At 70.0% G+C, this 57122-nt stretch carries 45 protein-coding genes and 1 pseudogene (1 of these 46 running past the window's edge); 17 read left to right on the top strand and 29 right to left on the bottom strand.

All coding sequences use genetic code 11. The features are described from left to right. The 5 genes in view from ACE37J_RS22155 to ACE37J_RS22135 are tightly spaced (at most 26 nt apart) and all read right to left on the bottom strand, a layout consistent with a single transcriptional unit that may run on beyond the window. Positions 1 to 1365 carry the 5' portion of a chlorohydrolase family protein gene (locus ACE37J_RS22155; protein WP_409716193.1) on the bottom strand. It extends 75 nt beyond the left edge of the window, so the window shows 1365 of its 1440 coding nt (coding positions 1-1365); the start codon lies at positions 1363 to 1365; its stop codon lies off the left edge, out of view. After that, positions 1362 to 2555 (bottom strand): amidohydrolase family protein, encoded by a 1194-nt coding sequence (locus ACE37J_RS22150; RefSeq protein ID WP_409716191.1) that lies wholly within the window; start codon positions 2553 to 2555, stop codon positions 1362 to 1364. The genes ACE37J_RS22155 and ACE37J_RS22150 overlap by 4 nt, the downstream gene beginning before the upstream one ends. 4 nt (positions 2556 to 2559) lie before the next feature. Next, on the bottom strand, positions 2560 to 3489 hold the full coding sequence (locus ACE37J_RS22145) for an ABC transporter permease (protein WP_409716188.1): 930 nt from the start codon (positions 3487 to 3489) through the stop codon (positions 2560 to 2562). Position 3490: 1 nt separating this feature from the next. Beyond that, the gene (locus ACE37J_RS22140) at positions 3491 to 4477 is read right to left on the bottom strand and encodes an ABC transporter permease (RefSeq protein ID WP_409716185.1); all 987 of its coding nucleotides are present in this window, start codon (positions 4475 to 4477) and stop codon (positions 3491 to 3493) included. Positions 4478 to 4503: 26 nt separating this feature from the next. Beyond that, positions 4504 to 6072: an ABC transporter substrate-binding protein gene (locus ACE37J_RS22135; protein WP_409716182.1), complete on the bottom strand. Its 1569-nt coding sequence runs from the start codon at positions 6070 to 6072 to the stop codon at positions 4504 to 4506. A gap of 144 nt (positions 6073 to 6216) precedes the next feature. On the opposite strand from ACE37J_RS22135, the gene ACE37J_RS22130 reads away from it, so the two are divergent. From ACE37J_RS22130 to ACE37J_RS22120, 3 genes are read left to right on the top strand one after another with little or no spacing between them, the layout of a single operon-like run. Further along, on the top strand, positions 6217 to 6909 hold the full coding sequence (locus tag ACE37J_RS22130) for a GntR family transcriptional regulator (RefSeq protein ID WP_409716179.1): 693 nt from the start codon (positions 6217 to 6219) through the stop codon (positions 6907 to 6909). Then, positions 6906 to 7565 carry a flavin reductase family protein gene (locus ACE37J_RS22125; RefSeq protein ID WP_409716176.1) on the top strand — a complete coding sequence of 220 codons (660 nt, stop codon included), beginning with the start codon at positions 6906 to 6908 and terminating at the stop codon, positions 7563 to 7565. The genes ACE37J_RS22130 and ACE37J_RS22125 overlap by 4 nt, the downstream gene beginning before the upstream one ends. 4 nt (positions 7566 to 7569) lie before the next feature. Next, positions 7570 to 8244 carry an aspartate/glutamate racemase family protein gene (locus ACE37J_RS22120; RefSeq protein ID WP_409716173.1) on the top strand — a complete coding sequence of 225 codons (675 nt, stop codon included), beginning with the start codon at positions 7570 to 7572 and terminating at the stop codon, positions 8242 to 8244. Positions 8245 to 8278: 34 nt separating this feature from the next. Here the strand turns inward: ACE37J_RS22120 and ACE37J_RS22115 are convergent, their stop codons facing one another. Then, entirely contained in the window at positions 8279 to 16090 is a 7812-nt protein-coding gene (locus ACE37J_RS22115) for an Ig-like domain-containing protein (RefSeq protein ID WP_409716171.1), read from the bottom strand. Between the two features lie 230 nt (positions 16091 to 16320). Between ACE37J_RS22115 and ACE37J_RS22110 the strand changes: the two genes are divergently transcribed. Then, positions 16321 to 19461 carry an ATP-binding protein gene (locus ACE37J_RS22110; RefSeq protein WP_409716168.1) on the top strand — a complete coding sequence of 1047 codons (3141 nt, stop codon included), beginning with the start codon at positions 16321 to 16323 and terminating at the stop codon, positions 19459 to 19461. 57 nt (positions 19462 to 19518) lie between these two features. Here ACE37J_RS22110 and ACE37J_RS22105 read toward each other — a convergent pair whose 3' ends face one another. The 6 genes from ACE37J_RS22105 to ACE37J_RS22080 all read right to left on the bottom strand — a co-directional run bounded on the left by ACE37J_RS22105 (position 19519) and on the right by ACE37J_RS22080 (position 25187). After that, complete coding sequence (locus tag ACE37J_RS22105; protein WP_409716166.1) at positions 19519 to 19809, bottom strand: hypothetical protein; 291 nt, start codon at positions 19807 to 19809, stop codon at positions 19519 to 19521. Positions 19810 to 20010: 201 nt separating this feature from the next. Next, the gene (locus ACE37J_RS22100; RefSeq protein WP_409716163.1) at positions 20011 to 20526 is read right to left on the bottom strand and encodes a CarD family transcriptional regulator; all 516 of its coding nucleotides are present in this window, start codon (positions 20524 to 20526) and stop codon (positions 20011 to 20013) included. A gap of 282 nt (positions 20527 to 20808) precedes the next feature. Next, on the bottom strand, positions 20809 to 21147 hold the full coding sequence (gene fdxA / locus ACE37J_RS22095; protein WP_409716161.1) for a ferredoxin FdxA: 339 nt from the start codon (positions 21145 to 21147) through the stop codon (positions 20809 to 20811). A gap of 82 nt (positions 21148 to 21229) precedes the next feature. Further along, the gene (locus ACE37J_RS22090) at positions 21230 to 21520 is read right to left on the bottom strand and encodes an RNA-binding S4 domain-containing protein (protein WP_409716157.1); all 291 of its coding nucleotides are present in this window, start codon (positions 21518 to 21520) and stop codon (positions 21230 to 21232) included. A gap of 1 nt (position 21521) precedes the next feature. Continuing rightward, positions 21522 to 24404 (bottom strand): helicase-related protein, encoded by a 2883-nt coding sequence (locus tag ACE37J_RS22085; RefSeq protein WP_409716205.1) that lies wholly within the window; start codon positions 24402 to 24404, stop codon positions 21522 to 21524. Between the two features lie 165 nt (positions 24405 to 24569). Continuing rightward, entirely contained in the window at positions 24570 to 25187 is a 618-nt protein-coding gene (locus ACE37J_RS22080; protein WP_409716155.1) for a hypothetical protein, read from the bottom strand. A gap of 110 nt (positions 25188 to 25297) precedes the next feature. Between ACE37J_RS22080 and ACE37J_RS22075 the strand changes: the two genes are divergently transcribed. Further along, entirely contained in the window at positions 25298 to 26239 is a 942-nt protein-coding gene (locus tag ACE37J_RS22075) for an alpha/beta fold hydrolase (RefSeq protein ID WP_409716152.1), read from the top strand. A gap of 108 nt (positions 26240 to 26347) precedes the next feature. Beyond that, positions 26348 to 27547 (top strand): MFS transporter, encoded by a 1200-nt coding sequence (locus ACE37J_RS22070; RefSeq protein WP_409716149.1) that lies wholly within the window; start codon positions 26348 to 26350, stop codon positions 27545 to 27547. Here the strand turns inward: ACE37J_RS22070 and ACE37J_RS22065 are convergent. The 8 genes from ACE37J_RS22065 to ACE37J_RS22030 all read right to left on the bottom strand — a co-directional run bounded on the left by ACE37J_RS22065 (position 27535) and on the right by ACE37J_RS22030 (position 34014). Beyond that, positions 27535 to 28335: an inositol monophosphatase family protein gene (locus ACE37J_RS22065; RefSeq protein ID WP_409716146.1), complete on the bottom strand. Its 801-nt coding sequence runs from the start codon at positions 28333 to 28335 to the stop codon at positions 27535 to 27537. The two genes, ACE37J_RS22070 and ACE37J_RS22065, sit on opposite strands and share 13 nt — an antisense overlap. A gap of 78 nt (positions 28336 to 28413) precedes the next feature. Further along, positions 28414 to 28797: a helix-turn-helix domain-containing protein gene (locus ACE37J_RS22060; protein WP_409716143.1), complete on the bottom strand. Its 384-nt coding sequence runs from the start codon at positions 28795 to 28797 to the stop codon at positions 28414 to 28416. A 241-nt stretch (positions 28798 to 29038) separates the two neighbouring features. Continuing rightward, complete coding sequence (gene typA, locus ACE37J_RS22055) at positions 29039 to 30859, bottom strand: translational GTPase TypA (protein WP_409716140.1); 1821 nt, start codon at positions 30857 to 30859, stop codon at positions 29039 to 29041. A gap of 80 nt (positions 30860 to 30939) precedes the next feature. Beyond that, positions 30940 to 31524, bottom strand: coding sequence for a DoxX family membrane protein (locus tag ACE37J_RS22050; protein WP_409716137.1), 585 nt, complete (start codon positions 31522 to 31524; stop codon positions 30940 to 30942). Between the two features lie 3 nt (positions 31525 to 31527). After that, positions 31528 to 32253 (bottom strand): putative DNA-binding domain-containing protein, encoded by a 726-nt coding sequence (locus ACE37J_RS22045; RefSeq protein ID WP_409716134.1) that lies wholly within the window; start codon positions 32251 to 32253, stop codon positions 31528 to 31530. Next, entirely contained in the window at positions 32237 to 33088 is an 852-nt protein-coding gene (locus tag ACE37J_RS22040) for a DUF692 domain-containing protein (RefSeq protein WP_409716131.1), read from the bottom strand. Before ACE37J_RS22040 ends, ACE37J_RS22045 begins: the two co-directional genes overlap by 17 nt. A gap of 52 nt (positions 33089 to 33140) precedes the next feature. Next, on the bottom strand, positions 33141 to 33458 hold the full coding sequence (locus ACE37J_RS22035; protein WP_409716128.1) for a DUF2282 domain-containing protein: 318 nt from the start codon (positions 33456 to 33458) through the stop codon (positions 33141 to 33143). Positions 33459 to 33480: 22 nt separating this feature from the next. Beyond that, complete coding sequence (locus ACE37J_RS22030) at positions 33481 to 34014, bottom strand: YHS domain-containing (seleno)protein (protein ID WP_409716125.1); 534 nt, start codon at positions 34012 to 34014, stop codon at positions 33481 to 33483. Positions 34015 to 34171: 157 nt separating this feature from the next. On the opposite strand from ACE37J_RS22030, the gene ACE37J_RS22025 reads away from it, so the two are divergent. Both ACE37J_RS22025 and ACE37J_RS22020 read left to right on the top strand, forming a co-directional pair. Next, entirely contained in the window at positions 34172 to 34756 is a 585-nt protein-coding gene (locus tag ACE37J_RS22025; protein ID WP_409716122.1) for a sigma-70 family RNA polymerase sigma factor, read from the top strand. Next, positions 34756 to 35385, top strand: a complete 630-nt coding sequence (locus ACE37J_RS22020) for an NrsF family protein (protein WP_409716119.1) — start codon at positions 34756 to 34758, stop codon at positions 35383 to 35385. The genes ACE37J_RS22025 and ACE37J_RS22020 overlap by 1 nt, the downstream gene beginning before the upstream one ends. A gap of 30 nt (positions 35386 to 35415) precedes the next feature. On the opposite strand, the gene guaA is transcribed toward ACE37J_RS22020, so the two are convergent. Next, positions 35416 to 36975, bottom strand: a complete 1560-nt coding sequence (gene guaA / locus ACE37J_RS22015; protein ID WP_409716116.1) for a glutamine-hydrolyzing GMP synthase — start codon at positions 36973 to 36975, stop codon at positions 35416 to 35418. A gap of 236 nt (positions 36976 to 37211) precedes the next feature. After that, positions 37212 to 38228 carry a phytanoyl-CoA dioxygenase family protein gene (locus ACE37J_RS22010; protein ID WP_409716113.1) on the bottom strand — a complete coding sequence of 339 codons (1017 nt, stop codon included), beginning with the start codon at positions 38226 to 38228 and terminating at the stop codon, positions 37212 to 37214. Between the two features lie 165 nt (positions 38229 to 38393). Between ACE37J_RS22010 and ACE37J_RS22005 the strand changes: the two genes are divergently transcribed. Together ACE37J_RS22005 and ACE37J_RS22000 are read left to right on the top strand one after the other, a co-directional pair. Continuing rightward, positions 38394 to 40007 (top strand): ATP-binding protein, encoded by a 1614-nt coding sequence (locus tag ACE37J_RS22005; RefSeq protein ID WP_409716110.1) that lies wholly within the window; start codon positions 38394 to 38396, stop codon positions 40005 to 40007. 33 nt (positions 40008 to 40040) lie between these two features. Next, complete coding sequence (locus ACE37J_RS22000) at positions 40041 to 40430, top strand: response regulator (RefSeq protein WP_409716107.1); 390 nt, start codon at positions 40041 to 40043, stop codon at positions 40428 to 40430. Positions 40431 to 40465: 35 nt separating this feature from the next. Here ACE37J_RS22000 and ACE37J_RS21995 read toward each other — a convergent pair whose 3' ends face one another. Continuing rightward, a complete protein-coding gene (locus tag ACE37J_RS21995; RefSeq protein ID WP_409716104.1) occupies positions 40466 to 40684 on the bottom strand; it encodes a hypothetical protein in 219 nt (72 codons plus the stop codon). 1 nt (position 40685) lies between these two features. Continuing rightward, entirely contained in the window at positions 40686 to 41840 is a 1155-nt protein-coding gene (locus tag ACE37J_RS21990; RefSeq protein ID WP_409716101.1) for an aromatic ring-hydroxylating oxygenase subunit alpha, read from the bottom strand. On the opposite strand from ACE37J_RS21990, the gene ACE37J_RS21985 reads away from it, so the two are divergent. Together ACE37J_RS21985 and ACE37J_RS21980 are read left to right on the top strand one after the other, a co-directional pair. After that, complete coding sequence (locus tag ACE37J_RS21985) at positions 41839 to 42906, top strand: phosphodiesterase (protein WP_409716202.1); 1068 nt, start codon at positions 41839 to 41841, stop codon at positions 42904 to 42906. The genes ACE37J_RS21990 and ACE37J_RS21985 overlap by 2 nt on opposite strands. 370 nt (positions 42907 to 43276) lie before the next feature. Continuing rightward, a complete protein-coding gene (locus ACE37J_RS21980; RefSeq protein WP_409716098.1) occupies positions 43277 to 46927 on the top strand; it encodes a vitamin B12-dependent ribonucleotide reductase in 3651 nt (1216 codons plus the stop codon). A gap of 384 nt (positions 46928 to 47311) precedes the next feature. Here ACE37J_RS21980 and ACE37J_RS21975 read toward each other — a convergent pair whose 3' ends face one another. The 3 genes from ACE37J_RS21975 to ACE37J_RS21965 form a co-directional block, all read right to left on the bottom strand. Next, complete coding sequence (locus ACE37J_RS21975; protein WP_409716095.1) at positions 47312 to 48214, bottom strand: hypothetical protein; 903 nt, start codon at positions 48212 to 48214, stop codon at positions 47312 to 47314. A 312-nt stretch (positions 48215 to 48526) separates the two neighbouring features. Then, complete coding sequence (locus ACE37J_RS21970) at positions 48527 to 48883, bottom strand: BrnA antitoxin family protein (protein WP_409716092.1); 357 nt, start codon at positions 48881 to 48883, stop codon at positions 48527 to 48529. Positions 48884 to 49164: 281 nt separating this feature from the next. Next, complete coding sequence (locus tag ACE37J_RS21965) at positions 49165 to 50556, bottom strand: M20/M25/M40 family metallo-hydrolase (protein ID WP_409716089.1); 1392 nt, start codon at positions 50554 to 50556, stop codon at positions 49165 to 49167. 113 nt (positions 50557 to 50669) lie between these two features. Here ACE37J_RS21965 and ACE37J_RS21960 point away from each other — a divergent pair, with 113 nt between their 5' ends. Continuing rightward, complete coding sequence (locus tag ACE37J_RS21960) at positions 50670 to 51212, top strand: glutathione peroxidase (RefSeq protein ID WP_409716086.1); 543 nt, start codon at positions 50670 to 50672, stop codon at positions 51210 to 51212. Between the two features lie 470 nt (positions 51213 to 51682). On the opposite strand, the gene mnmA is transcribed toward ACE37J_RS21960, so the two are convergent. Next, positions 51683 to 52825, bottom strand: a complete 1143-nt coding sequence (gene mnmA, locus ACE37J_RS21955; RefSeq protein WP_409716083.1) for a tRNA 2-thiouridine(34) synthase MnmA — start codon at positions 52823 to 52825, stop codon at positions 51683 to 51685. 112 nt (positions 52826 to 52937) lie between these two features. Between mnmA and ACE37J_RS21950 the strand changes: the two genes are divergently transcribed. From ACE37J_RS21950 to ACE37J_RS21935, 4 genes are all read left to right on the top strand, one after another. Then, on the top strand, positions 52938 to 53219 hold the full coding sequence (locus tag ACE37J_RS21950; RefSeq protein WP_409716080.1) for a DUF1153 domain-containing protein: 282 nt from the start codon (positions 52938 to 52940) through the stop codon (positions 53217 to 53219). A gap of 96 nt (positions 53220 to 53315) precedes the next feature. Beyond that, positions 53316 to 54032 carry a response regulator transcription factor CtrA gene (gene ctrA, locus ACE37J_RS21945; protein ID WP_409716077.1) on the top strand — a complete coding sequence of 239 codons (717 nt, stop codon included), beginning with the start codon at positions 53316 to 53318 and terminating at the stop codon, positions 54030 to 54032. 394 nt (positions 54033 to 54426) lie between these two features. Beyond that, a complete protein-coding gene (locus ACE37J_RS21940; RefSeq protein ID WP_409716075.1) occupies positions 54427 to 55596 on the top strand; it encodes a tyrosine-type recombinase/integrase in 1170 nt (389 codons plus the stop codon). Beyond that, positions 55593 to 56354, top strand: coding sequence for a hypothetical protein (locus tag ACE37J_RS21935; protein WP_409716072.1), 762 nt, complete (start codon positions 55593 to 55595; stop codon positions 56352 to 56354). Before ACE37J_RS21940 ends, ACE37J_RS21935 begins: the two co-directional genes overlap by 4 nt. 86 nt (positions 56355 to 56440) lie before the next feature. Here ACE37J_RS21935 and ACE37J_RS21930 read toward each other — a convergent pair. Then, positions 56441 to 57122, bottom strand: a pseudogene (locus ACE37J_RS21930) (integrase core domain-containing protein); the annotation flags it as partial.

Below are 57122 nucleotides of genomic sequence, written 5' to 3'. Positions count from 1 at the left end.
ATATTTCGCGATGAGCCCGTCGAACTGCGCCTGCGCCCGCGCCATGTCCGCCGCCTCGTCCACGCCGGGGATGAGGCCGCCGGCCATGATCCGCCGCCCCTCCACGAAAACGTCCGAGACGCGGGCGCGCGGCCCTGCGGCGAGGATCGTCTGGATCGGGTCGGGGACGCGGAGCGTGTCGTCCAGCGGGATCACGATGGCGTCCGCCCGCGCGCCCTCCGCCAGCCTCCCGAGGTCGGGGCGGCCGAGCGCGTCCGCGCCGCCCGCCGTCGCCGCGTCCCAGATCTCCCCGGCGCGGAGCGCGAGCGCGTCGCCCTCCGCCAGCCGGCAAAGCATGAGGCCGAGCTGCATGATGTGGATCATGTCGGGCGGCCAGGTGTCCGTCCCCATCCCGACCTTCACCCCCATGTCGATCAGCCGCCTGAGGCTGCGGAGCGCGGAGCCGTGCCGGGCGGAGACGAGCGGGCAATGGACGATGGCGGCGCCGGCGTCCCTCACGATCTCGAAATCGCGGCCCGTCGCCTCCGTGCCGTGTGGCAGGAGCCAGCGCGGGGAGAGGACGCCGAGCTTCTCCAGCCATTCCGCCGGGGTGCAGCCGTGAAGTTCCCGCACGAGCCGGATCTCCGTCGCGCCCTGAAGGCAGTGCTGGCGCACCGGCGCGCCCATTTCCGCGGCGAGGGCGGCGGTGCGGGTCAGCAGCGCTTCGGTGCAGGTCTCGATCCGGTCGGGCGCGAACATGGCCCGGATGCGCCCGCCGGCGCGCCCGTCGATCCGCTTCGCGAAGTCCGCCGCCTCGTCGAGCCCGGCGAGGCCGCGCGCCTCGTCAAAAACGGCGCGGATCTCCCCTGCCGCGTTCACCACCTGCCCGCCCGTCCGGTAGGCCGGGCCGAGCCAGACGCGAAGGCCGAGCGCCTCGGCCGCATCCGCCGCCGCCTCGAACTCGCCCGCGGTCTCCCCCCATTCGCGGTAGAAGAGCGAGGCGATGGGGAGCGCGCTGGTGATCCCGGCCCGGATCAGCGCGGCGAAGGCGAAGCGCTTCTGGAAGGCCAGCTCCGCCTCGGAATACATCTCGTAGGGGCCGCGCGCGACATAGCTGTCGGGCCAGACGCGGCCCTTCGCGGCGCCCGGCCCGTTGTCGAGCCCGAGGATCGTCGTGTCGAGGTCCGAGAGCGCGTCCAGATCGACGAAGCCGGGGGAGATCAGCGCCGGCCCGAAATCGAGCCGCTCCGCCACCTCGCCCGGGAAGCCGTGGCCGACGAAGGCGACCGCGCCGCCCTCGAACACGACCTCGCCGCGCGGCATCAGCCGCCGCCGCCCGCCGGTCTCGGCAAGGAGCCAGTCTGCGGTGAGAAGCGTGCGCCTCACGGCGCCTCGGCGATGCAGACGCCGCCCCGCGCGACGACGCGGCCGCGCTTGACGACGAGCCTCCGCTTCGGGCGGGAGGCGACGGCGTCAGCAATGGCCTCGCCCTCGACCAGAACGCAATCGCCAAGGCAGCCGGGCGCGAGGCCGTAATCCGAGCGCTCCATCACCGCCGCGCCGCCGTAAGTGCAGACGTCGAGCGCCGCCTCGACCTCGTCGTCCCGGCGGAAATTGTTGCGCTGGGCGACGAACATCGCCCGCTCCAGCATGTCCGCGTTGCCCCACGGGCCCCATGTATCCCGGATTCCGTCGCTCCCCGAACAGACGACGACGCCCGCGCGGCGGAGTTCCGCCACGGCGGGCGCCGTCACCGCCGCCGGGCCTGTCGTCATGATGTGGATGCGCGCCTTCGCCAGCCGCTCCGTCAGCTCCGCGACATAGGCGCGGTCCGGCATACCGAGGCAGAAGGCGTGGCTGATCGTGACATGGCCCTGCATGCCGAGCGCCTCCGTCCGCTCGATGATCAGCTCCATGGAGAAGCCGCCCATCGTGTCCCGTTCGTGCAAGTGGATGTCCACCGGCTTGCCGTAGCGCTCCGCGAGGGCGAAGACGAAGTCGAGATGGCCCTTCGGGTCCCGGTCGATCCCGCAGGGGTCGAGCCCGCCGACGACCTCGCAGCCGAGCTTCATCGCCTCCTCCATGAGGTCGGTCGTGCCCGGGCGGATCATCATGCCCGATTGCGGGAAGGCGACGAGCTCGATGTCGATCAGGTCGGCGAGCTTGTCCCGCGTCGCCATGACCCCTTCGATCCCTTCGAGCTTCTGCACGGTGTCCACGTCCACATGGCTGCGGATATGGGTCGAGCCGTTGGCGGCGGAGAGGATCGCCTGCCGTTCCGATTGCCGCTGCGGCTCCATGCCCAGCCGCTTCTTCGACTCGCGCTCGTTCGTGATCTTGTCGATCAGCCGCGGCCCGACCTCGTTGCGATACCACGGCAGCCCGAGCAGCGACTTGTCGAGATGGGTGTGCGCCTCCACGAGGCCGGGAATGAGGAGCGCGCCGCCGCCGTCCTCCGCCGCCACGCCCGCCGGCGCCGCCGCGCCCTCCGGCGCGAAGCGGCCGTCGAGGATCAGCACGTCCCGCGCGGGGCCGGCCATCGGGCGGACGTTCTTCAGGAGGAGGGAAGCGGCCATGGGGTCACCTGAGTTTCGGGTTGAGCGCGTCGCGCAGCCAGTCCCCGATCAGGTTGACCGAGAGGACGATGAGGCAGAGCTGCGCGGCGGGGAAGACGACGACCCACCAGAGGCCGGAAAAGAGGAACTGGTTGCCGACGCGGATCAGCGTCCCGAGCGAAGGCTGGTCGGGCGGCATCCCGACGCCAAGGAAGGAGAGCGTCGCCTCCGCGAGGATCGCGAGCCCGAAATTCAGCGTGGCGGCGACGAGGATCGGCGTCAACGTATTCGGGAGGATGTGATGGAGCATGATCCGCCACGGCTTCACCCGGATCAGCTTCGCCGCCGCCACATAATCCTTCCGTTTCTCCACCATGGCGGAGGCGCGGACGGTGCGGGCGTATTGCACCCATGAGGGCACGGCGATGGCGACGACGAGGATCGCCGCCGCCAGCGTGTCCGAGGCGCCGGGCGGCAGCGCGGCGGAGGCCATCGCGCTGATGAGGATCGCGATGAGGATGAAGGGCATGGAGAGCAGCACGTCCCCGAACCGCATCAGCGCGTCGTCAACCCAGCCGCCGAAATAGCCGGCGACGAGCCCGAGCGTCAGGCCCACGGCGAGGGCGAGCATCACCGAGGCGAAGCCGATCATCAGGGAGACGCGCGAGCCGTAGAGGATGGCGGAGAAGAGGTCGCGCCCCTGCGTGTCGGTGCCGAGGAGCCAGGGCCACTGCCCCCCCTCCTCCCAGACGGGCGGGATCTCCGCATTCATCAGGTCGAGCGCGGCGAGGTCATAGGGGTTCTGCGGCGTCAGCAGCGGCGCCGCGAGGCTCGACAGAACGAGAAGCGCGAGGAGCGCGGAGGCGATCATCGCGGAGGGATGGGCGGTGAAACTCCACCAGAGCTCGCTGTCCCTCAGGCGCCGGCGGGGCGGGGGCGCGGCGGTCTCCGCCATCTCACTTGCCTCCGGCCGGAACGGCGTCATCCCGCAGCCGCGGATCGACGAAGGCGTAGGCGACGTCGACCAGCGTGTTCAGGACCACGAAGATGAAGGAGACGAGCATCAGGTAGGCCGCCATCACCGGGATGTCGACGAAGGTCACCGCCTGGATGAAGAGAAGCCCCATCCCCGGCCACTGGAACACCGTCTCCGTCACCAGCGCGAAGGCGATGAGGTTGCCGATCTGCATGCCCGTCAGCGTGATGACCGGCATGAGGCAGTTGCGGAGCGCATGCCGCCAGTGGATGCGCGCCGCGGGCACGCCGCGGGCGCGGGCGAACTTCACGAAATCGGTCCGCATCGTCTCCAGCATCTCGGCGCGGACGAGGCGCATCACCAGCGTGATCTGGAAGAGCGAGAGCGCGATGGAGGGCAGGATGAGGGCGGCGCGCCCGCTTTCCGTCAGGAATCCTGTGCTCCACCATCCGATATCGACAGTCTCCCCCCGCCCGAAGGCCGGCAGCCAGCCGAGCGTGACGGAGAAGGCGAGGATGAGGAGGATCCCGGTCACGAAGCTCGGCAGCGAGACGCCGACGATCGAGCCGATCTGCAGCGCATCCGCCAGCCTTGAGCGCCGGTGGATCGCCGTCAGCACGCCGAGCGGCACGCCAACGGCGAGCGAGAGGATCGTGGCGACGATCACCAGCTCCAGCGTCGCCGGAAACCGCTCCCCGATCAGGGTCATCACGTCCTGCTGGTTGCGGTAGCTGATGCCGAAATCGCCCTGCGCCGCATTCGCGACGAACCGGAAATACTGGGTGAGGAACCCGTCGTTGAGGCCGAGCCGCTCCCGCAGCTCGTCCCTCTGTTCCTGCGTCGCCTGCTCGTTCACCATCATCTCCACCGGGTCGCCGAAGAACCGGAAGATCAGGAAGGCGAGGAAGGCGACGGCGAGCATCACGAGCGCGGCGTTCGCGGTCCGCTTGATGAGGAAGGCCAGCATCGGCTCGCTCCGCGCTCGCGCTCAGGTCACATCCGCGCGAACCAGAGGCGCGGCTTGTTGTCGGGGAAGAGCGGCATCTCCTTCACCGCGTCGGTGGCGGCCCAGGCCATCGGCTGCTGATGGATCGGGATCATGATCGCCTGATCCTTCACGATCTTCAGCGCCTCCGTCTCCAGCGCAAGCCGCGTCTCCGTGTCGAGCTCCCGCCCGGCCTTCTGCACCAGCGCGTCAAGCTCGGGGAAGGACCAGCCGCCCCAGTTGAACACGCCGGAATTCCCCTCCTTGGTGTGGAAGATCTGGAGGAGCGGCGAATAGGCGTCGAGCATCGGCAGCGTCGCCCAGCCGAGCGTGTAGACGTCGGTCGTCCCGCCCGTGCGCTTCGGGGTCTGCACCGCCCGCGGGGCGATGTCGAGCTTGGGCGAGAGCCCGATGCGGCTCCACATGGAGGCGACCGCCTGGCAGACCTGCTCCTCGTTCACGAGGCCGTCATTGAGGCAGTTGAGCTCGAATTCCAGCCCTTCCGGCACGCCGGCCGCCGCGAGCGCCGCCTTCGCGGCCTCGGGGTCGAAGCCCGGCAGCTCGTCCAGCTCCGGCGCATAGCCGGGGATCGACGGGGCGACGACGGCGCCCGCGATGCGGGACTTGCCGCGCATCACGCGGGCGTGGATCGCGTCGAGGTCGATCGCCTTCCAGAGGGCCTGCCGGACCTCGGGCTTGACGAAGGGGTTGGGCTGGCCGTTGACGAGCGTCTCCCGGAAGGGGAAGCCGAACATCACCGTGCGAAGGTCGACGCCTTCGAGAACGTTGACGTTCGGCGCCGCCTCCAGCCGCGCGAGGTCCTGCACCGGCGCGTTGTCGGTGAAGGAGATCTCGCCCGAGAGGAGCGCGGCGACGCGGGTGGCCGGGGAGTTCACCGGCAGCAGCACGAAGCCGTCGAGATTGTGCTCCGGCTCGTCCCACCAGGCCGGGTTGACGGTGAAGACGGTCTCCGCGTCCGGCTTGCGGCTGACGACGCTGAAGGGGCCGGTGCCGTTCGCGTTGTAGGTCGCGAACCCTTCCACGCCCGCGCCGATATCGGTCGGCAGCTCCGCCTTGTTGGCGACGAGCCAGCCCTTGTCGAAGATGTGGATGTTGGTGAGGTCGTTGAGGAGAAGCGGGTAGGGGCCGTTCAGCGTCACGTCCACCGTCCGGTCGTCCACCACCTTCGAGGAGACATAGGCGGGGAGGTTGCCCTTGAGCGGCGAGGTCTCGTGGCTCACCCGCTCAAGCGACGCGACGACATCTTCCGCCGTGAAATCCGCGCCGTCATGGAACCTGACGCCCTCGCGGAGCGTGAACCGCCAGGTGATCCCGTCCGGCTGGATCTCCCAGGAGGTCGCCAGCGCCGGCTCGATCTTCAGGTCGCGGTCATAGCGGACGAGCCCTTCATAGACGTGGTTCAGCACGTTGATGGTGAAGCTGTCCCCGTAGGAATAGGGATCGAGCGAGCCGATGTCCCGGTTCGCTCCCCAGTTCAGGATGTTGTCCGCGCTCGCGCCCGTGGCGGCGAGCAGGGCCGCGGCGGAGGCGGCGGCGAGCATCCGTCCGATCTTCATCAGCAGGTCCTCTCTGTTGCGGCCCGAATCGCGATCCGACGGGCTTCTCCATATCGGATACAGACGATCCAAAAAATTGTATACTATTTTTTGGGTCCGTTGTATCCGATTGACCGGCCCGGGAATCGGGCCGAAAAGGACCGTATGACCGCTCAAACGCCAGAACCCCCGAGCCTGACCGTCTACAGGCTGCTCCGCCGCGCGATCATCGAGCAGGCGCTCCTGCCGGGCGCGCGCCTGCCGGAGGATGCGATCGGGGAGCAGTTCGGCGTCTCCCGCACGCTGGTGCGCCAGTCGCTCGGCCGGCTGGAGGCGGAGGGGCTGGTGGAGACGCGGCGCAACCGCGGCGCCTTCGTCGCCGAGCCCTCGCTGGAGGAGGCGAAGCAGATCTTCGAGGTGCGCCATGTGCTCGAACGGGACGTGATAGACCGGCTGATCCGCCGCATCTCCGTGATCGGGCTCGACTCGCTGGAGGCGCATGTCGTCCAGGAGGAGCGGGTGAGGGGCAAGAACGGCCCCGTCTCGATCCGCCTCGCGGGCGAGTTCCACATCCTCCTCGCGGAGCTTTCGGGGAACGCCGTGCTCGCGCGCTACGTGTCGGAGCTCGTCTCGCGCTGTTCGCTCATCCTCGCGATGTATCGCCGCCGCCACTCGACGGATTGCGCGGTGGACGAGCACCGCCAGATCATCCGCGCGCTCCGCGAGCGTGATCCGGAGGCGGCGAAGAAGATCATGGATGACCATCTCGGGGCCGTCGCCGGCCGCGCCGAGCTGGAGGCTCCGGGAGAGGACCTTGAAACGGTCCTCGCCCGCTACGGGCGGGAGATGACGGGGTGACGCATCGGCTCTTCGACTTCGCGGCGATGCCGCCGCGCGACGTCTACAAGCTCCTGATCGGCACGGTCGTGCCCCGGCCCATCGCCTGGGTGACGACGAGGAGCCCGGAGGGCGTGGCGAACGCGGCGCCCTACAGCTTCTTCAACTGCCTCTCCTCCGACCCGCCGATCCTCGCCCTCGGGGTCGAGAACAGGGACCAGCAGCGCTTCAAGGACACCGCCTGGAACATCCGCATGACGGAGGAATTCACCGTCAACATCGTCGACATGGCGAACATGGACGCGATGAACGTCACCGCCACGCCCTTCGCGCCGGAGGTCGACGAGCTGGAGATGGCCGGCCTGACCGCCGCGCCGGGGCTGAAGGTCTCCTGCCCGCGGATCGCGGAGGCTCCGGTCGCCTTCGAATGCCGCCGCCATGTCGGGATCGAGATCGGCCGCTCGCGGGAGATCATCCTCGGAGAGGTGCTCTGCGCCCATGTGCGGGAGGGGCTGACGGACCCGGCGCGGCTCCATACCGACCCGCTGAAGCTCGACGCGGTCGGCCGGATGGGCGGCCACGGCTATTCCCGCACGCGGGATTGCTTCGATCTTCCGACCATGAGCGTCGCGGAGTTCGAGGCCTCCCCCCTCGCCGCGCGGCGCCGCGCGGGGTGACGGCGTGGTTGATGCGCGCCGCCTCCTCATCCTCAACCCGAACACGAGCGCGGCCCTCACCGCCCGGCTCCTCGCGCGCGCGCGCCAGATTGCGCCCGACTGGGTGGCGCTGGAGGCCCTGACCGCCGAGGAAGGGCCGGACTACATCCGTGACGCCGAAGACCTCGCGCGCGCGGAGGCGACGGTCGCGCGCATGGCGGGCCGCCTCGCGGGCGCGCCGCCGGACGCAATCCTGCTCGCCTGCTTCGGCGACCCGGGGGTGGAGGCCGCGAGCCGGGCGCTTGGCAGACCCGTGATCGGCATGGCCGCTGCGTCCTGCGCGGCGGCGGCGGCCGGCGGGCGGCCCTTCTCTCTCGTGACGGGCGGGCGCGCCTGGGGGCCGATCCTCGAGGATTTCGTCGAAAGGCGCGGTCTCGGGCGCCGTCTTGTCTCCGTCGAGACGCTTGAAATGACGGGCGACGCCCTCTCCGCCGATCCTTCCGCGGCGCTGGAGGCGCTCGGCGCGGCGGCGGAGGCCGGCGCCGCCAAGGGCGCGGAGGCGGTGGTGATCGGCGGGGCGGGCGTCGCCGGCCTCGCATCCGCCATGCCCCCGCGCGAAGGCGTCGAGATACTCGATTCGCTCGATTGCGCGCTTGCGGCGGCGTTCAAGGCGCTGGAATCCGCGCAGGGGAAGGCCTGAAAGCCGCGGCGCGGCCCTCCCCCCGCGCCGCGCCCTACGCCGTCAGCAGCGCGTCGAACACGAACCGGTCTTCCGTCAGGTCCGCGGCGGAGAGGCCCTCGAACGGCCTCAGCCGCACGATCTCGCCCGGCTCGCCGCGAACCGTGATCAGCCCGCCCGCCTCCGATATGTCGAGGTCGTCGAAACCGCCGAGGCCCCAGGCCGAGACGTCGATCACATCCTCGCCCGCCGCGAAATCCGCGATCACGCCGCCGGCGCCCTCGCGGATCACGAACCGGTCCGCGCCGCCCTGGCCGAAGAGAGTGTTGAGCCCGCTGTCGTTCACGATCACGTCGTCGCCGGACCGGCCGTAGATCGTCTCGCTTCCGAAGGGCTCCGTTCCGGTCACGGTCAGGTTCCGGACGGGCGCGAAGATGAAGTTCTCCGCCGTGAAGTCCGCGGCGGAGAGACGGTCGCCCCGCTCGTGGTGGAAGCTCATGTTCCCGCTCGCCGCGTCGAGGATCGTGACGAGCGTCGCGCCCTGCGCCGCGTTCACCCGGTCGAAGATCGCCAGCTCCGCGAAGGACTGGACGCCCCAGGCCGAGACGTCCAGCACATCCAGCGAGGCGTCGAAGCGGCGGAGCTGGTCGCCCTCGCCATCGCCGAGAACGAAGGTGTCCGCTCCGCTCCCGCCGACATAGACGTCCCGCCCGGCGCCGCCGTCGATGATCGCGCCGCCGGGGGGCGCCACGAGCCTGTCGCCGCCCGGCCCGCCGACGATCACGGGCCGGTCGTCATCCCCGACGCCCGTGATCGTGACAATGACCTCCGCCGTGCTCTCCGCCCCGCTTCCGTCCCGGATCGTGTAGAAGAAGCTGTCCGTCGCGGTCTGGCCCGCCCGGAGATCGTCGAACGCTCCGTTCGGATCGTAGGCGAAGGTCCCGTCGCCATTGTCGGTCACGAGACCGCGCGTTTCGCTCGTATCGGCGGCGACGATGAGGATGGTGTCGCCCGCATCGGGGTCGAAGTCGTTGGCGAGGACATTCCCGGTCACGAAGGCCGCATTCGCCGCGGTCTCGAACATGTCGTCCACCGCGACAGGCGCGTCGCCCGCGGCGACGACCGTCAGGACGACGCGGCCGAAGCTCGTCTCCCCCTCCGCCTCCACGCCGAAGACGAAACTGTCTTCCCCCGCAAAATCCGCATCGGGCCGATAGGTGAAGCCGCCATCCGGCGCGAGGTCGAGCAGGCCGGAGGAGGGCCCGCCGTCGAAGGGGAGGAACACGGCCCCGCCCGGGAGGGTTCCGGTCAGCAGCCCGTCCTCCGCCACGGTGAAGCCGAGCGTGAGCGGCCCTTCAGGCTCCGCCATCGGCGCTTCGGCGGCGGAGAGGAAGAGCGCGGTGTCGAGCGCGCCGTCGCGCCTGTCCTCCAGCACGATCTCGAGCCGGTTCAGGCCGTCCACGATGAAGCCCTCGACCGAGAAGGCCTGGGAGAACGCATCGGCCCGCGTGGCGCCCGGCCCGGTGATCTGGCTGTCCACGAGGTTGAGGACGAGATCGGGGTGAACGTCTCCGACCGCCGAGGGCGAGAGCCGTTCGAGCGTCGCCGCATGGCCGTCGCTCAGATACGCCGCCTGATGGCCGTTGAGGCGGATCGAGACGGAATCCTGCAGGGCCGTGCCGGAAAACTCCCGTATCTCCTCCGAGGCGAGCGCCGCCTCGAGGAGCCGCACGAAGCGCGGCGCGGCGTCCCCTTCGCCGCCCGCCCCGAAGTCGACGGTGAACTCGACCGTGATCGCGATGCGGTCGTCCGCCGCGCCCGGCGCGCCGAAATCGGTGGAGAGGTCGCCCGGCGGGTCCAGCGGCTCGGTCGAGGCGGTGATCCGCCCCTCGAACCGCTCGGAGCCGCCCGCCTCCGCCACGATCAGCCAGGCCGGCTGGTCCGCCGGCAGCGTGTCGGTGAACTGGAGGCCGAGCGCGCCGCCGTCCCCGAGGCTGAGGAAGCCGGTCTCCCCGTTGAAGTCGAACCGGCCGAGCGTCGCCGCGCCCTCGTCCACGAAGCCGCCGCGGGAGCCCGCCGCGTCCGGCCCTTCGGAGACGGTTCCGGGCGTCCCCTCGTCCGCCGGGTCGAAGCTGCGGAGCGCGCCCTGCGTGAACTTCACCCCCGCCGGCGAGAAATCCAGCAGGTCGAGCCGGGGGAGGATTGAGGGATCGTTCAGCGCGGCCATGTCGCCGCCCGTCAGCGCGAAGATGTCGTCGAAATCCGCCGTGGTGATCGCGATCCCCGCGATGTCGGCGCCCGAGCGCGCGCCCGAGGCCCCGCCGACGCCGTCATCGTCGTCCCGGAGGATGAGCGAGCGCATGGGGAGCGGCACGGCGCCGAGATCGGCGCGGTAGAAGGTCGTCACCGACCCGTCGAGGTTCAGCTGCCCGATCCGCTCGAAGCCGAGGTCGACGGAGCGGCCGCCCGAGAGGAAGGAGCGGATGCCGCCATCCTCCTCGTTCAGCCCCGGCAGGTCTTCCGCGATCCCGATCGAGAGGACGATTCCCTCGATCAGCGCGGGCGCGTTCTCGAAGGTCCCGAACCCGCGGGCGTCCCCCTCCCGCCGTGTGTCGAAGCTGCTTTCGCTGATGATGAAGCCCTGCGCGCTGAGCGACTCGACGAGGAGCCGGGCGAGGCTCGTCGCGCCGAAGCCCTGCTCCACGATGAAGTCGCCCTCCGTGCTTCCCTCGCCCTCGCCGCCCCCCTCGCCGCCGCTCAGGTCGTCCACCGTGAGCGTGCGGAGCCGGTCCGGGCTCATGTCGGAAAGCGCCGTCTGGAAGTCGGTGCGCCCGCGAGAGAGCGTCGCGCTCGCCGCCGCCGCTCCGGCGAGCCCGCCGGGCCCGCCGAAACCGCCGCCGCTCCCGTCGCCAGGCGAGCCGATATCGCCGGGGCCGGCGGTGACCGTCACATAGGTGAAATCGTCGCTTTCGAGGTCGAGCGGGCCGGAGAACCCGTCCAGCCGCGCGATCAGCGTCGTCGCCTCATCCCCGACCCGGAAGATCCCGACCTGCCCTCCGAAGCCGAAGAGCTGGTAGTCGTCGGCGGAGCCCGTGAGCTGGATCCGGTCGATCCCGCTTTCGAAATCGCGGATCACCGCGAGGTCGGGCGCGCCGGCGCCCTCGAACTCCTCGCCGTAATGGAGGCCCGTCCGGTCCCCCAGCACGAAGAGATCGGCGCCGGCGCCGGCGGTCAGGTCGTCCGTGCCGTCAACGCGCCCGGCGAGGCCGCCCTGCAGGCGGTCATCCCCCGTTCCGCCGATCAGCGTGTCCGACCCGGCGCCGCCGAAGAGGGAATCGGGGCCGTTGAAGCCTTCGAGCAGGTCGTCCCCGTCCAGCCCGCGCAGCGTGTCGCCCTGAAGGTCGTAGAAGGGATCGTCGAAGCCGCGGATCACGTCATTCTGCGCCGTGCCGATGATGTTGGCGTACTCGATGTCGATGGCGCTGACGAAATCGAGAAGCTGCCCGGCGTCCCCCCCCGCGCTGTTCCGCTGGAAACCCCGCCCCTCGCCCTCCGCGAGGGTGATGACGCCGGCGCCCGTCTCATCCGTGGAGAAATCGAGGATGAGGAGATCCGCATCCGTGAGGTCCGCCGGGTCGAGCGGCGTCTCGCCGCCCAGCACGAGATCAAACCCGAGCCCCGGCGCCAGCGTGTCGTCCCCGCCGCCGCCGCGGAAGTCGTTGTTGATGCGGCCGCCCTGCGCGAACTCGTCGGAGAAGGCGGTGCCGACCACCGTTCCGATGAACTCGAACCCGGTCACATGCCCGCCGCTGCTGAAGCTGAGGACCTGATCGAACCGCTGCATCTCCGGCGCGTCGAAGACGAGCCGCGCCGCATCCGGCGCCTCCGCGAGGGAGATCGAGAGCCCGTCCACCCCGAGCCCGCCGTCGATGACGAAGAACCCGCCCCCGCCAACCTCGCCCGGGGGCTCGCCCTGTTCGAACTGCGCGAAGACGAGGTCGTCGCCTTCCCCGGCGAGGATGATGTCATCCCCAAGCCCTGCGAGGATCACGTCCCCCCCGCCGCCGCCGAAGATCGTGTCGTCGAAATCCCCGGTCACGATCACGTCGCCGCGGAGCGTGCCGCTGATCTCGAACCGCTCGATCCCGTCGAACTCGACCGCCGAAGCCGGGCCGCCGGGGAAGAAGCCGGCGCGCCCGTCCGTCTCCGAGCCCTCGTCGAAGAGGATCGCGAAGCCGACCGGAACGTCGAGCGCGCTGTAGTCGAGCCGGAGCACATCCACCCCGCCCCCGCCAGAGACGCGATCCGGCCCGAGGCCGAACTCGACCGTTCCGGGGTCGAGGACGTTGTTCCCGTCATCGCCGGCCAGCGTGTCCGCAAAGCGGGTGCCGAGGATGTTCTCGAAGCCCGAGATCACGTCCCCCTCCGCGTCGCCGCCTTGCCCGGAGCCCGGGAGCGGCGGGCCCTCCGGGTTCGGCGTCGCCAGCGAAACGCGGACGCCCGCGCCGGAGGCGGAATAGTCGAGCCAGTCGGTTCCCTGGTCGCCTTCCAGCATGTCGGCGCCCGCGCCGCCCGCCACCGTGTCGTCCCCCGCGAAGGCGCGGATCGTGTCGTCGCCCGCGCCGCCCTCGATCCGGTTCGCGCCGAGATCGCCGCCGAGATCGTCGCCGAAATCGGAGCCGCGCAGATCCTCGAAACTGCTCTGGAAGGGGGAGCGCGCCTCCCTGTCGGGCCGGAACAGCCCACCGGCGATCTCGTCCCCGTTCTCCAGCCCGTCGGAATAGAGCGCCGTCGCCAGCCGCGCGATGACGGGGCCGCCCGCCTTCTCGTAGCTCAGGAGGTCCCTGTCCCGCTCCCCGGCGATGGCGCCGCCGCCGTCGAGCCGGTCGCCGTCGCCGAGGGCGAAGATCGTGTCGCTCCCGCCGCCGCCCCTCACATCGTCCTGCCCGCCCCGGCCTTCGAGGAGGTCGTCGCCTGCGAAACCGTCGATCAGGTTCTCGCCCTCGTCGCCCGAAAGGCTGTCTGCCTCCATCGAGCCCTGCACGCCCTCGATCCGGTCGAGAAGGTCGCCCGTCGCGTCCGCGCCGAAGGCGAGGCCGGAGGCGAGATCGACGGAGACGCCGCCGAAGGAATTCACATAACTCGCGAGGTCCCGCCCGCCGCGCCCGATCATCAGGTCGGCGCCGGCGCCGCCGATGAGGTAGTCGTCCCCTTCGCCGCCGATGAGCTGGTCGTCCCCCTCCTCGCCGTCGAGCGAGCTGGAGGCGCCGTCATCGCCCGAGAGCACGTCGTCGAAGCGCGTGCCGATCAGGTATTCGACATTGGTGAGCGTGTCCCCCTCCGCGAGGCCGCCGGAGCCGAGCACGTCCCCGCCCTGGCGGATCAGGGTCACGCCCACTTCCGAGGCGGAATAGTCCACCTGGTCATAGCCGACGCCGCCCTCGATCCGGTCCGCGCCGATCCCTGCGCGGATCACGTCGTCGCCCGAGCCGCCGTTCAGCGTGTTGGAGCCGCCGCCGCCGGGGTTGATGACGTCGTCCCCCGCGCCGCCTTCGAGGAGGTCGTCAAGATCGCCGCCGATCAGGATGTCGTCCCCGTCGCCGCCGTTGAAATCCGCGACAAGCGCGATTCCGGGCGCGAGGGAGAGGACGTCATTCCCGTCCCCGCCGTCGCCCCGCACGGTGGAGAGCCCGGCCTCGTCGAAGAGCTCGGCCACCCCGAAGGCGTTGACCTGAAGGCGCGTCGGGTCGAAGGGCGGGTCCTGCTCCTCGCCCTCCTCCGGCTGGGTCATGCGGGTGACGGAGAAGGTCTCGTCGATATCGTCGTCCTGCGCGTCCGGCAGGTTGCGGAGATCGGCGCGGTCCTCGCCCATGTTCAGCCGCAGCTCGCCTTCGGGCACGCCCGTTCCCGGCCCGCCGATCGTGGCGAGGCCGCCGTCGTCGATCACCGGGATGTCGCGCCCGTGAGCGGTGGAGCAGTTCACCGCGAAATTGGCGATCTCGACCTCCGCGATGGAGACGACGCGCTTCCATTCGAAGGGGCGTATCCCGATGGAGAAGGTGAGCCGCAGCCCGGCGTCGAGCGCGCCGGTCAGCTCGTCGAAGAGGCAGGGGAGAGCAAGGCTGTCCACATGGGTCAGCCCGTCGCCCGGATTCTCGTCGTTCACGTCGCCGAGCCCGGCCGAGATCTCGCCGAGGATGCCGCCGTCGACCGTCACTCTCAGGCCGGGGACGGAGACGCCGAACCCCGCGCCGAGATCGGCGACGAACGCCGCCAGCGGCAGCCGCCCGCCCATCCCGTCCATCGGCGTCGTGAGGTAGAGCGAATCCGCCGGGTTCGCGCTTCCATTGATGAGGCCGCGCGTGGAGATTCCGGCGCCGATGCGGAAATCCGCCTGGAAGCCGCCCTCGATCACCGCCGCGAAGGGGCCGACGGGGATGCTGAAGAAGAAGCTCGCCTGCTCCCGGTCCAGCCCGAACTCGGGCAGGATGAACTCGACGAGCGGCGCCGGCTGCTCGAAGAAGCCGGAAAAGAGGATCAGCCCCGCCAGCTCCGGCGCGGAGGATGTCAGCAGCGGAAAGCTGAGCCCGCCGCCCTCCAGCGCGCCGACCTGCCCGATCAGGCCGCCGAAGAGATCGCCGGGCAGGAGCGAGGGGTCGAAGCCGTCGAAGTCGAAGGCCGATCCGATCCCCGCGCCGGTCCCCCCGCCGGCCAGCGCGTCGAGCGCCTCCGCCGAGAATTCGATGTCGCCGACCTCGAAGGCCGCGCCCGAGGCGAGGTCGCTGATCGTCTGGAGCGCGAGGGCGACATCCGCCACGACCTCGATGAAGGAGAAGTCGGTCTCTCCGTTCGCGAAGAGCTGGAGAAGATCGTTGAGCGTCACGTCGCCGTCTTCGATCACGTCTAGGAAGGGGAGCGTCTCCCCCAGCGGGTCGAGGAGCGGCAGCGGGCGGCTCAGCAGCCGCACGACCGGGCCGAGCGGGAAGGCGGAGACGATATTGTCGAGGGGGCCGAGGACGCCGCCGAGGAGATCGTCGAGCGCGTCGATCCCGATGGAGACGCCGCGCACCGCGACGCCCTCGATCCCGCCGATCACGCCCTCTCCCGCGCCGCCATAATCGATGACGAGATCGCCGGAGATCGAGGGCAGGAACGGGCTCGCGAACCCGGCTTCGAGCGCGATGGCGAGCCCTGCGTCGAACCCGAATGTCGCCTCTGGCGCGAGCGCGCCAATCTCGCCCCCGTCGATGTCGAGCGTGAGGTCGAGCGCGGCGCCGTTCAGCCCCTCGGCCAGCGCCGCCGAGGCGGAGACGGGGCCGAGCGAAAGCTCGGACGAGAGGCTTCCGGGGTCCAGCGTCGCGCCGATGCTGAGACGCATGTCGGCGGCGGAGGACGTGTCGGCAAGCGAAAGCGCGCCCGTCTCCGCGTCGAAGAACACCGCGAAATCGAGCGCCGCCGTCGCCGTCAGATCGAGCGCCCCGTCCAGCGCGAGGCCGAGCGCCCCGGCGCCGAGCGCGCCGGAAAGCGCGCCCGCCTCCGTCCGCCCGAGCGGCGCCTCCCGCTCCGCCGTAAGCTGGATCGTCACCCCGCCCGCGCCGGCCGTCGCGGAGACGCCTTCGATCCCCGCTCCGTTCAACGCGGCGGCGAGGAGCGCGGAGAGGTCGTCTTCCGGCCCGGCCTCGACGCCGTCGAGCGCGGCCCCGATCTCCGCGAGGAGATCCTCCAGCGGCGCCGCCGTCCCGTCGAGCAGCGGGTCGAGCGCGCCGATCAGCGCGGCCTCCCGCCCGGCGAATTCGGTGCTGGCGCGCGCCTGCAACTCGTCGAAGAGCGCGCCGAGCGCGGCGGAGAGGGCGGGAGCGGAGGTCATCGCCGGCCCTCCAAGGCGAGAGAGGGGGCGGGCAGAAACGGCTGAGCCTGACGCATGACGCGATCCTCTTGCGACGTCGACAAACCCACCTGCCGATTGGTTAACCGATGGCGCCGGCCCGGTCCTGAGCATGTTCTGAGCGAATTCTGAGCAGGGGCCGAAGCCCGCGCTGGACGCTTCCGGGGGCCGGCGATACCGTTCCCCGCCGTGTCGCGTTCGCAGGGCGTATGATGATCTATCGGTTTTCGTGTTTCGAGTTCGACACGGAGCGGCGGGAGTTGCTGCGGGCGGGGGCGCGCGCGGCGATCCAGCCGAGGGCGATGGACCTTCTCGCCTATCTGCTGCGGAACGCCGACCGGGTCGTGACCAAGCGGGAGCTGCTGGATGCGTTCTGGCCCCCGAACGTCTCCGAAGCCGCGCTCCAGACGACGATGAGCCATCTCCGCCGGGTCCTCGGCGCCGAGGGGCGGGGGGCGATCAGGACCCATCACGGCCTCGGCTTCCGCTTCGCGGGGGATGTCTCGGTCGCAGAGGGCGCGGAAGAGGGCGGCGCGGAGCCGGCCTCCGCGGCCCTGATCGTGCGGGAGCGGCGGCTCGTCGCCGCGCTCTGCGTCAAGGTCGAGGGCGGCGCGTCCGACGAGAGCGGCCTCGCGGCCTTCCTGGCGGAGGCGCGGCGGATCGTGGAGCGGCAGGAGGGCGCCCTCTCGCGGATGCTGCTGGACGGGTTCACGGCGACCTTCGGGCTCGCCCCCTCGCTCGAAGACGGCGCGCGGCGGGCGCTCTATTGCGCCGCGGCCTTGCAGGACGCCGCTCCGGGCGGCGCGGCCTCGCTCAGGTTCGGCGTCGATGTCGGCGCGATGACCTTGAGCGAAGCGGATGAGGGCGACGTCTGGGCGCCCCCGACCGGGCTCGAGCGCGGCGCGGCCGCCCTCGCCGGAGGGGCGGAGCCCGGTCGGATCCTCGTGAGCGAGGCGGCGCGGCTCCAGCTCGGCGACGAGGCGGAATGCGCCCCGGCGCCTATGGGCCATGTCGTCCTGTCGCGGCCCCGGCCAAGGGCCGGCATCCCCGCCCGCCCGTTCAAGCGGATCACCGCCTTCGTGGGCCGGGGCGCGGAAATCGCCTTCCTTTCCGCGGCGCTGGAGCGGATGCTCGGCGGCGGCGGGCGGGCCGTCGCCCTGTCCGGGCCGGCCGGAATCGGAAAGTCCCGCCTCGTCGCCGAATTCGCCGCCGGCCTTCCCGCGCAGGGCGTGCGCAGCGTCATCGTCAACTGCCTGCCGGGGCTCGTGAACTCGCCGCTCGCGCCGGTCCGCGCGCTATGCCTGGCGCTGAACCCGGCCGGCCCGCCCCTCGTCGCGGCGGATGCGGCGGACGAAGCGCTCCTCCATGAGCTGTTCAGCGACGCCGCGACGACGGCCGCCGCGCTGCAGGCCCTGTCGGACCGGGAGCGGCGGCGGCGGAGCGCGGTGCTGGTGGAGCGCATATTGGAGCGGGCGACGGCGGATGGCCCGCTCGTCGTCGTCTTCGAGGACACGCACTGGATCGACGCCTCCTCCCGCTCCTGCCTCTCGCGACTGGTGGCGCGGGGCGAGCCATGGCGCCTTCTCCTCGTCCTGACGACGCGCCCGACCGCGGCGCCCGATCTCTGCGAGGCGATCCTCCATCTCCCGACGCTGGACCGGGAGGACAGCCTGCGCCTGCTGCGGGAGAGCGCGGCCGGCGCGGCCTTCGACGGCGCCGCGGAGGACGCGATGCTGCGCCGCGCCGCGGGGAACCCGTTCTGCATCGAGGAGCTCGCCCTCGCGGCGCAGGCCGGCGCGGACCCGGCGCGCAACCTGCCGGACTCCGTGCAGGCCGTGAGCGCGGCGCGGATCGGCGCGCTCCCGCCCGGGCTGCGCGCGGCGGCGTTCGTCGCCGCCGTCATGGGCGAGCGCGTCACGCCCGCCTTCGCGGGGCCCGTGCTCGGGCGGGAGGCGGCGGAGACGGCGCGCGACTTCGAACATCTCGCGCAGGCCGGGTTTCTGACGGATGACGGCGAGGGATTCGGGTTCCGCCATATCCTGATCCAGGAAGCCGCCTACGCGATGATCGCCGATGCGGACCGCCGGGCGCTCCATGCCGAAATCGCCCGGCGCCTCGAAGCGGCGCAGACGCGGCCCGAGACGCTCGCATGGCATCATCAGGAGGCGGGGGACGCGGCGCGCGCCGTTCAGTGCTGGTCCGCCGCCTGCCGCGCGGCGATCGGGCGCTCGGCGCACCGGGAGGCCGCCGCCTTCGCTGCGGCGGGGCTCGCGCTGATCGACGCCGGGGACCCCGGGATGGCGGCGGCGGAGCTGCGCCTGCGCCTTGCGCAGACGCTGGCGCTGATCGCCTTGCGCGGCTTCGGCGCGGCGGAGGTGGGCGAGTCGCTCGACCGCGCGCGGGCGCTCAACCGCACGGTCGGCTCGGCCGACGCCAGCGTCCGGATCGGCGTCGGCCTCTGGGTGCATTCCTGGGTGCGGGGCGAGCTCGAAGCCTCGCGCGCTCATGCGGGCCGCCTCCTCCGCATGGCGGGTAAGGCGAAAAGCGCCGCGCTGAGCCTTCAGGCGCATTCGGCCATGGGCTCCGTCCTCATCCATCTCGGCCGGCTCGAAGAGGGGCTCGGCCATCTGGAGACCGGGCTCGGCTTCCTCGGCGGCTGGGCGCCGGATTCCGCTCCGGCGCAGAACGCCGCCGTCACCTGCGCCGCCTACGCCGCCTGGGGCGCCAGCCTCGTCGGCCGTTCCGAAGAGGCCGCTTCGTTTCGCCGGTCCGCGGAGGCGCTGGCCGCCGCCTCTCCCAATCCCTTCGCGGAGGCGATCGGCGCCGCGCTCTGCGCCGAGCATCTCCTGTTCGAGGATGACCCGGAAGGATGTCTCCGCCTCGCGGAGCGGACGGCGCGCCTGGGGGAGGAGCATGGCTTCGCGTTCTGGCTCGGCACCGGTCTCGTCCTCGGCGGATGGGCGAAAAGCCGGCTGGGCGATGCGGACGAGGCGCTCGGCGGGATCGAACGCGGCCTCGAGATCTTCGCGGCGACGGGGGCGGGCGTTCAGATGGCGAACTGGCGCGGATTGCAGGCGGAAGCGCTCCTCTCCGCCGGCCGCCACGAGGCCGGCCTCGCCGCCGCGGGCGAGGCGCTCGAACGGGCGGAGACGACGGGGGACCGGTTCTTCGCGCCGCGCGTCCATGCGACGGCGGCGCTCCTCGAACGCGGCCTCGGCGCCGTCGACCGCGCCAGGGCGCATGAGCGCGAGGGCGCCGCCCTCGCCGCCCGCTTCGGGATGTCCGCGCGGATGCTCCGTGCGCCGTCGGCGGCGCTCACGCGACCGGTCGTCGGCGCGGCCCGGCGGGAGTGAAGGCCATTCCCCCCACCCCCGGCGGGCCGGCGAGTTCCGGCTCGCAGCGCCGTGCGCTCAGGCCGTCCGGGCCCGGCGCCCGATCCGCATGGCGAGCGCGATGAGGACGACCGTGGCGCCCAGCGCCGCGGCCAGCCAGACATAGCCGGTCGCGTCGTCGTGGCTCACGGCGAAGTCGATGAAGGCCCCGGCGCCGCCGGCGAAGAGGCCGGTGATGAGGACGCTGGCGAGCTGCGCCATGAGCTCTCCCGCCGGGGTCTCGCCGGGCCGGTCGGGGAAGATGACGCGGAACAGGATGAACATCGCCGCGCCTGCGGCGAAGAGGACGACGCCGATGATGGCGCTCATGACGATCTCCGAAGCGGGCCGAGAGAGCCGCGGCGCCTTCGCCGCGCGAACCTGCCCATGCCGCCGAAAATACGCTCGCCCGCGCGCCGCGCAACGGGGAGATGCGCGGTTTCGGTCAAGAAAAACTTGATTGACCGGCCCGCCCCGAAAACGAAGGCGCCCGGCTTCCGGCCGGGCGCCTCGCAGTCTCGTCGGCGGGGCTCAGGCCGCCTTCTTGCCGTCCAGCGCCTCGTCCACCCGGCGCGCGGCCTTCGATTCGTCGAGCCGCTCGACGGCCGCAACCTCGCGCGTCAGCCGCTCCAGCGCCGCCTCGTAGAGCTGGCGCTCGGAATAGGATTGCTCGGGCTGGTCCTCCGCCCGGTGCAGGTCGCGCACCACTTCGGCGATGGAGATGAGGTCCCCGGAATTGATCTTCTGCTCGTATTCCTGTGCGCGGCGGGACCACATGGCGCGCTTCACCCGCGCGCGGCCCTTCAGCGTCTCAAGCGCCTTGGCGACGAGATCGGGGGAGGAAAGGGTCCTCATCCCGACCGAATTCGCCTTGGCCGTCGGCACGCGAAGGGTCATCTTCTCCTTCTCGAACGAGATGACGAAGAGTTCGAGCCGCACGCCCGCGATCTCCTGCTCCTCGATGGACATGATCCGGCCGACGCCATGCGCCGGATAGACCACGTAGTCGTTCGCCCGGAAATCGCCCTTCGTCTTCGTGCTTGTCATTTTCGCTGTTCCCGTCCGCTTTCTCTTGCGCCTGCGCCCTGAGGCGCAGCGAAGGCCATCCCCCCATCCCGCTCGGATGAAGATGATCGCCGGTGACCAGATTGCGCCAACTCCCGCCGAACGCTGCGCGCAGCATCCCGGCGCCGAAGGGGGCGCGCTTGTCACATATATATAGCAGAAAAAACGCCCCTTCGCTACTCCCGCGTTTCAGGCGGGGGCGGCGGAGGCGGGCGGAAGCCCCTTGCGGCGCTGGTTCGGGCGGTTGACGCCGCGCGGGGCCGCTCAGTCGCCGGAGCCCGGCGCCTCGGAAAAGTATTTCTCGAACTTGCCCGATTCGCCGTCATGTTTCTCGGCTTCCGGGTCCGGCTCCTTCTTGATCGTGATGTTCGGCCAGAGCGAGGCGAATTTCGTGTTGACGTCGAGCCATTGTTCGAGCCCCGGCTCCGTATCGGGCCGGATCGCGTCCGCCGGGCATTCCGGTTCGCAGACCCCGCAATCGATGCACTCGTCCGGATGGATGACGAGCATGTTCTCGCCCTCGTAGAAGCAGTCGACGGGGCAGACTTCCACGCAGTCGGTGTATTTGCATTTGATGCAGTTGTCGGTGACGATGTAGGTCATCCGGTCCTTCCTTGCCCCGTCCGTCCCGGCGCGCGCGCCGAAAGGCGACATAGACCGCCGCGCCCGCGGGAGCAAGGCGGGCTCAGCCCTCCGCCCCGGCTTCGAGATCCTCGTAGAGCAGCGCCGCCTCCGGCGCCGGCCCGCGCCTCTCCCCGAGCGCGAGAACGCGGACGACGCGGACGTCGCCCGCCTGGCGGAAGGTCAGCACGTCCCCGGGGCGGACGAGCTGATGCGCCTTCTGCGAACGCTCGCCATTGAGGCGGAACCCCGCCTCGGCCGACTTGGCGGCGCCGCTTCGCGCCTTGAAGAACCGCGCGCGCCAGAGCCACTTGTCCACCCTGAGCGCGGCTTCCGGCGTCTCCGCTCCCGCCAAGTCAGCGCTTCAGCTGGCTGAGGATGGCGAAGGGGCTGTCCGGGTCCGGCGCCTTCTCGGGGCGCCGGGGCTTCTCCGCCGCTTGCGCCGCTTCGGGCTTCGGCCCGCGCTTCTTCCCGTCCTTCGGCCCGCGCCCGCCGCCGCCCTCCGCCGCATCGCCGCGGCGCTTCTCCCCGCGCGGCTTGCCGCCCTCGCGGCGGTTCCGCCCCTCGCCGGGCGCGCCCTCGCGCGCCTCCCGCCGCTGATGGCGGGGGGGGCGGCGGGCGATGGTGAAAGTGTAGAACACCTCCGTCTCCACCGTCGCCGGATCGGCGGCCGCCTCCGCCGCGATCTCGGGTCCGGGCTCCGGTGCGGGCTCCTGTTCGGGTCCGGGCTCCGGTTCGGGGGCCGGCTCCGCCGGAGCCTCCTGCGCCGGCGCCGCCTCCGCGCCGGCCGGCTCCACGCCCGGCGCAGCCCCCGCGGGCGCATCGCCCGCCGCATTCGACCCGGGCGCATCGCCCGCCGCATTCGACCCGGGCGCATCGCCCGCCGCATTCGACCCGGGCGCATCGCCCGCCGCCTTCGCCTCGGGCGCGCGCGCCCCTTTCGGCCGCTCCCCGCGCTGCGCGTCGTAGCCGAGCCCGCCCATCAGGTCCGCGAACTGCTCCAGCGTCAGCCCGGTGATGGAGAGCATCTCCGCCGCCGCCTCGAAGCCCGCCCGCGCGTCCCGGTCCCGCAGGAGGTCCGCCAGCCGCTCCAGCATGTCGATGCGGATCGCCCGCGCCCCCGCGAGCCGGTAGCCCGAACGGATCCAGAAGCCGGCCGGCGCCCCCTCGACCTTCGGGATCGTGACGAGGCCGGGCGGCGGCGCGGAGGGGATCTCGTCCAGCCGCTCCTTCAACCCCCAGAGCACGAGGCGCATCCGCGTCGGCGCCGGCTTCAGGAGGAGCGGCATGAACACCGAATGCTGTCCGAACCGCACGCCATGCCGGCGGAGCGCCGCGCGCCCCTCCTGGTCGAGCGCCTTCACGTCCTCCGCGATGGGGCGCCGCTCCAGCACGCCGAGCCCCTCGACGAGCTGGAAGGCGAGCCCCTTCGCCATGCCCTTCAGCGCCTCGTCGTCCCGCATCGCGACGAGCGGGGCGAAGAGCGCGGCCACCCGGCGCGTCACCCAGTGGCCGAGCCGCCGCTCGATCTTCTGGATCACCGACGGGTCGAGCGATTCTTCCGCAAAGGCGCGGACCGTGGGGGTAAGCACGTCCGCCCCCGGCTCAAGCCGCCCCACGGCGACCTCGCCCCAGATCAGGCCGCCCTGTTCGGTCAGCTCGATCTCGCCGTCCGGCGCGTTGTAGAACCGGTCCGCCCGGTGGGCGAACCAGCCCTGGAGCGCGCCGAGCGCGGCCGCCTGCAGGCGCCGCCGCTCCTCGGGCGCAGCGCCGGGATCGGGCGTGAAGCGGAAACCCTCGACCCGCCCCAGATGTTCACCCTCGGCCGTCACCGCGCCGGTCTCGTCCACTTCCGCCACCAGGCTCTCCCTGTCCTTCAACCGCCGCATCAGGACCGAAGTCCGACGATCCACGAACTCGCGCGTGAGCGCGAGATGCAGCGCATCCGAGAGCCGGTCCTCCACCTCGCGGGCGCGGCCGCGCCATTCCGAGGGGTCGGCGAGCCAGCCGCCGCGATTCGCCACATAGGACCATGTGCGCATATGCGCGAGCCGGCGGGAAAGCGCGTCGATCCCGCCTTCCGTCCGGTCCAGCCGCGCGATTTCGCCCGCGATCCAGTCGGAGGGTATAGCGCCCTCCGGCGAGAGGAGGAACCGGTAAATCCGCGCGATGAGCCGCGCATGCTCCGCGGCGGAAACCTTCCGGAAGTCGGGGATCTGGCAAACGTCCCAGAGCCGCCTCACCGCCGCGCCGCCGCGCGTCATCTCCCGTATCTCCGGGTCGAGCCAGAGTTCGCGGAGCGCGAGGAGGTCATCCGCCTCCCGCGCCCTCCGCAGGCCGGGCCGCGGGGCGGGCGCCTCCAGCGAGGCGATGAGCGCGGGCGCCGTGCCGAATTCGAGCGCGGCGTTCCGCCATTCGAGCGGGCCGGCGGGGGCGAAGCTGTGCGTCGTCACCTGTTCCAGCACGTCGTCGGAGAAGGGCGCGGCCTCCCCCGTCACGCCGAAGGTGCCGTCCGCGCGGTGCCGCCCGGCGCGCCCGGCGATCTGTGCGATTTCCGACGGCGTGAGCGGGCGGGGGCGCCGTCCGTCGAACTTCACCGTCCCCGCGAAGGCGACATGGGAAAGGTCGAGGTTGAGCCCCATGCCGATCGCGTCCGTCGCCACCAGATGCTCGACATCGCCGTTCTGGTAGAGCGCGACCTGCGCGTTCCGCGTGCGGGGGGAGAGCGCGCCCATCACCACCGCCGCCCCGCCCTTCCGGCGGCGGAGAAGCTCCGCGATGCCATAGACCTGGTCGGCGGAGAAGGCGACGATGGCTGAACGGGGCGGCAGGCGGCTGATCTTCCGCTCCCCGGCCCAGCTCAGCGTGGAGAGCCGGGGGCGGGTGACGATCTTCGCGCCGGGCAGGAGCTGCGCGATTCGCCCGCGCATCGTCTCGGAACCCAGGAACAGCGTCTCCTTCCGCCCGCGGGCGCGGAGCAGCCGGTCGGTGAAGACATGCCCGCGGTCCGGGTCGGCGCAAAGCTGGATCTCGTCCACCGCGATGAAGTCCGCGCCCCAGTCCAGCGGCATCGCCTCCACGGTGCAGATATAGAACTGCGCCGCTTTCGGCGTGATCTTCTCCTCCCCCGTCAGCAACGCCACGGAGCCCGGGCCGCGCATCGCCGCGACCCGGTCATAGACCTCGCGCGCGAGAAGCCGGAGCGGGAAGCCCATGATTCCGGATGTGTGGGAGAGCATCCGCTCGACCGCATGGTGCGTCTTGCCGGTGTTCGTCGGTCCGAGCACGGCGAGAACGCTGGCGTTCCGGCCCGTGTCGAAGAGGGGCGCCGCGGGCCCCCCCGCGGGGCCCCCTCGGGGCCCAGGCTCGGCGAAGTCGTCCATCCGGGTCTCCGGCGAGGGGAATCAGAGGTCGCGGCCGTCCACTTCGGGCGCAAGGCGCCGCACGGCCTCCTTCGCGCGGGGGAGCGCGGGATAGAGCCGCTCCACCTCGCGCCAGGCGGCCATTGCGGCCTGCTTGCGTTCGACCTTTTCGAGGATCATGGCGAAGCCGACGAGGGCGGAGAAATGCCGCGGCTCCAGCGCCAGCGCGCGCTCGATCTCGACCGCCGCGCGCCCGTAATCCTCCTGCAGATAGGCGAGCGTCGCCGCCGCGTTCCAGCCCTCGGCGAAATCGGGGGCGAGGCGCGTGAGGGCGGAGACATGCATCCGCGCCCGGTCGTATTTCTTCTCGGTCAGCGCCTTGCGCGCCCGCTCCAGCAGGAAGTCCATGCTGTCCGAGCCGGATTTCGCCCAGAGCCGCCGGATGTCCTCCGCGATGGCCTCGGCCGCCTTCTCCTCTTCCGTCGCGGCGAGTTCGAGGAAGAGCCGGTCGAGCGCCTCTTCCCGCGTCTCCGTCTCGGGAGCGGGGGCGAGGGCGGGCGAAAGCTCCTCCGGCGCCGCCGCGGGCTGGGCCGAGGCCGCCCCGAAAGCGAGGCAGAGGAGAGCGGCATAGGCGGCGGGGCGGATTGCAACCTGGACCATGTTGGGGATGATGGGGCGCGGCCCCCACTATGGCAAGGGCCGAAGCGAGGACGGATGACGGGGAGAGAGATGCTGAAGCCCGGCCTTCCCTCCGCGCCGCGGCGCCGCCGATGAGCGCGCCCGCGCCGCTCTACTGCCAGCTCGCCGAGGCGCCGGAGCATGGCCGCGCCTTCTGGCTCCGCGCGGGCCGCCGCCGCATCCGCGCCGCGGTCTGGGAAGGGTCGGGCAGGGGGGTCGCCCTCATCTTCCAGGGGCGGAGCGAATATATCGAGAAATACGGCCGCGTCGTCTCCGCCCTCGTCGGGCGCGGCTTCGCCGTCGCGACGCTGGACTGGCGCGGGCAGGGCCTCTCCGACCGCGCGCTCGAAGATCCGCTGAAGGGCCATGTCGGCGAGTTCGCCGCCTATCAGCGCGATGTGGACGCCTTCCTCGCCTTGCCCGAGATCGCCGGGCTGCCGGGGCCGCGCGTCCTCTTCTGCCATTCGATGGGCGGCTGCATCGGGATGCGGGCGCTGCTGGATGAGCGGGTGAGCCCCGTCGCCACGGTGATGTCCGCCCCGATGCTGGGGATCGAGATGACGCCCATGCTCCGCTTCGCCGCGGAGACGATGGTCGCGCTCTCCCGCCGCTTCGGGTTCGAGAGCGCCTATGCGCCCGCGCCGAATGCGAAGCAGCCCTATGTCCTCTCGCAACCGTTCGAGGGCAACCTGCTGACGGGGGACCGGGAGCATTTCGAATGGTTCGTCAAGCATCTGGAGGCGGAGCCGGGCTTCGCGCTCGCCGGGCCGACGCTGCGCTGGCTCGGCTCCGCGCTGGAGGAGACGGAGGCGCTCGCCATGGCCATTCCGCCCGGCGGTCCGATGCTGGTCGGGCTCGGGGGGGAGGAGAAGGTGGTCTCCGCGGAGACGGTCCGCGCCTTCGTCGCGCGCGCGCCGGATTGCCGGCTCATCGAGTTCCCCCATGCCCGGCACGAGCTCTTCGTGGAGACGGAGGCGGTCCGCGCGCGCCTCTGGCGGCGGATCGACCGCTTCTTCCGCGAGGTCGGGATTTGAGGAGCCGCCGCGCCGGGGCGCGCCGGCGGAACTTTCTCCGGAATCCGGAAGTCATAACAGAATCAGTGGCATGACCCCCTTGCACAGCCTGTGCGCACACGCCCCGGGATGACCCCGCCGCCCGAATCCGCCCTCGCCCATCCCGGCTGGCGCGTCGTCGCCGGGTGCTTCGTCATGGCGCTCTGCGCCTGGGGCTGGGGCTTTTACGGCCATTCCGTCTATGTGGCGGAGCTGACGCGGATCATGGGCTGGTCCACCGGCTTCGTCTCCGGCGCGACGACGCTCTATTCCCTGATCGGCGCGGCGGCGATCGTCTGGGTCGGCGACCTCGTCGCGCGGCTCGGGCCGCGCCGCTTCGTGCTGCTCGGGGCCGCGCTCCTCTCCCTCTCGGTCTGGATGCTCGGCGGGATCGAGACGAAGGCGGAGCTTCTCCTCGCCTATCTCGTGATGACGGGCGGCTGGGCCTGCCTTTCCGGCGCCGCGGTCTCCACCCTGATCGGCCTCTGGTTCGACCGGCGGCGCGGCCTCGCGCTCAGCCTCGCGATGAACGGGGCGAGCGCGGCGGGGGTGATCGTCGCGCCCGCGCTCGTCGCCGCGATCCACGCCTGGGGGTTCGAGGCGGCGCTGCGCGGCTCCGCCCTCGTGATCCTCGCCGCGCTCGTCCTCGTCGCCCTCTTCGCGATGGGGCCGCCGCCGGTCGACCCCGCCGCGGCGGCGGCGCGGGCCGCGCCGCAGGGCAGGGGGCGCGTGCTCCGCTCCCGCGCCTTCTGGGCGGTCTCCGCGCCCTTCTGCGTCGCGCTCTTCGTGCAGGCGGCGGTGCTCGTGCATCTCGTCGCCTGGCTCGCGCCGCGCCTCGGGTCGCAGGGCGCCGCCTTCGCGCTGACGGCGGCGACCGGCGCGGCGATCCTCGGCCGCTTCGCCTTCGGCGCGGTGGTGGACCGGATCGACCAGCGCCGCGCCGCCGCGCTCTCCATGCTCTCCCAGGCGGCGGCGCTCGTCCTGATGCTGGCGACGCCTTCCGACGCCGCGCTCTATGCCGGCGCGGCGATCTACGGCTTTTCGGTCGGCAATCTCATCACCCTGCCGTCGCTGATCGTGCAGCGGGAGTTCCCGGCCGGCGACTTCGCCCGCGTCGTCGGCCTCGCCACGGCGACGCAGCAATTCGCCTACGCCTTCGGGCCCGGCGCGGTCGGCCTCTTCCGCGACGCGGCGGGGGGCTATGGCTGGCCGCTCTCGCTCCTCGTCGGGCTTGAGGTCGCGGCGGCGGCGATGGTCGTCCTGCTCCGCCCGCCCCGTCAGGCCGCGTAGGGCGCGAGGAGGGCGAGCGCTTCCGCGTGGATCTCCGGCGATCCGGCGGCCAGCACCTGCCCGCCGGCATCCGCCGGCCCGCCGCGCCAGTCCGTCACGATCCCGCCCGCCGCCTCGATCACCGCGATGGGCGCCTGCACGTCATAGGGTTGCAGCCCCGCCTCGATCACGAGGTCGACCTGCCCGAGCGCCAGCAGCGCATAGCCGTAGCAGTCGAGCCCGTAGCGCGTCAGCCGCGCCCGCCCGCTGACGGCGCGGAAGCCCTCGCGCTCCCGCTCCGTCCCGATCTCGGGGAAGGTGGAAAGGAGCGTCGCCTCCCGCAGCGAGACGCCCCGCCGCGCGCGAAGCGGGCGCGTCTCCGCCCCCCGCCGCCACTCCGCCCGCCCGAAGCCGCCGGCGAACCGCTCGCCGGTGAAGGGCTGGTCGATCAGGCCGAAGACCGGCCGCGCCCCGTCATGCAGCGCGACGAGAACGCCGAAGACGGGCGCCCCGCAAAGGAAGGCGCGCGTGCCGTCGATCGGGTCGAGCACCCAGGTCAGCCCGCTGGTTCCCGCCTTCGCCGCCTCCTCCTCGCCGAGGATGGCGTCAAGCGGGCGAAGCCGGGCGAGCGCGGCGCGCATCGCCGCCTCCGCCTCCCGGTCCGCCAGCGTCACCGGGTCGAAGCCGGCGGCGGCCTTGTTCTCCGCTTCGAGGCCAGGGCTGCGAAACCGGCGCAGGATGGGCTCCCGCGCCGCGTCCGCCGCCGCATGGGCCGCGCCGATCAGGCTCTCGATCTCGTCTTCGCGCATGAAAAAGGTCCGGCCGCCCCCGCGCCGGACCTTCCTTCAGCCGCGCCGCGCGGTCAACCGCGCGGCATGGTTTTCGCCTCAGGCGGCGTCCGAGAGGACGCGGGCGAGTTCGAACAGCCGGCGGCGCTGCGCCTCCGGGATCGCGTAATAGGAGCGCACGAGTTCGAGCGCCTCCTTGTCGGCGAGGAGGTCGCCCTGCGCGCCGCGCCGGCTGGCCTCGGCCTCCTCCGTCAGCGCCTCCGCGCCTTCGAGCCCCTCGAAGAAGAAGGAGATCGGCACGTCGAGCGCCGCCGCGATGTCCCAGAGCCGGGAGGCGGAGATGCGGTTCATCCCCGTCTCGTACTTCTGGATCTGCTGGAACTTGATCCCCACCTTCTCGCCGAGCTGCTGCTGGGTCATCCCCACCATCCAGCGGCGATGCCGCGCGCGCATACCGACATGAACGTCAACAGGGTGCTTCATTGTCACGATCTCCCACAAGTGATCTCACCTGAGGGTTGATATGCAAGCCTTGTGCCAAAACCTGCGCGTGCTCGCCCCTGATGCGCGAAACTTCGCGCGGGCGCCCTAATGGGTTGCAGAGCCGCGCGAAATTATCTGAGGCGCGCGCGCCCCGCCCATATCGCGTGAAAGGCGAGTGAAGGCGGCGCGCGCAATTTTCGCGAAATTCGCAGATTGCAAAGCGTTTTGCGACGCGGTTCGCTCAGGCCTTCGCGTTTCGCAACTCACGCTTGCGCTCATGCGGGTCGAGCAACCGCTTTCGCAACCGAAGGTGGCCGGGGGTCACCTCCAGCAATTCGTCGTCGCCGATATAGGCGATGGCCTGTTCGAGGCTCATGCGGAGCGGCGTCGTCAGCACTACGGCCTCGTCCTTGCCCGCGGCGCGAATGTTGGTGAGCTGCTTCCCCTTCAGCGGGTTGACCTCAAGGTCGCCGGGCCGGGAATTCTCCCCGATGATCATGCCCTCATAGATGGCCTCGCCGGCCCCGATGAAGAGCTTGCCCCGATCCTCCAGGTTGAAGAGCGCATAGGCGACGGACTTGCCGTCCTGCATCGAGATCAGCACGCCGTTCCGCCGGCCGGGGATCGGGCCCTTGTGCGGCGCCCAGGAATGGAAGAGCCGCGCCATCACGCCCGCGCCGCGCGTGTCGGTCAGGAACTCGCCGTGATAGCCGATCAGCCCGCGCGAGGGGGCGTGGGCGATGATCCGGGTCTTGCCGCCGCCGCCGGGCCGCATCTCCCGGATTTCCGCCTTGCGCTGGGTCATCTTCTCGATCACCGCGCCGGCGTATTCCTCGTCCACGTCGATGGTGACTTCCTCGATCGGCTCCAGCCGCTCGCCGCCCTCCTCGCGGAAGAGGACGCGGGGGCGGGAGATCGAAAGCTCGAATCCCTCGCGCCGCATCGTCTCGATGAGGACGCCCATCTGCAATTCGCCCCGCCCGGCGACCTCATAGGCGTCGCCCTCAGCCGTCGGCGAGACGCGGAGCGCGACATTGCCCTCCGCCTCCCGCATCAGCCGGTCGCGGATGACGCGGGACTGGACCTTGTCCCCGTCCCGGCCCGCCAGCGGGCTGTCGTTGACCCCGAAGGTGACGGAGATGGTCGGCGGGTCGATCGGGCGGGAGGCGATGGGCGCCTTCACCTCCGGCGCGGCCAGCGTGTCCGCCACGGTCGGCTTCGACATGCCGGAAAGCGCCACGATGTCCCCCGCCTCGGCGCGGTCCACCGGCACGCGCTTCAGGCCCCGGAAGCCGAGCACCTTGGAGACGCGGAAGCGCTCGATCTCCGCCCCGTCGCGGCTGATGGCGCGGATCGCGTCGCCGGGGGAGACGGCGCCCTGCTCGATCCGCCCCGTAAGAAGCCGCCCGAGGAAGGCGTCCGCCTCCAGCGTCGTCGCCAGCATGGCGAAGGGCTCGCCCTCCCGGCCGATCTGCGCCGGCGCGGGCACATGCTTCATCACCGTCTCGAAGAGCGGCGCGAGGCTGTCCCTCGGCCCGTCCAGCGCCAGGTCCGCCCAGCCGTTGCGGCCGGAGGCGTAGAGCACGGGAAAGTCGAGCTGCCCCTCGTCCGCGTCGAGCGCGACGAAGAGGTCGAACACCTCGTCCAGCGCCCGGTCCGGCTCCGCCTCAGGCTTGTCCACCTTGTTGAGGCAGACGATGGGCCGCAGGCCGAGGGCGAGCGCCTTCGACGTCACGAATTTCGTCTGCGGCATCGGCCCTTCAGCCGCGTCCACCAGCAGCACCACGCCGTCCACCATCGAGAGGATGCGCTCCACCTCGCCGCCGAAATCGGCGTGGCCGGGCGTGTCCACGATGTTGATGCGCGCGCCCTGCCACTCGACGGAGGTGCACTTGGCGAGGATCGTGATCCCCCGCTCGCGCTCCAGGTCGTTCGAATCCATGGCGCGCTCGTCCATCGCCTGATTGGCGCGGACGGCGCCGGACTGCTTCAAGAGCTCGTCCACAAGCGTCGTCTTGCCATGGTCGACATGCGCGATGATGGCGATATTCCTGAGCTCCATGCGGGCCCGCTCCTCTTTCCGGTCGCGCGCCCTCTAGGGCGCCCGGCGCGATTTGGCGAGGGGCGAATGGGCGCGGGGCCTCAGGCGGGGGCGATCCGCGTCCGGGCGTTGCTGCGGCGCAGCACCGCGTCGAGGGAAAGCGGGCCGGCCCCCTTCACGACGAGGAGGGCGAGAAGGAAGATCCAGAGCGCCCGCTGGTCCATGATCGCCGCCCCCGGCAGCCGGTCGAAGAGGGCGCCCACCGTCGCCGCGTCGGCGCCGTGGAAGGCGATGTCGACATAGCTCTGCACGATGACGAAGCCGATCATCCCGAGCGCGGCGAGGCGGGTCAGGAGCCCGAGAACGATCAGGAGCGGCAGCAGAAACTCCGCATAGGTCCCCGCCGCGACGATCAGGCCCCAGGGGATCGTCGCGATCTGCGAACTGTCATAGCCCGCCGCCTCCATCTGCGCCGGCAGGATCTGGACATAGGCGCCGTCCGAGATCGTGAAGAAGCCGGCGAGCCCGTCCCCCACCTTCGTCAGCGCGCTGTTCCAGTAATAGCCGAACAGCACCGCGGCGAAGACGAGCCGCGCCGCCGTGCCCGCGAACCAGCCGCCGAGCGCGGATTCGACCGCGCGGAAGAGGGCGTCATGCGCCGCGCGAAGGGTTGCGAACAGGGTCATCGTTCACTCCTCGATTTCTGCGATCATTCCGGTTTCGAAGGCCCGCGCGAGTTCGGCCGAAAGGTCGAACGCGCCCGCGGCCGCGCGCTCCGCCATCTCGCCCAGCGTCTCGCCCGCCAGCAGCGCGGAGACCAGCGCCGCCTCGCCCGGTTCCGCGATGCGGACCGCCACCTCCGCGCCGGGGCGCGAGACGATCGCCGTCTCGGCGCGCGCCGGATCGACGGCGGGGGCCCCACGCCCGGTGGACGCTTCCCAGAGGCTCACGGCGGGATGGCGCGAAGCGACGAGGCGGAGCGCGGGATGAGGGCGGAGCCGCGCGCCTTCCGCCCGCCCGGGCGCAAGCGCGGCGAGCCGCGCGCCGGAAAGGGGCTCCGCCTCCGCTTCGTGGAAGGCTTCGAGCCATGCCCGCTCCAGCCGCGCGACATCCCCGATCCAGGGCAGGCCGCCCGCCGGCGGGAAGGCTTCGATCCAGTCCGCAAACGCCTCCCCGTAAAGCAGCATCACCGGGCTCCGCGGCGGGAAGGCGCGAACGTGGAGCGCGGCTGCGGCGTCGAAGAAGGCCTCGCCCGTCAGCGCCCGCACCGCCGGATAGGCCGCGCCGAGCGCCGCGACGAGCCCGGCGACGACATTGTTGCGATGCACGGCGAAGCGCGCGCCGCCGGGGGCGCGCGCCGCGGGGTCGAGCAGGGCGGCGGCCATCGCCGCCTCGGTCTCAGCCGGCGAGCGCATGGGGCCGCGCCGCCTCCATGATCCGCTCCGCCGCCTCCGCCTCGGCGAGCAGCACGTCGAGGGCGGGGATATCCGCATCCCATTCGATCAGCGTCGGCAGCGGGCCGCTCCGCGTGAGGGCGCGGGCGTAGAGCGACCAGACCGCCTCGCCCACCGCGCGGTCATGCGCGTCGATCAGCAGCCTCTCGCCGTCCGGCCCCGTCTCCACCGCATGGCCGGCGAGATGGACCTCCCCCACGCGGTCGAGCGGGAAGGCGTCGAGCCAGGCCTCCGCGTCGAAGCCGCGATTGGCGGCGGAGACGACGACGTTGTTGATATCGAGGAGGAGCCCGCATCCGGTCCGCCGCGCGACCTCGCGCAGGAACTCGGTCTCGCCCATCGTCGCGCCTTCGAGATCGACATAGGCGGAGGGGTTTTCGAGAAGGAGGGGAACGCCGAGCGCCTCCTGCGCCTCGTCCACATGGTCCGCCACGCGGGCGAGCGTCGCCTCCGTGTAGGGCAGCGGCAGGAGGTCGTTGAAGAACACGCCCTCATGCGTGGACCAGGCGAGATGCTCGGAAAACCGCGCCGGCGCATGGCGTTCGACGAGGGCGCGCAGCCGCGCCAGATGCGCCCTGTCGAGCCGCCCCTCCCCGCCGATGGAGAGCCCGACGCCGTGCAGCGAAAGCGGCCAGCGCTCGCGGATCGCGGAGAGCATCCGGTGCGGCGGCCCGCCCGCGCCCATGTAGTTCTCGGCATGGACCTCGAAGAAGCCCACATCCGGCTCCGCCGCCATGATGGCGGCGAAATGCTCGGGCTTGAAGGAGACGCCCGCGCGGCGCGGCAATCCGGTCATCTGTCCCTCCCGGCGGCCCCGGGCGCCGCGCGGCGCCCGGGGCATGGCTCTCTCAGGCCTGCGGCAGGTCCCGCTCCAGCGGCTCCAGCGAGCCCTTCCGGCCCTCCGGCAGCTGGAACCCGGCGGATTGCTCGACGCCGTATTTCAGGCAGTCGCCGGCGGGCACGAGGGTCCAGGCGTCGCCCTGCCAGTCCACCGTCGAGGTGCCGGCGCAGGTCGTGCCGGGGCCGGCGGCGCAGTCGTTCTTGCCTGCGAGGGAGACGCCGTAGCACTTCTCCTTCGCCTGCGCCTCCGCAGGCGTCACGTGAGAGACGGCGGAGACGGCGGCGGCGAGCGCGGCCGCGGCGGCGAGGCTGGTTCCTGTCTTCATCTGGTCTTCTCCCTTCGGTCGGTCAGTTGGTCAGCGGCGCGGTTCCGGCCGGCAGTTCCGGCACGGGGCGGGCGGAGGCTTCCTTCGCCTCGATGCCGGGCCAGTTGGCCTCGGAGGCGGTCAGGTTGCCGGCGATGTCCGCCTCCCACATCTCCGCGACGGATTTCTGGAGGTTGAGGTAGAGCTTGCCGTCGACGATCCGCCAGAGCTGCGGGTCGCCCGGCACCTTGCCGCCCCTGGCGACGCCGAAGGCGCAATGCCCGTCATATTGCGGGGCGAAGGCCGCCGGGTCGGCGAGGAAGCGGTCGCGGTTCGCCTCGCTGGCGAAGGCGAACTGCGCGCCGTTGTATTCCGCGGTGATCGAGGCCTTGCCCGGCGTCGGGGCGGGCTGCTGGCCGCCGACCGGGGCCTGTTCCTTGTCGAAATAGGCGACGACGTCATAGCCGGAGGCGGCGAAGCCGCTCGCGTCGAGATATTGCGGCCCGGCGAAGGCGGCGCCCGCCATGCCGAGGATCAGCGCGCCGGCGGCGGCGAGGTTGCGGAAGGTCGAACCCATCTTGGACTCCTTTGTCGTTGCGGCGAGACGTCTGCCGCAATGCTCCCTCTTCGCGGCGGCCCGGCCCTTCGTTACGCCGCTGACGCGCGGCTCACGCGCACGTGAGATGCCGGCCGCGCGCGTTGACGGCGCGCCCTGCGCCGCCCAGCTTCGGGCCATGGAGCACGAGGGCGCAGGAGCCGGGGACGCGGCGCTGCGGGAGCGGCGCTGGTCCTCCTTGATGAACGCCGCGCGGGCGGGGGACAGGGCGGCCTATGCGCGCCTCCTCGCGGAGGTCGCGGAGGCGCTGCGCCCGCCGATCCGGGCGCGGCTCGCGCGGCTCGGCTTCGACGCCGCCCATGCCGAGGATGCGCTGCAGGAAACGCTGATCGCCCTCCACGAAAAGGGCGGCACATGGGACGGGCGGCGCCCGATCACCCCCTGGATCCGCGCCATCGCCCGGCACAAGGCGCTCGACCTCGCGCGGAGGCTCGGCCGCGCCCGCGCACGGACGGCGGACGCGCCGGTGGAGGACTGGGCGGAGCGCATCGCGGCGGAGGAAGCCGCGGCGCCGGCGCCGGCGGAGGCCGCGCATCTCGTCGCCGCCCTGCCGCGGCGGGAGCGCGGCGTCGTCTCCGCGCTCGGCCTCGAAGGGCTCGACGTCGCCGCCGCCGCGGCGCGGCTGGGCATGAGCGAGGGCGCGGTGCGCGTCGCCTTCCATCGCGGCCTCGCCCGCCTCCGGGCGCGGGCGGAGCGGGCGTGATGCGGACGGAGGACCTGATCCGCCGGCTGTCCGACGGGCCGCCGCGGCGCGGCGCGAATCTCGAGCGGCGCCTCGGCGCGGCCTTCGTCGCGGCGGGGGCGGGCGCGGCGCTTGTCGCCGGGCTTCTCTACGGGCTGCGGCCCGATCTCCTCGCCTCGGCCGCCGGCGGGGCCGGGATCGTGAAATTCGCCTGCGGCGCCGCGCTCGGCCTCGCCGGATGGCGGCTCGCCTGCCGCCTCTCCCGCCCCGGCCTTTCCGCCTTCTGCCCGGTCGCCGCGGCGCTCTTCGCCTTCGCCGCCGCCGCCGCGCTCGCCGGGCTCGGCCTTGAAGGCTTCGCCAGGGCGCCGGCCTTCGGGCTCGGCCTTGCGCTGGACTGCGCGCTGCCGATCCTCGCGCTCTCCGCCCCGGCGCTCGCCCTCGGCCTCGCCGCGCTCCGGTCCGGCGCGCCGACCCGCCCGGCTCTCGCGGGCGCCGCCACCGGCCTCGCCGCCGGCGCCGCGGGCGCGCTCGCCTTCGCGCCGACCTGCCCGGCGGGCGACCCGCTCTTCGTCCTCGTCTCCTACGGCTCCGCCCTCGCCGCGATGACCGCGCTCGGCGCGCTCGCGGCGCCGCGCGCGCTCAGGTGGTGAGGGAGGGGAGCGGAGCCGGCAAGGCGGCCGTCATTCCCACTCGATCGTTCCCGGCGGCTTCGAGGTGATGTCGTAGGTGACGCGGTTGATCCCCGTCACCTCGTTGATGATCCGCGTCGCCGTCTCGCCGAGGAAGTCGTGCGTGAACGGGTAGTAATCCGCCGTCATCCCGTCCACCGAGGTCACGGCGCGGAGCGCGCAGGCGTAGTCGTAGGTCCGCCCGTCCCCCATCACGCCGACCGTCCTCACCGGCAGGAGCGCGACGAAGGCCTGCCAGATCTCGTCATAGAGCCCGTGCCGCCGGATCTGGTCGATGAAGACGGCGTCCGCCCGGCGGAGGATCGCCAGCTTCTCCTCCGTCACCTCGCCGGGGCAGCGGATGGCGAGGCCGGGGCCGGGGAAGGGGTGCCGGCCGACGAAGCTTTCGGGGAGCCCCAGCTCCCGCCCGAGCGCGCGCACCTCGTCCTTGAAGAGCTCGCGCAGCGGCTCCACCAGCTTCATGTCCATCTTCTCCGGCAGGCCGCCGACATTGTGATGGCTCTTGATGGTGACGGAGGGGCCGCCGGAAAAGCTGACGCTCTCGATCACGTCCGGATAGAGCGTGCCCTGGGCGAGGAACTTCGCCCCGCCGACCGATTTCGCGTGATGGTCGAAGACATCGATGAAGAGCCGCCCGATCGTCTTCCGCTTCGTCTCCGGGTCCGTCACGCCCTTGAGCGCGCCGAGGAAGCGCGGCCCCTCGTCCGCGTGGATCAGCGGGATGTTGTAATGGTCGCGGAACATGGAGACGACCTGGTCCGCCTCCCCCTCCCGCATCAGCCCGGTATCGACAAAGACGCAGGTCAGCCGGTCCCCGATCGCCTCGTGGATCAGCACGGCGGCGACGGAGGAATCGACGCCCCCCGAAAGCCCGCAGAGCACCCGCTCGTCCCCCACCTGCGCGCGGATCGCCTCGATCGCCTGCTCGCGATAGGCGGCCATCGTCCAGTCCCCCGTGAAGCCGGCGAGCTTCACGAAATTGGCGTAGAGCCGCCCGCCCATCGGCGTGTGATGCACCTCGGGGTGGAACTGCACGGCGTAGAACCGCCGCGCCGGGTCCGCCACGATGGCGAAGGGCGCATTGGGGGAGGCGCCGAAGACCTCGAAACCCGGCGCGATCTCCGCCACATGGTCGCCGTGGCTCATCCAGACCTGTTCGCGCCCCGCCTCGAACCAGCCGTCGAGGAGGTCGAGCGCGCCCCGCTTCTCCACATAGGCGCGGCCGAATTCCGCCGTGCCCTGGCCGCGCTCCACCCGCCCGCCGAGCATCTGCATCATCGCCTGCTGGCCGTAGCAGATGCCGAGGACGGGGACGCCGAGCGCGAAGACGCGCTCCGGCGGGCGCGGGCTCCCCTCGTCGATCACCGAGGCGGGGCCGCCCGAGAGGATCACCGCCTTCGGCGCGAAAGCGTCGAGGAAGGAATCGTCCACCCGGTTGAACGGGTGGATCTCGCAATAGACGTTCAGCTCCCTCAGGCGCCGCGCGATGAGCTGCGTGACCTGGCTGCCGAAGTCGATGATGAGGAGGCGGTCATGGGCGGGCGCTGTCATGTGCGGGGAATAGGCGCGGGGCCGGATTCGCGCAAGCGGGGGAGGGCCTTCATGCAGCGCGGTCGCTCGCCATTCCTGTCCCCGGCCCCGACCGGCATCTCTCCGGTGGAGAGATGCAGGGGCCGTCGCCCGGAGGCGCAAGCCGCAGGGCGAGGGGCGCCAAGCCTTCCCGAACGGCTGCATCGGCCGGGCGCCGTCTCGACCCGGCGTCTGCGCCTCGGAGGTCACACCCCCCCTCACACGCTCGCCGGATCGTCCGCCCGAACCTCCCCCACATCCCGCCAGACCGAGGGGATCCCCCGGTAATCCTTCCACCCGAAATGCAGGTCGTATTCCCGCCCCTTCAGCCCCGGCAGCGTCAGCGGGTCGAGCCCGTTCCACGGGAGGAACGGATTCCGCCGCAACTGCCCGTGAATCTCCACCCGCACCGTCCGCTTCGCGGAGGGCGCCCGGGCGTGAAAGCCGAACGTGTCCGCCACGACAAGCGTGTTCGCCTTCACCGCCACGCGCCGCGGCGGCGCATAGCCGAGCGCCGCAAGCTCGTCGGGCCGGATGCGGAAGGAGCCGTGGGAATGATGCGCCCGCCCCTCCGCCCGCGCGGTGAGGCTCCGGCGATGCTCCCAGTCCAGCCGTTCCGGCGTCAGCCGGTGCGAGCCGGGCGCGAACATGAAGGGCCCGTCCTCCTCCGTCACGTCATGGAGGAAGAGCCAGTATTTCGCCGTGGAATGGAACGTGTCGGCATGGAGCGCCGCTTGCGGGTCCTGCGGGCCTCGCTCCGGCTCCGCGATCACGGTCTGCACATGATGGAGCGCCGCGCCCGTCCGCCCCGCCACATAGCCGGCGAGCCGCGCCAGCGCCGGGTCGAAGGCGACGGCGCTCGCCTGCGGCAGGCGGGCCCGCGCCGAGGCGGAGAGCGGGATCATGCGGGTAACGGTCCGCCCCTGCCGCATCTCCCGCGCCCGGTGCGGCCCGCCGAACACTTCCGCCCGCACCGCCTCGAAGAGACCGGCCGGCAGATAATCCGGCCTGATGACGAACCCGTCCCGCTCATAGGCTTCGCGGTCTGCCTCCGGAACCGGAATGAACCGCCGCCGGAACGCCGCCATCCGCGCGGCGGCGGCGACGCGGGCGCGGTGGAGGCCCAGCTCGTTCAGCCGGCGCGAGCCGAGCACCGGATTGGCCGCGAAGGACTTTTCGGCGGTGAACACCGCCGCCGTCCAGCCGACTGCCCGGAAAGGGGTCAGGAGGTTCATCGGAGGCTCCTGCATCAATCGCCGAATAGTAGGGCCGGCGGGCGGAGAAGGCCAGCGTTGCCTGCCCGCGCCCCTCCTTGCGAGCGCCGCAGTCCCGGATACCGATCGTTAGCATCTGAAGCGCATGGATGACGGCAATTCACAGGTTGGCGAGGACCTCATCGCATGAGCGAAGCACCAGGCAAGAAGGCCCGACTGTCCAACGTCGCGCTGTCGAGGGTCATCTCGGTGACCATGATCGCCTCGCTCGTCGCCACGTCCGTCGTCGTCGGCGGCGCCGTGGTTTTCATGACGAGCGAGCAGAACCGGCTCGGCGCGGAGCGAACCCGCGTCATGATCGCTTCCGAGGTCAACAGCGTGAGGAACGAGCTGGAGCTACTGGTAGAGGACTATTCCAACTGGACCGAGCTGCTCGCTGCGATCTCCGAAGATGACAAGCGCTGGCTCTACGAGAATTCCGGGGTCAGCGTGCCGACGCTGGAGGGCATGGACCTCAACGTCGTGGCGCCCGGCGGCGGCGCCGAGCCCTTCGGGTGGATCGAAGACAGCGGCGAGGAGCCTATGGAGGGGCTCGTTCCGCCCGATCTGCAAGCCGCGCTTCGCGCCGCTCTCGAGGCGCGCCCCGCGGAGAGCCCTGGCCAGGTTGGAGGCTTCGCTCGCCTGAACGGAGAGCTCTGGTATCTCGCGACGACCTGGATCAACAAGACGGGGGTCAAGTCCCGCCCGCTGCAGTCCGATCCGCCGTCGCATATCTTCGGCCGGAGGCTCGACGCCGACCTCATGGGCGAGTTCATGGCCTCGACCTTCGTCGACACGCTGCGCCTCGTCGATACGCCGCAGGAGGGGGAAGACCGGATCGCGCTGACCGGTTTGTCGGGCGAGCCCGTGGCCTATCTGGTCTGGCCGCAGCCCGCGCCGGGGACATCCCTGCTCAAGAGGCTCGCCGCTCCGCTTCTCCTGACGATGATGGCGCTGGCCGCCGTGCTGCTGATCGCGCGTTCCGTCATCACGGGCTCCGCGCGCAGGCTCGAACGCGCGCTTTCAGCCGCGCAGGCGGCGGACAAGGCGAAGACCGAGTTTCTCGCCAATATCAGCCACGAATTGCGTACGCCTATGAACGGCATCATCGGCGTCGCGGCCATCATGAAGACCACGCCGCTGAACGACAAGCAGCAGCACATGGTCAAACTGATCGCTGATTCCGGCGCCGCCCAGATGCGCATCATCGAGGACCTGATCGACGTCTCGCGCATCGAGTCGGGCACTGCGAGCCTGATGCTGGCGCCGTTCGACCTGCATGAAACGGTTTCCAGCGTCGTCGACCTTCTGCGCGGCTCGGCGGAGGCCAAGGCGCTCGAGTACAAGTTCGAGTCGAATGTCGGGCCGGGCGTGGTGGTGCTGGGAGATGGTCAGGCGCTCAGGCAGGTCCTGACCAATCTGATCAGCAACGCCGTCAAGTTCACGGACGAAGGTCACGTCGCCATCGCGCTGGACTGCGAGGTGCGGCGCGACGAGGCGAACCTGTCTCTGACGGTCATGGACACCGGCCCCGGCATCGCGCCGGAGCATCGAACCTTGATCTTCGAGCGTTTCGCGCAGGTCGATGCGAGCAAGTCTCGCCGCAAGGGCGGCTCCGGGCTCGGGCTTTCGATCTCGAAATCGCTGGTCGACATGATGGGAGGCCGGATCGAGGTCGAAAGCGCCCCCTTCGGCGGCTCGCTGTTCCGGGTCGCGGTGCGGCTCGAACTGGTTCGCGCTGAACTCTCGAAGGCCGCCTGAGCATGTGCAAACTGGATACAGGGAGACAACAAGATGACCGCAATGGCTGACGCCGGCGCCCATGCCGACGTCCTCGTCGCCGAGGACGACCCCACCAATCTCTTCGTCATGCAGACGCTTCTTGAAGCGTTCGCCTGCGTGGTCGTGACCGCCGCCAACGGCGTGGAGGCGGCAGAGCGGGCGACGATCGATCATCCGAAGCTGATCCTGATGGACATCAGCATGCCGAAGATGGACGGGGTCGAGGCGGCGCGGAAGATCCGCCGTGAAATGCCGAATGCGCGGATTCCGATCGTCGCCGTCACCGCCAACGCGACGCGCGAGCAACGCGCCGAGTGCGAGGCGGCCGGGTTCGACGACTTCCTCGTGAAGCCGGTCGACCCGGAGGCGCTCAAGGCCGTTGTCGAGAGGTATCTCGTCTGATCCGGCATGGGGCTCTTCACCTTCGGCCTGAAGGTTCAAAGCCCCCCTGCCTCCCGCAACGCCGCCTCCAGCCGCGCCGCCCGCGCCTCCTCCCCGGCCACGAGCGCGAAGACCCAGGCATGCGTCAGGTGAAACCGCCGCGCCCCCGCCTCGGCGCCCTCCGCCGCGATCTCGTGCAGCGCGGAAAGCCGCGGCGCCGCCTCCGCCCGCCCGTGAAGCCGGACGAGCTCCGCGTCGAGCGCCGCTCTCTCCACCTCAGCCGGCGAGCCGCGAAGCCGCCCAGGCGTGGAAGGCGTGGGTCGGGCTGTCCATGACGGGGGAGAAGACGCCGCCCGCGAAGCCCGCCGCCCCGCGCCCCCTCTGCATCCCCTCCGTCACGAACACGTCCTCCGCGAGGACGGACTTCCACCGCTCCGCATTCTCCGCCCGCATCGCGCGGAACCGCTCGCCCTTCGCCGCCTCCTCGGTGGCGTAGTAGATCTCGATCCGCTCGACGGTCCGGTCATGCGCCAGCGGCTTCAGATGCGCGGCCCAGACATGGTCGCGATGCACGGCGAAGAAGGTGTTGGGATAGAAGCAGGGATATTCCGCCGCCGTCCCCCAGCGCTCCGGCAATCCCTCGAAATCCGGGAACGGAACCGGCCCGTAATCCGGCGCATAGACGAGCGTGCCCTGCCCGGAATAGCCGCCCCGCTCCTCCAGGTGATAATGATCCTCCAGCCGCGAATAGGCGGAAAGGCCGGGATGCACCCAGGGCAGGTGATAGCTCTCCGCATTGTTCTCCAGCACCAGCTTCCAGTTGGTGTTCAGGTCGAAGGAAAAGCCGCTTTCCGCCCCGCCATGGAAGATTTCCCGCCCCGCGAAGTCCCCGATCTGGGCCCGCAATCCCGCCGACCAGACCGCGAAATCCGGCGCCGCGCCGTCCATGTTCACGAACACGACGTCGAGCAGCATGGCGGAGCGGATCTCCGTCAGCCCCGTGGTTTCCGGGTCGATGCTCTCGTGCGCGTTGATCCCCGGCCCGCCCACATGCGGCGTCGCGCGGAGCCGCCCGTCGAGGCTGTAGCACCAGGAATGATAGGGGCAGCGGATCACGCCGCCGAAATTCCGCTTCTCCTCCACGAGGATCATGCCGCGGTGGCGGCACACATTCTCGAAGACGCGCACGCGCCCCTCCCGGTCCCGCACCATCAGGAGCGGGGCGCCGAGCCAGTCCACCGGGAGCGCGTCGCCCGGCTCCGGAACGTCGGCGCCGAAGCCGATGGAGGCCCAGCCGGAGTGAAAGAGCCGCTCCCGCTCCAGCGCCAGCGCCTCCGGGCTCGTATAGAGCGCGTTCGGCAACCCGCGCGCGCGGCCCACGGGCTGCATCACGGCGTCAAGTTCGGCGGCGAAGCGGGGCGTGGCGAACATGGGCGCTCTCCGGTCGGTCGATCCCCGCTTCTCGCCCCGTCCGCGCCATCCCGCGCGCGGAATCGCGACGGCGGGGCGGCGGGAATCGACGCTTCGCGGCGGAGAAGTCTCGGCCTGGGGCCGCCTGCTGCGCGCGAACAGAGCCGCCGCCAGCATCGCGTCCTGTTGTTTCTGTTTCCGGCCTTCCGGGGGCGAAGAATTTCGTGGCCGGCTATCCCGCGATCATCATTCGAGGCTAGGGAGGAGCCCCACATCGTTCGAGGCCGCCGCTTTGCTGATCGCCCATCTGTCGGACCCGCACCTACGCCCGACCGGGGAACTCTACCAGGGTCTGGTGGATTCCAACGCCATGTTCGACGCCGCGGTCAGCCACGTGAACGCGCTTGATCCGGCGCCCGACCTTGTGATCGTGACGGGCGACATCGTGGATCACGGCGCGCCGGCGGAGTATGAGCATGCCCGGTCGGCTCTGGCGGCAATCCGGCGGCCCGTCCTCATGCTGCCCGGCAATCACGATGAACGAGAGGCGTTCAGGGCGGCTTTCGCGGGCCGTGGCTACCTTCCGGCGACGGGGCCGTTGCACTTCGCCGCGGGAGATCATGGTCCGGTGCGCATCCTCGGTCTCGATATCACCATTCCCGGCGAGCACGGCGGCGAGGCGAGCGAGGAGGCATGCGGCTGGCTCGAAGCGAGGCTCCGGGAGGAGCCGGCGCGGCCGACGCTCGTGCTGATGCATCAGCCTCCCTTCCAGACCGGGATCGCCTGCATCGACGCTTACAACTGCCGTGGCGAGACGCGACTTGAGGCGATCCTGACGTCGCATCCTCAGGTCGAGCGGGTTCTCTGCGGGCACGTTCATCGGTTCGTGATGACCCGTTTCGCGAACACCGTGCTGGTGACGGCTCCGAGCACGACGACGGCGATAGCGCTCAGGCTGGCGCCGGACGCCGAACCGGCCTCCTTTGTCGAGCCGCCGGCGTTCCTTCTGCATCAGTGGCGAGGCGACGCGCTCGTCACCCATCTCGTGCCTGTGGGAAGGTTTCGGGGGCCTCTCCCGTTTTTCTGAGCCTGACAGAACCGAACCGCGAAAAGGTTCGCAGGCGAATCCGATGGAGCGCCCCGTTAACCCTTCCGGATCACGGTTAACCTGATCTCAATCATGCGTACCCTGTTCGTTCCCCTAGGGATGGTGTTCACACGATCGTCAAGCGCAATTTGTAGCGAGTCTGTCGAAAAAACTCGTTGACCGACTCCCCCCTGACACAACAAATGGTGGTCCCGGCGGCGAAGGCGCCCTTGATCTAGTGGGCTCGTCGGCGCGGCAAACAACGAACAGAACCGGCGCATCAGGCGCGCCGGCCAAAAGAGCGCGGCGGCATGCATCGGCGCGCACGGGAACATATGCGCCCAAAACGGGCCGAAGGGGACTTTGAGCGATGAAGATCGAGCGCCGATTCACCAAGCCCGGGCAGTCGCCCTACGCCGCCATCGCCTTCCGCAAGGCGACTTCCGAGATCCGCAACCCGGACGGCTCCACCGTCTTCAGGCTGGAGAATGTGGACGTTCCGGCGAAGTGGAGCCAGGTCGCCGCCGACGTGCTGGCGCAGAAATACTTCCGGAAGGCGGGCGTCCCCGCCGCGCTGAAGCCGGTGAAGGAAAAGGGCGTGCCCGCCTTCCTCCAGCGCGCGGAGCCGGACGAGAAGGCGCTGAAGAAGCTCCCCGAGGAGGCGCGCTTCGGCGGGGAGACGGATGCAAGGCAGGTCTTTGACCGTCTCGCCGGCGCCTGGGCCTATTGGGGCTGGAAGGGCGGCTATTTCTCCACCGAGGCGGACGCCGAGGCCTATTACGACGAGATGCGCTTCATGCTGGCCGAGCAGATGGGCGCGCCGAACTCCCCGCAATGGTTCAACACCGGCCTCCACTGGGCCTATGGCATCGACGGCCCGGGGCAGGGCCATTACTACGTCGATTTCGAGAGCGGGAAGCTCGTGCGCTCGGAAAGCGCCTATGAGCATCCGCAGCCCCATGCCTGCTTCATCCAGTCGGTGAAGGACGATCTGGTGGGCGACGGCGGGATCATGGACCTCTGGGTCCGCGAGGCGCGGCTCTTCAAGTACGGCTCCGGCACCGGCACGAACTTCTCCTCCCTCCGCGCCGAGGGCGAGAAGCTTTCCGGCGGCGGCAAGTCCTCCGGCCTCATGGGCTTCCTGAAGATCGGGGACCGGGCGGCCGGCGCCATCAAGTCCGGCGGCACCACGCGCCGCGCGGCGAAGATGGTGATCTGCGACATGGATCACCCGGATATCGAGGCCTTCATCAACTGGAAGGTGGTGGAGGAGCAGAAGGTCGCCTCCCTCGTCGCCGGCTCGAAGATGCACGAGGAGAAACTGAACGCCATCTTCGCCGCGATCCGCGCCTGGGACGGCGCGATGGCCGACGCCGTCGATCCGAAGAAGAACGAGGGCCTGAAGGCCGCGATCCGCGCCGCCCGCAAGGTCGCGATCCCCGACACCTACGTGAACCGCGTGCTGCAATACGCGGCGCAGGGCTTCGCGAGCATCGAATTCCCGACCTACGACACGGACTGGGATTCCGAAGCCTACATGACCGTCGCGGGCCAGAACTCCAACAATTCCGTCCGCGTGACGGACGCTTTCATCAAGGCCGTGCAGGCCGATGAAGACTGGGAGCTGCTTCGCCGCACCGACGGCAAGGTCGCCAAGCGCGTGAAGGCGCGGGATCTCTGGGAGCAGGTGGCCCTCGCCGCCTGGGCCTGCGCCGATCCGGGCATGCAGTATCATGACACGGTGAACGACTGGCACACCTGCCCGGAGGACGGGCCGATCCGGGGCTCGAACCCCTGCTCGGAATACATGTTCCTCGACGACACGGCCTGCAACCTCGCCTCGATGAACCTCCTGACCTTCCTGAAAGGGTCGGAATTCGACATCGCGGGCTATGAGCATGCCTGCCGCATCTGGACCCTGACGCTCGAAATCTCCGTCCTCATGGCGCAGTTCCCGAGCCCGGAGATCGCGCGCCGCTCCTACGAGTTCCGCACGCTCGGCCTCGGCTACGCCAATATCGGCGGGCTCCTGATGTCCCTCGGCCTCGGCTACGACTCGGAGGCGGGTCGTGCGCTCTGCGGCGCCCTCACCGCGGTGATGACGGGCGTGAGCTACGCCACCTCGGCCGAGATCGCCTCCGAAGTCGGCGCCTTCCCCGGCTACCAGAAGAACGCGAAGCACATGCTCCGCGTGATCCGCAACCACCGCCGCGCCGCCTATGGCGAGGCGGAGGGCTATGAGGGCGTGGCGACGAAGCCCGTCCCGCTCGATCACGCCTCCTGCCCCGATCCCCGCCTTGTCGAGGCGGCCCGCGCGGCGTGGGACAGGGCCTTGGCCCTCGGCGAAAAGCACGGCTACCGCAACGCGCAGGCGACCGTGATCGCGCCCACCGGCACGATCGGCCTCGTCATGGATTGCGACACGACCGGGATCGAGCCGGACTTCGCGCTGGTGAAGTTCAAGAAGCTCGCGGGCGGCGGCTATTTCAAGATCATCAACCGCTCCGTCCCCGCCGCCCTCGCCGCCCTCGGCTATGGCGAGAACGCGGTCGAGGCCATCGTCGCCTACGCCGTCGGCGCCGGCACGCTGGCGAACGCCCCCGGCGTCAACCACGTCACGCTCGCCGCGAAGGGCTTCGACGCGGCGACGCTCGCGAAGATCGAGGAAAACCTCGCCGCCGCCTTCGACATCCGCTTCGTCTTCAACCAGTGGACCCTCGGGCTCGATTTCTGCGAGCGCGTGCTCGGGCTGAAGAAGGCGGAGATGGAGGCCCCCGGCTTCGACCTTCTCCGCGCCATCGGCTTCACGAAGGCGGAGATCGAGCAGGCCAACGCCTTCGTCTGCGGAACCATGACGCTCGAAGGCGCGCCGGGGCTCGACCCCGCGCATGTCTCCGTCTTCGACTGCGCCAATCCCTGCGGCCGGATCGGCAAGCGCTATCTCTCGGTCGAGAGCCATATCCGCATGATGGCCGCGGCGCAGAGCTTCATCTCCGGCGCCATCTCCAAGACCATCAACATGCCGAACGACGCGACGGTGGAGGATGTGAAGGCCGCCTATCTCCTCTCATGGGAGATGGGGGTGAAGGCCAACGCCCTCTACCGCGACGGCTCCAAGCTCTCCCAGCCGCTCGCCTCCGCCCTCATCGACGAGGAGGAGATGGAGGACGAGCCCGTACAGGCGCAGGTCGCCGCCGTGGCGGAGCGGATCGTGGAGAAGGTCGTCATCCGCGAGGTCGCCGCGAAGCGGGCGCGGGAGCGGCTGCCGGACCGGCGGAAGAGCTACACGCAGAAGGCCACGGTCGGCGGCCACAAGGTCTATCTCCATACCGGCGAATACGATGACGGCCGCCTCGGCGAGATCTTCATCGACATGCACAAGGAAGGCGCCGCCTTCCGCGCCATGATGAACAACTTCGCCATCGCGATCTCGATGGGCCTGCAATACGGCGTTCCGCTGGAGGAATTCGTGGAGGCCTTCACCTTCACCCGGTTCGAGCCGGCGGGGCTGGTGACCGGCCACGAGAACGTCAAGAACGCGACCTCGATCCTCGACTACATCTTCCGCGAGCTGGCGATCAGCTATCTCGACCGCACCGACCTCGCCCATGTGGAGCCGACCGGCCACCGCTATGACGAGATCGGCCGCGGCGAGGCGGAGGGCAAGCGCAACTTCACCGAGGCGGGGGAGGAGGCGCTGGCCCGGATCGAGGCGATCCGCGTCGCCGCCTCCAACGGCTACCATCGCGGCCGGATGCCGAAGGATTTCTTCGTGGTGACGGGCGGCCTCGCCCCGGTCGAGACCGGCTTCGCCGGCTCCGCCTCCGCCGCCGCGGTCTCCTCCGCAATGTCGGTGACCGAAGTCGCCGTCGCCGGCGAGGCGGTGATGAGCCGCCGGGCCGAGGCGCGGATGAAGGGCTACGAGGGGGACCCGTGCGGCGAGTGCGGGAACTTCACGCTGGTGCGGAACGGCACCTGCCTGAAATGCGACAATTGCGGCTCCACCACGGGCTGCAGCTGAGAGAAGGGGCGGGGAGACCCGCCCCGCCTGCACAGGCCGCAGGCGAGACCCGGGCAGAAAAGAAGCCTGACAATCAACAACACTCCAGGCGGCGCCCCATCGGGCGCCGTTTTTTTGCGCGAGGCGGGGGGCGCTCTCCGCCGGTTCAAGGGGCTCCACCGTCGTTCAGGGCGAACCGACAAAGCCCGGCGCCCCTCGCTTCATGGCGCCCGCCCCTGCGGCGGGGCAGGCGCTCTCCGCGGGTTGAAGCGGCTCGAATGGCGTTCGGGACGGGGCGACAAAGCCTTGCAACCCCGTGTCATGGCGCGAGCCAGGGGCGCCCGCGGCCTTCTTTTCGGCGCTCGGGCCGGGTCCGGCCGACTCGAGCCTCTTTGCGTCGCCCTCTCAGCCCGCCTTGCGGCGGCGGAAGATGCCGAGCGCCCCGAGCGCGCCGAGCAGCAGAAAGCCCGCCGGCGGCAGCGGCACGGCCGCCGAGTTCGGATCAATCACCGCGGAAAGCGCGCCGATATAGAGCGGGTCGGGGTCGAACGCCCCCGAGGCGAAGCCTGTCGCCGAGCCCGATCCATCGAACAGGACAAGGCCGCCGGAGCCCAGCGTGTCGGCGGGCATGAGATTGGCGATCTGGATAACGTTGATCGTGTCGTTGATTCCGAGCCCGAAGCTCGTGAGGTCGAACCCCGTCGCGTGTGCGCCTTCGCCCGTTGTGCCCGGCGAGACAGTATAGGCCTCGAACGCGTCGAAGGCCTCGAACCGCCAGTCGGAGAATGCGCCCCCGGACGTGCCGACCCGGACCATGTAGCCTTCATCCGCCGTAGAGCTGGAAGCCGACTCGAACACGACGAAATCGTCGCCGGCTCCATTCGTCAGCACGAGTCCGCCGGACCATGTGACCTCGAGTCCGTGCCGGCGGCTCTCGCCAAGATTGCTCCGGGGCAGGTTGAGCGCGCAGGCGAAGAGGCACGACGACCCGTCCGACTGCGTCACGCCCGCCTGCGCGTTCGCCTGCCTTCCGAGAGAAAGCGAGGGGTCGAAGCCCGGCTCGCCCACGAATCCTGAATTGGCGTTGCCCGAAACCGAGTTGAAGCCGACCGAGCGGGTAATCGAGTTCGGAAGGTTGGACGAGAACGTCGCCCCGCCGATCGTCGCCCCGTTCCCGAGCAGGCCGAACGTGTCCGGCGTGTCGTCCTGGTCAAAGGTGAAGGTCGCGAAGGTGAAGCTCGCCGCCTGCGCCGGAGCGGCCATGGCGAGCGGAATCGCCGCGAATGCGGCGAGGACTGCGTATTTCATGGTTTTCTCCCCAACAGATTTCGCCGAACGGGCGCTGGCAATACACTCACACTAAAGAAATGGTTAACACGAATCGCGCCTCGCGTGAAGCGTGCATGGCGGCGCGGCGGGGCGACCGCGAAACCCGGGTCGGGCCCGCCCTCGACCTGACGCGCGCATTCGAAACGCCTCCTCGAAATGCGGCCTCCGGCGTCAAGAAGGCTGCGGCCTCCGCGCCCCCCTACGGGATCGCGCAGCTCTCGCGCCCGTGGACGCCCTCCCCCGTTTTCGCGCCGCCGCGGAAGGGAGGACGGAGGCCCGGAGCGCGCGCCCTCACCGCCCCCGCATCGGGTCGCCCTTCCAGTCGAGGTTCTTCTTGCTCTCGATCACCCGGCTGATCGTGGCGAGCATGTAGGCCCGCAGCACCGCGTTCATCCGACGCTGATGGCCGAGGCCCATGGCCCGGAACCACCTCGCGACGTCCTCGTCGAGGCGGATGCTCACAACCTTCTGGGGCGGGCGAACCGGAATCGCAGCCTCGATCCGATCCCACTCCGCCGGAATGACATCGGTCTTGAGCCTGTATTGATCGTACCATGTCTGTAGATCGGCCAGCGTGCCGATCATCTCGACATAGGAGCGCTCCTCCCTGAGCGTCCGTTCGTTGTTGAACTCGTCTTTCGTGGGCATCCGGGCCTCCTTCTGGCGGCGCCGCATGCCGGGCGTAAACCCGGCGTTCACCTTTGCGCGGCATAATGACGGTAGGGCCGGTGTAGACAGGCCCGACGAGAAGGCTGCCCGAACCGGGTTGAGATTTCGCTAAGCCGGGCTGCTGCAATACGTTTGTAATACGTTTGTAATACGGTTTCTTACACGATCCGAGGGTAAAAACGTGTATGTAATCAACAGCTTGTCAGGCCAGGTCCGGAAAATCCGAATTTCCCCGGATTCCCCGCAACGCGCGCTGCCTCTCAGCCCCCCAGCGCCCCCAGCACCCGCGCCCAGCTCCGCGCCCCCTTGCGGAAGCTCGTGAGCGAATACTTCTCGTTCGGCGAATGGATGCGGTCGTCGTCGAGCCCGAAGCCGATCAGCAGCGAATTCATCCCCAGAATGTCCTGGAAATGCCCGACGATGGGGATCGAGCCGCCGCAGCCGCCGAAGATCGCCTCCCGCGGCCATTCCGCCGAAAGCGCGTCCCGCGCCGCGGCGAAGCGCGGGTCGTCCACCGGCATCACGATCCCCGGCGAGCCGCCCGCCTTGCCCTCGAACTCCACCGTGCAATCGGGCGGCAGCATCTCCTCGAACCGGGCGCGGAGCGCCGCGCGGATCGCCTCCGGGTCCTGTTTCCCGACCAGCCGGCAGGAAATCTTCACGAAGGCTTCCGCCGGCAGCACCGTCTTGAACCCGGCGCCGGTATAACCCCCCTCGATCCCGTTGAACTCCAGCGTCGGCCGCGCCCAGATCTGTTCGAGCGCCGAATAATCCCGCTCCCCCGCCGGTTCCGAAAGCCCGACCGCGCCGAGGAAGTCCTCATGCCGGAAGCCGAGCGCCTGCCATTGCGCCAGAATCTCCGGCGGCGTCTCCTCCACCCCGTCATAGAAGCCGGGCAGCGTCACCCGCCCCGTCTCGTCATGGAGCGAGGCGAGGATTTTCGAAAGCACGCGGATCGGGTTCGCCGCAGGCCCGCCGTACATGCCCGAATGCAGGTCCCGGTCCGCCGCCTTCACGATGATCGTCTCGCCCACCATGCCCCGCAGCATGGTGGAGATCGCCGGCGTCTCCGCGTTCCACATCCCCGTGTCGCAGACGAGCGCCAGCTCCGCCTTCAGCTCCTCCCGGTTCGCCTCGAGGAACGGGATGAGCGAGGGGGAGCCGGATTCCTCCTCCCCCTCGAACAGGAACGTGACATTGGCCGGCAGCCCGCCCGTCTCCGCCTTCCAGGCGCGGCAGGCCTCGACGAAGGTCATGAGCTGCCCCTTGTCGTCCGCCGCCCCGCGGGCGCGAATCTCCGGCCCGCCCGGCCCTTTGGCGATGACGGGCTCGAAGGGCGGCGCCGTCCAGAGGTTCAGCGGGTCGACCGGCTGCACGTCGTAATGGCCGTAAAAGAGGAGATGCGGCCCTGTTCCAGCGGGCGTATGGCCGACGACCATCGGATGCCCCGGCGTCTCCCGCACCGATGCGTCGAAGCCGATCCCCCGCAGCTCCGCCGCCAGCCATTCCGCCGCCGCCTTGCAGGGCGCCTTGTAGGCCGGATCGGTGGAGATGCTCTCGATCCGCAGGAAGTCGAAGAGCCGCGCGGTCGCGGCCTCCGCATCGGCGTCGAGCCGGGCGAGAACGCGGGGCAGGGCGGGGTGGTCGGTCATCGGGCTCTCCTTCAGGCGGGAAGTCTTGCCGCGGCGCGGCGCCGCTGTCCACCGGCCCTTGAAACCCTTTGGCCGCGAACGACGTTACCATGGTGAATTTCGGAGGACCCTGAATGTTCCGCGTCGTCAGCCTCGCCGCCGCCCTCCTCGCCGCAGGCACGCCCGCGCTCCCCGAGGCGGCCGAGCCGCCCGCCGGCGGGTTTGTCTTCCGCTCCATCGAGGGCGGGGAGATCGCGCTTTCGGAACTTCAGGGGGCCGTCCTCGTCGTCAACACCGCCTCCATGTGCGGCTTCACCGGCCAATACGAGGGGCTTCAGAAACTGCAGGACGCCTACGGGCCGAAGGGCCTCACCGTCCTCGCCGTGCCTTCGGACGATTTCAACCAGGAATATGCGTCCGAAGAACAGGTGAAGGATTTCTGCGAGGTCAATTTCGGCCTCACCCTGCCGATGACGGAGATTACCCGCGTCCGCGGGCCGGAGGCGCATCCGTTCTATCTCTGGCTCAAGGCCGCCCACGGGAAGGAGCCGCGCTGGAACTTCAACAAGGCGCTGATCGACGGGCAGGGAAGGCTCGTCGGCTTCTGGGGCTCGACGACGAAACCCCTCTCGCCCGAAATCACGCGGGCTGTGGAAGGCGCGCTGGCGGGGACGTGAGCCGCCGCCCAACGGACTGAAAAGAGACCGCCGTTTGGTCGCCGGACTGAGGGCGGCCGTCGCCCGAGCGGCGAGAGCAGGGCCGCGACCGCCCCTTGGCGGGCGCCCTGACGCCCGGTTTGCAGGACTTTATCGGACCGCCCCGAACTCCGGTCGAGCCCATTGATCCGGCGGAGAGCGCCCGCCCCCCCGCAGGGGCGGGCGCGTGCTGAGCGCACGGGCCAGGTTCCGGGGGAGCCGACGACGACGCCCCGGCCGGGCTGAGACCCAGCGCTCACGCTCGCCCCTTGGCCCGGGCGACCAGCCCGGGCCGCGGCCTCCCTCCCGCATGGGAGGCCGCATCGCAACGGCGCAAGACGCGCAACCGTCGGAGTTCCTGACGCCATAAACCGCCAGGCCCAATCGCTCCGAGGCGGCCCCCCGAGGGAGGCCGCGGCCCTCCGCGCGCCGCTCCGGCGTCGCCCGCCCCCTCAGCCCCGCGAAATCCACCCGCCGCCGAGCACCCGCTCGCCGGCGTAGAACACCGCCGCCTGCCCGGGCGCCACGCCCTCCTCCGGCGTGAGCAATTCCAGCGCCGCGCCGCCCGCTTCCGGAATCACGCGGCAGGGAACCGGCGCGCGGGCGGAGCGGAGCTTCGCCTCCGCCTCCCATCCGCCCGCGGGCGCATCGGAGAACGCGCCCGGCCCGATCCAGTTGACCTCCCTGAGCGCGACCCGCCGCACCGCCAGCGCCTCCCGCGGGCCGACGATCACCCGCCGCGTCTCCGGCTCCAGCTTCACGACGAAGAGCGGCTCGCCCCCCGTCTCCCCCCCGCCGAGGCCGAGCCCGCGCCGCTGCCCGATCGTGTAATGGATGATTCCGGGATGCTCGCCCAGCGCGCGACCGTCCACGTGGACGATCTCCCCCGGCTCCGCCGCGCCGGGCCGCAACTTCTCTATCACCGCCGCATAGCCGCCCGAGGGCACGAAGCAGATGTCCTGGCTGTCCGGCTTCTCCGCCACCGAAAGCCCGAATGAAGCCGCCAGCGCCCGCGTCTCCGCCTTCGAGGCGAGGCCGCCGAGCGGGAAGCGGAGATAGCCGAGCTGCTCCCGCGTCGTCGCGAAGAGGAAATAGCTCTGGTCCCGCGCCGTATCGGCGGCGCGCAGGAGCGCCGGCCCGTCCGCCGCCTCCGCCCGCCTCACATAATGCCCGGTGGCGAGGCAATCCGCCCCGAGATCCTGCGCCACCGCCAGAAGGTCCCGGAACTTGACGCTCTGGTTGCAGCGCACGCAGGGAATCGGCGTCGCCCCCGCGAGGTAGGTCTCCGCGAAATCCTCCATCACCGCCTCGCGGAAGCGGCTCTCGTAGTCGAGCACGTAATGCGGAAAGCCCTCCGCCTCCGCCACGCGGCGCGCGTCCCTGATGTCCCGCCCGGCGCAGCAGGCGCCGGCCTTCGCCAGCGCCGCGCCATGGTCATAGAGCTGGAGCGTGACGCCGACGACGTCATAGCCCTCCCGCGCCAGCATCGCCGCGACGACGGAGGAATCCACCCCGCCCGACATCGCGACGACGACGCGCGTATCCCGCGCGGGCTTCGCGAGGCCGAGGCTGTTGAGGGGGGCCGATCCGTCCATCGCGCTCAGATAGCCCCGGCGCAACGCCCCCTCAACCCCGTTCACCAGACGTTAGGAGGGAACGGGAATAATCCGCCTCGGTTCTGCGTTGTGTGTGTGGGAGCGTTTCAAGATGCAGAAGATCGTGCCTTTCCATGAGCGGCGTGACGAAAAACAGCTGCAGCAGATGCGGGCGGACCTGCCGCCCGCGGACACGCGCCGCTGGGTCGCGAGCCGCAAGGCCGCCGTCGTCGCCGCCGTCGAGGCCGGCGCCATCTCGGAGACGGAGGTGATGCGGCGCTACGACCTGAGCCTCGAGGAGCTCAACCTGTGGCGCGACTCCCTTTCCCGGCACGGGCCGAACGCGCTGCTGGTGACCAAATTGAAGCATTTCCGCAACACGCATGGCGAGTAATTCGTTCCTGGTTAACCAGCGGTAACACGTCGTTTACCTTTTTTCCCCTAACGTGGCATCAATCTTAACGGGTGCTCCACGGAAGGGATGAACGACATGCGTGTGCTTTTGATCGAGGACGATCATTCGACCTCCCGCAGCATTGAAATGATGCTGTCGAAGGCGAATCTGAACGTTTTCGCGACGGACCAGGGGGAAGACGGCATCGAGCTGGCCAAGCTCTACGACTACGACCTGATTCTTCTCGACATCAATCTGCCTGACATGTCGGGCTACGAAGTGCTGAAATCCCTTCGCGTCGCGAAGGTGGAGACCCCGATTCTCATCCTTTCCGGCCTTTCCGAGACGGACGACAAGCTGCGCGGCTTCGGCTTCGGCGCGGACGACTACATGACGAAGCCCTTCAACCGGGACGAGCTGGTGGCCCGCATCCACGCCATCGTCCGCCGCTCGAAGGGCCATGCGCAGTCCGTGATCTCGACCGGCAAGGTCGCGGTCAACCTGGACGCGAAGACGGTCGAGGTCGGCGGTTCGCCCGTGCACCTCACCGGCAAGGAATACCAGATGCTGGAGCTTCTCAGCCTCCGCAAGGGCACGACGCTGACGAAGGAGATGTTCCTCAACCATCTCTACGGCGGTATGGACGAGCCGGAGCTGAAGATCATCGACGTCTTCATCTGCAAGCTCCGCAAGAAGCTCTCCGCGGCGACGGGCGGCGACAATTACATCGAGACGGTCTGGGGCCGCGGCTACGTCCTGCGCGACCCGGCGCCCGTCCACTCCCCGGCGACCCGCGCCGCCGCGATGGCCTGATCGCGCCGGACGGGGGCGCCGGGCGCCGGCGCATGACCGGGAGCGGGCGCGCTCCCGGCTCGCCCGCCCTGTCGCGCCGTACCTGACCGACCTTCGAACGGCCCCGGTCGCGGCAACGACGACCGGGCGCCCGCTCGTCACGTCGAAAGAAAAGAGAAGACCGCGTGCGCCTTCCGCTCAGCGCCCTGGCGCGCCGGAAGCCGCTGGTATCCCGTAGGTCCGCCAAATCTCCACTTCAGCCAATCTCATGCGAACTCAGAAAGCTAATTGATTCATAGAGATTTGTGGAACCGCTGATTCAACCCATTGCAATCCGTCTCATCCGATCCCATCCTCGATGGCGGGAAAAATGGCGGGAAGGGCTGGTGGGAAAAATGGCGGGAAGGAGAGGGGTGTGACGAAGCTGACCGCGGCGAAGGTCCGGGCGCTAGAATCCCCTGGCATGTATGGCGACGGCGGCGGGCTGTATCTCTGCGTTGGAAGCGGGGATGCGCGCTCATGGATTCTCCGCACGATGGTCCACGGCAAGCGCCGGGAACTCGGGATCGGCTCCGCCTCACTCATCCCGCTGGCGGAAGCGCGGGAGGCGGCGCAGGCATTACGCAAGGTGGCGCGGCAGGGCGGCGACCCGGATACGGTCCGGAAGCGCGAAAGCCTGACCTTCGAAGCCGCGGCGAAGCGCGTTCACGCCAACCTCCTGCCGACCTTCCGGAACGCGAAGACCGGGGAGAACTGGCTCGCCTCGATGGAGAACCACGTCTTCCCGATCATCGGCGCGCGCCCGATCCATACGCTCGGCCCGGCGGATGTGCTGAAGGTGCTGACCCCGCTCTGGACTGAGACGCATGAGACGGCGCGGCGCTTGAAGCAGCGCATCGCCTCCGTATTCGATTGGGCGAAGGGGGCCGGCCAGTATCCGGACGAGAACCCGGTCAACGGGCTGAAGAAGGCGCTCCCGCAAGTGAAGACGCGGGCGGAGCATCGCGCGGCGATGGACTGGCGCGACCTTCCAGCCTTTATGGCGGAGCTGCGGGAACGGGACGGGGTTTCGGCGCGGACGCTCGAATTCCTGATCCTCACCGGGCTTCGTTCCGCGGAGGTGCGAGGCGCACGGTGGTGCGAGATCAAGGATGGCGTCTGGACCGTTCCGGGCGAGCGGATGAAACGCGGCCTTCCCCATCGCGTCCCCCTCTCCAAGCCCGCGCTGACGGCGCTGGAGGCGGTGAAGGGGCTGGACGAAGACCTGATCTTCCCCTCTGTGCAAGAAGCGGCGCGTGGCAAGGCCAAGGTGCAGTCGGTCAACGTATTCAGCGCACTTTTCAAGCGGATGGGGCGCGAAGGCTTCACGACGCACGGCTTCCGCAGCACTTTCCGCGACTGGTGCAGCGAAAGCGCCAAGGCCCCGCGCGAAGTGGCGGAGGCGGCGCTCGCTCACGCCACCGGCGACGCGGTGGAGCGGGCTTATGCTCGAAGCGATCTTTTCGAGAGGCGGCGGGCGTTGATGGACGCCTGGGGGCGGTATGCCACCGGAGCAAGAGGAGCTGGGGAGAGCAAGCAACGATGACAGAGCCTCTCAAGCTACACAGCGAGGTCGTATTCCCGATCCCATTGCCGGACGGGACGGCGCTTAAGGTGGTGAAAGTGAGGAAAGGAATACTAATAGGCACGCTCAATTTGGTTTATGAAAGCATCGAGGAGGCGCGGAGTTCTAAGATCGCGCAAAACATTCACCCTTATGGTCATGACTATAAGATCATGGGTTTTGGTGAGTTATATATAGCAATATTTCGTTGCAAAGATGTATTATACGAAGCAAATGTGATAGATAGAGATGGGAATTTAATGCCATCGAATGTGGCGCTCGCCTTAGAAGTTATTTACGAATACGAAATTGCTCCAGAATATGAAGAATTAGATAATATTATAAAAAACGAAGATGCATGGCTAGCTCTGATTTATACAACTCATTTCTGTGAAATATTTTCAAGAGAATGGCTAGCATCTGCGTGTCTTTCAGCATATTTTCTCGAATACGATGATTTCGCATTCGGACAGCTATATTCGATGCTTCAGCTAAAGATCGACCATGAATTGGATGCTCTGCGGGGCAAAAAAAGTGTCGAAAGCGCAAGCTCGGGTGGACAGGCGCGCCAAAGGGCTTTTGCAGCCGAACGATCGGAAATTCTCAACAAAATGGAAGAGTTGGTTGATTCTGGTCATTCGATAGCGAACTCTGCGAGGCTCGCGTTCAATGCCGGCCGCGGCGCTAGCGCCGAAGCAAACCGACGCGCTTGGTCCCGATATAGGAAGTCGAAGAAGTAGGGACAGCGCCGGCCACTGTCCCTCTCTTGGCCGCTACGTCTCACGCATCATCAATCATGCGCGAGACTTGACCTGCCACTGAACTTTCATCCAGCGGCGATTGGAGCCTTGGCCTTTTCTGTTACGCCGTAGGGCGCGGGTTGAGCAACCGCCGGAGACGCGAAGCCCTTATCGAGCGAAGCGTCGGAGGCGGTTGCGGCGAGGGCTCCGGCGAAGGCCGCCGGGGTCTGGTAACCGAGTGAGGAATGGGGCCTCGCGGTGTTGAAATCCTCTCTCCATTCGGCGATGGCGCTGCGGGCATGGTCGAGGCCGAAGAACAGGCTCTCGTTCAGAAGCTCGTCGCGCATCCGGCCGTTGAAGGACTCGACATAGCCGTTCTGCATCGGATTTCCTGGCGCGATGCAACGCCATTCGACGCGATGATCCTTCGACCAGGCGAGGATGGCGTTGGACGTTAACTCATTCGGGCGATGGCCCTCATCGTGATCCGAGACGATCATGTCCGGCTTGCCGCGAAGGCTGATCAGATCGGTCAGTTCACGCGCCACCCGACGACCGGAGATCGACGTGTCCGGGATCGCGGCCAGGCACTCGCGCGTCACGTCGTCGACGATGTTCAGCACGCGGAACCGCCGCCCGCAGGCGAACTGGTCATGCGCGAAGTCCAGCGATCCCATTGCCCGGCAGGCGATTTGGCGAAGCCAAATCTGCCGAGAGGGGGCGCGCGTTCGGCTTCGCCTCGACGAGGATCGGCGCCCGGGCGCCAAC

It is taken from the genome of Pikeienuella sp. (assembly GCF_046290545.1).
Lineage (GTDB): Bacteria > Pseudomonadota > Alphaproteobacteria > Rhodobacterales > Rhodobacteraceae > Pikeienuella.
The sequence above is the reverse complement of the archived record's forward strand: the minus strand, read 5'-3'. Positions and strand labels throughout refer to the sequence as shown.

Coding starts and splice junctions, on each gene's coding strand:
- ACE37J_RS22045 (WP_409716134.1), bottom strand. CDS start 32,253: ATGCGCTCGCCGGCTGAGACCGAGGCGGCGATGGCCGCCGCCCTGCTC.
- ACE37J_RS22140 (WP_409716185.1), bottom strand. CDS start 4,477: ATGCTGGCCTTCCTCATCAAGCGGACCGCGAACGCCGCGCTCGTGATG.
- ACE37J_RS22000 (WP_409716107.1), top strand. CDS start 40,041: ATGACCGCAATGGCTGACGCCGGCGCCCATGCCGACGTCCTCGTCGCC.
- ACE37J_RS21950 (WP_409716080.1), top strand. CDS start 52,938: ATGCAGAAGATCGTGCCTTTCCATGAGCGGCGTGACGAAAAACAGCTG.
- ACE37J_RS22150 (WP_409716191.1), bottom strand. CDS start 2,555: ATGGCCGCTTCCCTCCTCCTGAAGAACGTCCGCCCGATGGCCGGCCCC.
- ACE37J_RS22065 (WP_409716146.1), bottom strand. CDS start 28,335: ATGCGCGAAGACGAGATCGAGAGCCTGATCGGCGCGGCCCATGCGGCG.
- ACE37J_RS22010 (WP_409716113.1), bottom strand. CDS start 38,228: ATGAACCTCCTGACCCCTTTCCGGGCAGTCGGCTGGACGGCGGCGGTG.
- ACE37J_RS21975 (WP_409716095.1), bottom strand. CDS start 48,214: ATGAAATACGCAGTCCTCGCCGCATTCGCGGCGATTCCGCTCGCCATG.
- fdxA (WP_409716161.1), bottom strand. CDS start 21,147: ATGACCTACATCGTCACCGACAACTGCATCAAATGCAAATACACCGAC.
- ACE37J_RS21970 (WP_409716092.1), bottom strand. CDS start 48,883: ATGCCCACGAAAGACGAGTTCAACAACGAACGGACGCTCAGGGAGGAG.
- ACE37J_RS21990 (WP_409716101.1), bottom strand. CDS start 41,840: ATGTTCGCCACGCCCCGCTTCGCCGCCGAACTTGACGCCGTGATGCAG.
- ACE37J_RS22105 (WP_409716166.1), bottom strand. CDS start 19,809: ATGAGCGCCATCATCGGCGTCGTCCTCTTCGCCGCAGGCGCGGCGATG.
- ACE37J_RS22040 (WP_409716131.1), bottom strand. CDS start 33,088: ATGACCGGATTGCCGCGCCGCGCGGGCGTCTCCTTCAAGCCCGAGCAT.
- ACE37J_RS22025 (WP_409716122.1), top strand. CDS start 34,172: ATGGAGCACGAGGGCGCAGGAGCCGGGGACGCGGCGCTGCGGGAGCGG.
- ACE37J_RS22070 (WP_409716149.1), top strand. CDS start 26,348: ATGACCCCGCCGCCCGAATCCGCCCTCGCCCATCCCGGCTGGCGCGTC.
- ACE37J_RS22050 (WP_409716137.1), bottom strand. CDS start 31,524: ATGACCCTGTTCGCAACCCTTCGCGCGGCGCATGACGCCCTCTTCCGC.
- ctrA (WP_409716077.1), top strand. CDS start 53,316: ATGCGTGTGCTTTTGATCGAGGACGATCATTCGACCTCCCGCAGCATT.
- ACE37J_RS22005 (WP_409716110.1), top strand. CDS start 38,394: ATGAGCGAAGCACCAGGCAAGAAGGCCCGACTGTCCAACGTCGCGCTG.
- ACE37J_RS22130 (WP_409716179.1), top strand. CDS start 6,217: ATGACCGCTCAAACGCCAGAACCCCCGAGCCTGACCGTCTACAGGCTG.
- ACE37J_RS22060 (WP_409716143.1), bottom strand. CDS start 28,797: ATGAAGCACCCTGTTGACGTTCATGTCGGTATGCGCGCGCGGCATCGC.
- ACE37J_RS22135 (WP_409716182.1), bottom strand. CDS start 6,072: ATGAAGATCGGACGGATGCTCGCCGCCGCCTCCGCCGCGGCCCTGCTC.
- typA (WP_409716140.1), bottom strand. CDS start 30,859: ATGGAGCTCAGGAATATCGCCATCATCGCGCATGTCGACCATGGCAAG.
- ACE37J_RS21980 (WP_409716098.1), top strand. CDS start 43,277: ATGAAGATCGAGCGCCGATTCACCAAGCCCGGGCAGTCGCCCTACGCC.
- ACE37J_RS22100 (WP_409716163.1), bottom strand. CDS start 20,526: ATGACAAGCACGAAGACGAAGGGCGATTTCCGGGCGAACGACTACGTG.
- ACE37J_RS22145 (WP_409716188.1), bottom strand. CDS start 3,489: ATGGCGGAGACCGCCGCGCCCCCGCCCCGCCGGCGCCTGAGGGACAGC.
- ACE37J_RS21935 (WP_409716072.1), top strand. CDS start 55,593: ATGACAGAGCCTCTCAAGCTACACAGCGAGGTCGTATTCCCGATCCCA.
- guaA (WP_409716116.1), bottom strand. CDS start 36,975: ATGACAGCGCCCGCCCATGACCGCCTCCTCATCATCGACTTCGGCAGC.
- ACE37J_RS21965 (WP_409716089.1), bottom strand. CDS start 50,556: ATGACCGACCACCCCGCCCTGCCCCGCGTTCTCGCCCGGCTCGACGCC.
- ACE37J_RS21960 (WP_409716086.1), top strand. CDS start 50,670: ATGTTCCGCGTCGTCAGCCTCGCCGCCGCCCTCCTCGCCGCAGGCACG.
- ACE37J_RS22030 (WP_409716125.1), bottom strand. CDS start 34,014: ATGGGTTCGACCTTCCGCAACCTCGCCGCCGCCGGCGCGCTGATCCTC.
- ACE37J_RS22085 (WP_409716205.1), bottom strand. CDS start 24,404: ATGCTCTCCCACACATCCGGAATCATGGGCTTCCCGCTCCGGCTTCTC.
- ACE37J_RS22020 (WP_409716119.1), top strand. CDS start 34,756: ATGCGGACGGAGGACCTGATCCGCCGGCTGTCCGACGGGCCGCCGCGG.
- ACE37J_RS21985 (WP_409716202.1), top strand. CDS start 41,839: ATGGGCGCTCTCCGGTCGGTCGATCCCCGCTTCTCGCCCCGTCCGCGC.
- ACE37J_RS22115 (WP_409716171.1), bottom strand. CDS start 16,090: ATGACCTCCGCTCCCGCCCTCTCCGCCGCGCTCGGCGCGCTCTTCGAC.
- ACE37J_RS22035 (WP_409716128.1), bottom strand. CDS start 33,458: ATGAAGACAGGAACCAGCCTCGCCGCCGCGGCCGCGCTCGCCGCCGCC.
- ACE37J_RS22075 (WP_409716152.1), top strand. CDS start 25,298: ATGAGCGCGCCCGCGCCGCTCTACTGCCAGCTCGCCGAGGCGCCGGAG.
- mnmA (WP_409716083.1), bottom strand. CDS start 52,825: ATGGACGGATCGGCCCCCCTCAACAGCCTCGGCCTCGCGAAGCCCGCG.
- ACE37J_RS22080 (WP_409716155.1), bottom strand. CDS start 25,187: ATGGTCCAGGTTGCAATCCGCCCCGCCGCCTATGCCGCTCTCCTCTGC.
- ACE37J_RS22110 (WP_409716168.1), top strand. CDS start 16,321: ATGATCTATCGGTTTTCGTGTTTCGAGTTCGACACGGAGCGGCGGGAG.